This is a genomic window from Actinacidiphila paucisporea (assembly GCF_900142575.1).
Classification (GTDB): Bacteria; Actinomycetota; Actinomycetes; order Streptomycetales; family Streptomycetaceae; genus Actinacidiphila; species Actinacidiphila paucisporea.
This window is the reverse complement of the sequence record NZ_FRBI01000002.1, coordinates 1-57,671: the sequence shown is the minus strand read 5'-3', so window position 1 is coordinate 57,671 and position 57,671 is coordinate 1. Positions and strand designations below refer to the sequence as shown.

Annotated in this window: 38 protein-coding genes, 2 rRNA genes and 1 pseudogene (1 of these 41 running past the window's edge); 21 read left to right on the top strand and 20 right to left on the bottom strand. The window is 72.8% G+C overall.

Going from position 1 to position 57,671, the window contains the following annotated elements; translation table 11 throughout:
* The 3 genes from BUE44_RS03435 to ftsE form a co-directional block, all read right to left on the bottom strand.
* On the bottom strand, positions 1–122 hold the start of the coding sequence (locus BUE44_RS03435; RefSeq protein WP_073493562.1) for a S41 family peptidase. It extends 1,135 nt beyond the left edge of the window; 122 of the gene's 1,257 nt are visible here — the first part of the coding sequence; the start codon lies at positions 120–122; its stop codon lies beyond the left edge, outside the window.
* 88 nt (positions 123–210) lie between these two features.
* A complete protein-coding gene (gene ftsX / locus BUE44_RS03430; RefSeq protein WP_073493560.1) occupies positions 211–1,128 on the bottom strand; it encodes a permease-like cell division protein FtsX in 918 nt (305 codons plus the stop codon).
* 66 nt (positions 1,129–1,194) lie between these two features.
* Entirely contained in the window at positions 1,195–1,884 is a 690-nt protein-coding gene (gene ftsE / locus BUE44_RS03425; protein ID WP_073493558.1) for a cell division ATP-binding protein FtsE, read from the bottom strand.
* A gap of 283 nt (positions 1,885–2,167) precedes the next feature.
* Between ftsE and BUE44_RS03420 the strand changes: the two genes are divergently transcribed.
* A complete protein-coding gene (locus BUE44_RS03420) occupies positions 2,168–2,359 on the top strand; it encodes a hypothetical protein (protein ID WP_073493555.1) in 192 nt (63 codons plus the stop codon).
* 289 nt (positions 2,360–2,648) lie between these two features.
* Here the strand turns inward: BUE44_RS03420 and prfB are convergent, their stop codons facing one another.
* The 3 genes and pseudogenes from prfB to BUE44_RS03405 all read right to left on the bottom strand — a co-directional run bounded on the left by prfB (position 2,649) and on the right by BUE44_RS03405 (position 8,224).
* Positions 2,649–3,767, bottom strand: coding sequence for a peptide chain release factor 2 (gene prfB, locus BUE44_RS03415; protein ID WP_073493553.1), 1,119 nt, complete (start codon positions 3,765–3,767; stop codon positions 2,649–2,651).
* Between the two features lie 1,022 nt (positions 3,768–4,789).
* A pseudogene (locus tag BUE44_RS38290) lies at positions 4,790–6,064 on the bottom strand (serine/threonine-protein kinase); the annotation flags it as partial.
* Between the two features lie 291 nt (positions 6,065–6,355).
* Positions 6,356–8,224: a serine/threonine-protein kinase gene (locus tag BUE44_RS03405; protein ID WP_073493548.1), complete on the bottom strand. Its 1,869-nt coding sequence runs from the start codon at positions 8,222–8,224 to the stop codon at positions 6,356–6,358.
* A gap of 567 nt (positions 8,225–8,791) precedes the next feature.
* Here BUE44_RS03405 and BUE44_RS03400 point away from each other — a divergent pair.
* The 6 genes from BUE44_RS03400 to BUE44_RS03375 all read left to right on the top strand — a co-directional run bounded on the left by BUE44_RS03400 (position 8,792) and on the right by BUE44_RS03375 (position 19,511).
* On the top strand, positions 8,792–12,001 hold the full coding sequence (locus BUE44_RS03400; protein WP_073493546.1) for an FtsK/SpoIIIE domain-containing protein: 3,210 nt from the start codon (positions 8,792–8,794) through the stop codon (positions 11,999–12,001).
* A gap of 328 nt (positions 12,002–12,329) precedes the next feature.
* Positions 12,330–13,757 (top strand): ABC transporter substrate-binding protein, encoded by a 1,428-nt coding sequence (locus BUE44_RS03395; protein WP_073493543.1) that lies wholly within the window; start codon positions 12,330–12,332, stop codon positions 13,755–13,757.
* Between the two features lie 119 nt (positions 13,758–13,876).
* Positions 13,877–15,157 (top strand): carbohydrate ABC transporter permease, encoded by a 1,281-nt coding sequence (locus BUE44_RS03390; RefSeq protein WP_079189457.1) that lies wholly within the window; start codon positions 13,877–13,879, stop codon positions 15,155–15,157.
* Positions 15,154–16,077 carry a carbohydrate ABC transporter permease gene (locus tag BUE44_RS03385; protein ID WP_079189456.1) on the top strand — a complete coding sequence of 308 codons (924 nt, stop codon included), beginning with the start codon at positions 15,154–15,156 and terminating at the stop codon, positions 16,075–16,077. The genes BUE44_RS03390 and BUE44_RS03385 overlap by 4 nt, the downstream gene beginning before the upstream one ends.
* Positions 16,078–16,208: 131 nt before the next feature.
* Positions 16,209–17,159 carry a class I SAM-dependent methyltransferase gene (locus BUE44_RS03380; RefSeq protein WP_073493541.1) on the top strand — a complete coding sequence of 317 codons (951 nt, stop codon included), beginning with the start codon at positions 16,209–16,211 and terminating at the stop codon, positions 17,157–17,159.
* Positions 17,160–17,267: 108 nt separating this feature from the next.
* Positions 17,268–19,511 carry a bifunctional glycosyltransferase/CDP-glycerol:glycerophosphate glycerophosphotransferase gene (locus BUE44_RS03375; RefSeq protein ID WP_073493538.1) on the top strand — a complete coding sequence of 748 codons (2,244 nt, stop codon included), beginning with the start codon at positions 17,268–17,270 and terminating at the stop codon, positions 19,509–19,511.
* Between the two features lie 127 nt (positions 19,512–19,638).
* On the opposite strand, the gene BUE44_RS03370 is transcribed toward BUE44_RS03375, so the two are convergent.
* Complete coding sequence (locus tag BUE44_RS03370; protein ID WP_073493536.1) at positions 19,639–21,879, bottom strand: bifunctional glycosyltransferase/CDP-glycerol:glycerophosphate glycerophosphotransferase; 2,241 nt, start codon at positions 21,877–21,879, stop codon at positions 19,639–19,641.
* Between the two features lie 186 nt (positions 21,880–22,065).
* Between BUE44_RS03370 and BUE44_RS03365 the strand changes: the two genes are divergently transcribed.
* The 10 genes from BUE44_RS03365 to BUE44_RS03320 all read left to right on the top strand — a co-directional run bounded on the left by BUE44_RS03365 (position 22,066) and on the right by BUE44_RS03320 (position 35,040).
* Positions 22,066–25,608, top strand: a complete 3,543-nt coding sequence (locus tag BUE44_RS03365; RefSeq protein WP_073493534.1) for a bifunctional glycosyltransferase/CDP-glycerol:glycerophosphate glycerophosphotransferase — start codon at positions 22,066–22,068, stop codon at positions 25,606–25,608.
* A gap of 81 nt (positions 25,609–25,689) precedes the next feature.
* The gene (locus BUE44_RS03360) at positions 25,690–26,064 is read left to right on the top strand and encodes a DUF2304 domain-containing protein (RefSeq protein ID WP_073493531.1); all 375 of its coding nucleotides are present in this window, start codon (positions 25,690–25,692) and stop codon (positions 26,062–26,064) included.
* Entirely contained in the window at positions 26,061–26,840 is a 780-nt protein-coding gene (locus BUE44_RS03355; RefSeq protein ID WP_073493529.1) for a glycosyltransferase family 2 protein, read from the top strand. Before BUE44_RS03360 ends, BUE44_RS03355 begins: the two co-directional genes overlap by 4 nt.
* Positions 26,837–27,820 carry a glycosyltransferase family 2 protein gene (locus tag BUE44_RS03350; RefSeq protein ID WP_073493527.1) on the top strand — a complete coding sequence of 328 codons (984 nt, stop codon included), beginning with the start codon at positions 26,837–26,839 and terminating at the stop codon, positions 27,818–27,820. The genes BUE44_RS03355 and BUE44_RS03350 overlap by 4 nt, the downstream gene beginning before the upstream one ends.
* A gap of 157 nt (positions 27,821–27,977) precedes the next feature.
* Positions 27,978–28,571 carry a class I SAM-dependent methyltransferase gene (locus BUE44_RS03345; protein WP_073493525.1) on the top strand — a complete coding sequence of 198 codons (594 nt, stop codon included), beginning with the start codon at positions 27,978–27,980 and terminating at the stop codon, positions 28,569–28,571.
* Positions 28,568–28,816, top strand: a complete 249-nt coding sequence (locus tag BUE44_RS03340; protein ID WP_073493523.1) for a hypothetical protein — start codon at positions 28,568–28,570, stop codon at positions 28,814–28,816. Before BUE44_RS03345 ends, BUE44_RS03340 begins: the two co-directional genes overlap by 4 nt.
* Positions 28,813–29,673 (top strand): dTDP-4-dehydrorhamnose reductase, encoded by an 861-nt coding sequence (gene rfbD, locus BUE44_RS03335; protein ID WP_073493521.1) that lies wholly within the window; start codon positions 28,813–28,815, stop codon positions 29,671–29,673. The genes BUE44_RS03340 and rfbD overlap by 4 nt, the downstream gene beginning before the upstream one ends.
* A gap of 230 nt (positions 29,674–29,903) precedes the next feature.
* On the top strand, positions 29,904–31,430 hold the full coding sequence (locus tag BUE44_RS03330; protein ID WP_143172465.1) for a hypothetical protein: 1,527 nt from the start codon (positions 29,904–29,906) through the stop codon (positions 31,428–31,430).
* Positions 31,427–32,932 carry a hypothetical protein gene (locus BUE44_RS03325; protein WP_073493517.1) on the top strand — a complete coding sequence of 502 codons (1,506 nt, stop codon included), beginning with the start codon at positions 31,427–31,429 and terminating at the stop codon, positions 32,930–32,932. Before BUE44_RS03330 ends, BUE44_RS03325 begins: the two co-directional genes overlap by 4 nt.
* 233 nt (positions 32,933–33,165) lie before the next feature.
* A complete protein-coding gene (locus tag BUE44_RS03320) occupies positions 33,166–35,040 on the top strand; it encodes a serine/threonine-protein kinase (RefSeq protein WP_079189455.1) in 1,875 nt (624 codons plus the stop codon).
* 66 nt (positions 35,041–35,106) lie between these two features.
* Here the strand turns inward: BUE44_RS03320 and BUE44_RS03315 are convergent, their stop codons facing one another.
* From BUE44_RS03315 to BUE44_RS03305, 3 genes are all read right to left on the bottom strand, one after another.
* The gene (locus tag BUE44_RS03315; RefSeq protein WP_073493515.1) at positions 35,107–40,062 is read right to left on the bottom strand and encodes an NAD-glutamate dehydrogenase; all 4,956 of its coding nucleotides are present in this window, start codon (positions 40,060–40,062) and stop codon (positions 35,107–35,109) included.
* Between the two features lie 287 nt (positions 40,063–40,349).
* Positions 40,350–41,003, bottom strand: a complete 654-nt coding sequence (locus BUE44_RS03310; protein WP_073493512.1) for an HAD family hydrolase — start codon at positions 41,001–41,003, stop codon at positions 40,350–40,352.
* Positions 41,004–41,100: 97 nt separating this feature from the next.
* A complete protein-coding gene (locus BUE44_RS03305) occupies positions 41,101–41,607 on the bottom strand; it encodes a DUF6912 family protein (RefSeq protein WP_073493510.1) in 507 nt (168 codons plus the stop codon).
* A 349-nt stretch (positions 41,608–41,956) separates the two neighbouring features.
* Here BUE44_RS03305 and BUE44_RS03300 point away from each other — a divergent pair, with 349 nt between their 5' ends.
* Positions 41,957–42,304 (top strand): Rv3235 family protein, encoded by a 348-nt coding sequence (locus BUE44_RS03300; protein ID WP_079189454.1) that lies wholly within the window; start codon positions 41,957–41,959, stop codon positions 42,302–42,304.
* A 121-nt stretch (positions 42,305–42,425) separates the two neighbouring features.
* Here the strand turns inward: BUE44_RS03300 and secA are convergent, their stop codons facing one another.
* The gene (gene secA, locus BUE44_RS03295) at positions 42,426–45,227 is read right to left on the bottom strand and encodes a preprotein translocase subunit SecA (protein ID WP_073493505.1); all 2,802 of its coding nucleotides are present in this window, start codon (positions 45,225–45,227) and stop codon (positions 42,426–42,428) included.
* 227 nt (positions 45,228–45,454) lie between these two features.
* Between secA and BUE44_RS03290 the strand changes: the two genes are divergently transcribed.
* Together BUE44_RS03290 and BUE44_RS03285 are read left to right on the top strand one after the other, a co-directional pair.
* Positions 45,455–46,066, top strand: a complete 612-nt coding sequence (locus BUE44_RS03290; RefSeq protein ID WP_073493504.1) for a GNAT family N-acetyltransferase — start codon at positions 45,455–45,457, stop codon at positions 46,064–46,066.
* Between the two features lie 67 nt (positions 46,067–46,133).
* Positions 46,134–47,327 (top strand): winged helix-turn-helix domain-containing protein, encoded by a 1,194-nt coding sequence (locus tag BUE44_RS03285; protein ID WP_073493502.1) that lies wholly within the window; start codon positions 46,134–46,136, stop codon positions 47,325–47,327.
* Positions 47,328–47,355: 28 nt separating this feature from the next.
* Here the strand turns inward: BUE44_RS03285 and BUE44_RS03280 are convergent, their stop codons facing one another.
* The 7 genes from BUE44_RS03280 to mtnA all read right to left on the bottom strand — a co-directional run bounded on the left by BUE44_RS03280 (position 47,356) and on the right by mtnA (position 55,748).
* On the bottom strand, positions 47,356–48,102 hold the full coding sequence (locus BUE44_RS03280; RefSeq protein ID WP_073493499.1) for a response regulator: 747 nt from the start codon (positions 48,100–48,102) through the stop codon (positions 47,356–47,358).
* A gap of 144 nt (positions 48,103–48,246) precedes the next feature.
* Positions 48,247–48,930: a ribosome hibernation-promoting factor, HPF/YfiA family gene (gene hpf / locus BUE44_RS03275; RefSeq protein ID WP_073493497.1), complete on the bottom strand. Its 684-nt coding sequence runs from the start codon at positions 48,928–48,930 to the stop codon at positions 48,247–48,249.
* Positions 48,931–49,205: 275 nt separating this feature from the next.
* A complete protein-coding gene (locus BUE44_RS03270; RefSeq protein ID WP_073493495.1) occupies positions 49,206–49,913 on the bottom strand; it encodes a ComF family protein in 708 nt (235 codons plus the stop codon).
* A 147-nt stretch (positions 49,914–50,060) separates the two neighbouring features.
* Positions 50,061–51,893 (bottom strand): LpqB family beta-propeller domain-containing protein, encoded by a 1,833-nt coding sequence (locus BUE44_RS03265; protein WP_073493493.1) that lies wholly within the window; start codon positions 51,891–51,893, stop codon positions 50,061–50,063.
* Entirely contained in the window at positions 51,893–53,845 is a 1,953-nt protein-coding gene (mtrB, locus tag BUE44_RS03260) for an MtrAB system histidine kinase MtrB (protein WP_073493491.1), read from the bottom strand. The genes BUE44_RS03265 and mtrB overlap by 1 nt, the downstream gene beginning before the upstream one ends.
* Before the next feature lies 1 nt (position 53,846).
* Positions 53,847–54,536, bottom strand: coding sequence for an MtrAB system response regulator MtrA (gene mtrA, locus BUE44_RS03255; RefSeq protein WP_106966605.1), 690 nt, complete (start codon positions 54,534–54,536; stop codon positions 53,847–53,849).
* A 147-nt stretch (positions 54,537–54,683) separates the two neighbouring features.
* Complete coding sequence (gene mtnA / locus BUE44_RS03250; RefSeq protein WP_073493488.1) at positions 54,684–55,748, bottom strand: S-methyl-5-thioribose-1-phosphate isomerase; 1,065 nt, start codon at positions 55,746–55,748, stop codon at positions 54,684–54,686.
* Between the two features lie 91 nt (positions 55,749–55,839).
* On the opposite strand from mtnA, the gene BUE44_RS03245 reads away from it, so the two are divergent.
* Positions 55,840–57,285, top strand: coding sequence for a hypothetical protein (locus BUE44_RS03245; RefSeq protein WP_073493486.1), 1,446 nt, complete (start codon positions 55,840–55,842; stop codon positions 57,283–57,285).
* Between the two features lie 78 nt (positions 57,286–57,363).
* Here the strand turns inward: BUE44_RS03245 and rrf are convergent.
* Both rrf and BUE44_RS03235 read right to left on the bottom strand, forming a co-directional pair.
* Positions 57,364–57,480: ribosomal RNA gene (rrf, locus tag BUE44_RS03240) — 5S ribosomal RNA — on the bottom strand.
* A gap of 106 nt (positions 57,481–57,586) precedes the next feature.
* Positions 57,587–57,671, bottom strand: a 23S ribosomal RNA gene (locus tag BUE44_RS03235); the annotation flags it as partial.

The window sequence follows — 57,671 nt, the reverse complement described above, 5'->3', positions numbered from 1 at the left end:
TGCCGCGGCTCCGCCAGGCTGCCGGCCGCGGCGCCGGTGGCGAGGATCGTCCCGAAGACCAACGTCAGGGTCGCCCCGCGGCGGATACGGCGGGGCGTCCCGAACATCAACGGGCCGGACATGGCGGGAAGTCTAGGCCAGAATCGGGCGTCGTACGGGAAGATACGCCGACCGCCGGCGGGTCCGGTGGACGCCCCGGCGGGCTCCCGCTCAGACCCTCAAGTACCGCCGCAGCGCGATGAACGCGGCGAACGCCGGCATCAGGAAGCCGATCAGCAGCACCAGCGGCAGCACCTGGACGACGGAGTCCCAGCCGAGGAAGGACACCAGCGGGATCTTGTCCTGGAGCTTGAGCCCGGCGTCGATCATGAAGTACCGCCCGCCGAGCAGCATCACGCAGGCGGCCGCGGCGCCGACCAGGCCGGCGAAGGCCGCCTCCATGATGAACGGCATCTGGATGTAGAAGCTGGACGCGCCGACCAGCCGCATGATGCCGGTCTCCCGGCGGCGGCTGAAGGCCGACACCCGCACGGTGTTGACGATCAGCAGCATCGCGACGGTCAGCATGAAGGCCAGCACCACGTAGGCGGCCTTGGTCATGCCGCCGAGCAGCGAGAACAGGTTCTGCAGCAGCGCCCGCTGGTCCTCGACCGACTGAACGCCCGGGCGCCCCCGGAAGGCGCTGGCGATGACGGTGAACTTCGTCGGGTCCTTGAGCTTGACCCGGTAGTTCTCCGGCATCTGGTCCGGGGTGATGGAGGTGGCCATCGGGGAGTTCTTGAACTGCTGCTCGTAGTTCTTGTACGCGCCCTCGGCGCTCTCGTAGTAGACCTTCTCCACGATCGGGAGCTTCTTGAGGTCCGCGAGGATCTGCTTCTTCTGGTCGTCGGTCACCGCACCCTTGGCGCAGCTGGGCGTGGTGCCCGCGTCGCTCTTGTTGCACATGTAGACGGTGACCTGGACCTTGTCGTACCAGTAGCCCTTCATCGAGTCGACCTGTTTGTTGGCCAGCAGGGCGCCACCGGCGAGGGCGAGCGAGAGCGCCACGGAGATGATCACGGCGAAGGTCATCGTGAGGTTGCGGCGGAGGCCGACGCCGATCTCCGACAGGAAGAACTGGAGGCGCATGGGGGTCGAGGTTCCTTTCGGAAGGGGGACGGGTCTCGTTACGGCCGGCTGCCGGTGCTGGCAGCCCTAGTGCTGATAGCCGTAGACACCGCGCGACTGGTCGCGTACCAGCCGCCCCTTCTCCAGTTCGATGACGCGCTTGCGCATCTGGTCGACGATGTTCTGGTCGTGGGTGGCCATCACCACGGTGGTGCCGGTCCTGTTGATCCGGTCGAGGAGCCGCATGATGCCCACCGACGTCTGCGGGTCGAGGTTTCCGGTCGGCTCGTCAGCGATCAGCAGCATGGGGCGGTTCACGAACGCCCGGGCGATCGCCACGCGTTGCTGCTCGCCACCGGACAGCTCGCCCGGCATCCGGTCCTCCTTGCCGGCCAGGCCGACCAGGTCGAGCACCTCGGGCACGGTCTTGCGGATGGTGCCGCGGGCCTTGCCGATCACTTCGAGCGCGAAGGCGACGTTCTGGGCGACCGTCTTGTTCGGCAGCAGCCGGAAGTCCTGGAAGACCGTGCCGAGCTGGCGCCGCATGTGCGGGACCTTCCAGTTCGACAGCCGGTTCAGGTCCTTGCCGAGCACGTGCACCATGCCGGTGTCGGTCCGCTCCTCGCGCAGGATGAGCCGCAGGAAGGTCGACTTGCCCGAGCCCGAGGAGCCCACCAGGAAGACGAACTCACCCTTCTCGATCTCCAGCGACACGTCCCGCAGCGCGGGGCGGTTCTGCTTGGGGTAGGTCTTGGTGACGTTGTCGAATCGGATCACGTTCGCACCAGGGGTTTGCGGGGTGAGCGGACAGGGGATGAGGGCGACACTACGCGACGGGGCAAGCCGTGCGCAGTCGTCGTGGCGGGTTGGTGGGCCGTCCCACAGGGCATAATCGGGCAAGCCCGCGCATTCCCGCCCCGCCGCCCCCGGGCGCATCCCGCCCCGGAACCTGTCACAGTAGACAGTGCGTACGCAGTGCCGACCCCAGGACTGGCAAGCACCCCTCCCGGGAACGATTCACCCACCGGGAGCGTTCACCAGGCGGAGTGAGGAGACGACCATGACAGTCGACCGGCTGGTGTGCGCGAACTGTTCCGGCCCGGTGGCCGAAGGCCGCTGTCCCGTGTGCCGCGCCAACCGCGCGCGCATGCAGCAGGAGCCCGGCTGGTCCTCCATATCCCCCGCCACCCTGATCGCCCTCCTGGTGGCTCTCCTGGCCGTCGTCCTGGTCGTGGAGCACGCCACGGCGTGACCTTTTCGGTCACTGTCCGTGAGATCTCTGGGCAGAGCATGGTCGGAGCCAGCCTTCGAGCGTGCCCCGGGAGACGACGAGCAGAGCCTTAGCGGGCGCAAAACGAAGGTGGGGCCGGAACGCCTGTGCGTTCCGGCCCCACCCTTTTGCGTATGCGTGCGTCCGCGTGCGTCCGCGTGCTGCCGTCAGGCCGCGTCGCGACGGCCGGCCACCAGGCTCGGGGTCAGGCGGAAGCCGATGCCGCCCGCGATCAGGGTCGCTGCGCCGATCAGCAAGGAGGTCGGACGGCTCAAGCCGCGGTCTTCTCACGGGACTTGCGCCAGCGGATGCCCGCCTCGATGAAGCCGTCGATGTCGCCGTCGAGGACGCCCTGGGGGTTGCCGACCTCGTGGTCGGTGCGCAGGTCCTTGACCATCTGGTAAGGGTGCAGGACGTACGAACGCATCTGGTTGCCCCAGGAGTTGCCGCCGTCGCTCTTGCCGAGGGAGTCCATCAGGGCCTGCTCCTCCTGGCGGCGGCGTTCGAGCAGCTTGGCCTGGAGGACGTTCATGGCGCTGGCCTTGTTCTGGATCTGGGAGCGCTCGTTCTGGCAGGAGACGACGATGCCGGTGGGGAGGTGGGTGATCCGGACCGCGGAGTCGGTGGTGTTGACGCCCTGGCCGCCGGGGCCCGAGGCGCGGTAGACGTCGATGCGCAGCTCGGACTCGTCGATCTCGACGTGGTCGCTCTGCTCCACGACCGGGAGGACCTCGACGCCGGCGAAGGAGGTCTGGCGGCGGCCCTGGTTGTCGAAGGGGGAGATCCGCACCAGGCGGTGGGTGCCCTGCTCGACGGAGAGGGTGCCGTAGGCGTAGGGGGCCTTGACCACGAAGGTGGTCGACTTGATGCCGGCCTCTTCGGCGTACGAGGTCTCGTAGACCTCCGTGGAGTAGCCGTGGCGCTCGGCCCAGCGCAGGTACATCCGCTGGAGCTGCTCGGCGAAGTCGGCCGCGTCGACGCCGCCGGCCTCGGCGCGGATGTTGACCAGGGCCTCGCGGGCGTCGTACTCGCCCGACAGCAGGGTCCTGACCTCCATCTCGTCCAGCGACTTGCGGACCTCTTCGAGCTCGCTCTCGGCCTCGGTGCGGGTGTCGGCGTCGTCCTCGGCCTCGGCCAGCTCGAACAGGACGCCGAGGTCGTCGATGCGGCCGCGCAGCGTCTCGACCTTGCGCAGCTCGGCTTGGAGGTGGGAGAGCCGGCTGGTGATCTTCTGCGCACTCTCCGGGTCGTCCCACAGGGACGGTACGGCGGCCTGCTCCTCAAGTGCGGCGATGTCGGTCCGCATCCGGTCGAGGTCGAGGACGGCCTCGATCGACCCCATGGTCGAGGACAGGGATTTCAGTTCTTCGGATACATCGACGATTGCCACGGGTCCAGCCTACCGGCTGGCCGAAACCTACCGCCCCTGTCGTGCCGCGGAAGTGCCCGCATCCGCCTGCGGCGCCGTCACACCGACGCGGTGGCCCTGCTCAGGGTGCCGGCGGGGGTCCTGGTGAATATCTCCAGCGTGTGCGGCGACGCGGCCGCCGCGCCCAGGGCGGTGGGCGTGCCGGGCAGCGGGGCGGTCGACCAGTCGGCGTCGGGGGCGACCGCGGCCTGGCCGCCGGGCGCGAAGGCGTAGAGCCGGTCGCCGGCGGCGACGGCGTCGGGGCGGGCGGTGGCGTCGAGGCCCTGGACGACGGCGGAGGGGCGCCAGGCGCCGCCGGCGTACGGCAGCTGGAGGACGGCGCCGTCGGCCTTGCGGACGACGAAGGCGTCGAGAGTGCCGCGGGCCCGGGAGACCAGGGCGGGGGCGGCGGTGATGCGGCCGGCGGTGGGCACGACCGCCCAGGCGTTCCAGCGGTTGCCGACCAGGGAGGCGGTGACGAGGTCGCCGCCGACCCGGCCGACCAGGTCGATCCTGCCGGGTTCCGAGGAGGCGGCGGCGGGGGCGGCGTCGAAGTGGGTGCGCTCGTCGACCTGGGTCCAGGAATTCCAGCGGGCGCCGGTCATGGTCCTGCGGTAGAGCAGGCCGTCGGTGCCGAGTGCGAACACGTCGACGCGGCCGGCCCTGGCGGAGACCGCGGCCGGGTCGTCGGCGACGCTTATCCCGCTGAGCTTGTGCCAGGGGCCGTAACCGGTACCGCCGCGGACGACGTACCAGACGTTCTTGTCCTGGCCGCGGGCGAAGACGTACGTGGCGCCGTCCATGACGAGCGCGCGCGGGCCGCCGACCAGCGGCACACCGGCGGCGGGCACGCCCTGGAAGGCGGACCAGCGCGGCAGCGAGACGGGCTGCCCGGTCCGGCCCTGCGGGGCGTCGGCGCCCGCGGTCGGGGCGGCGGGGGTGATGGCCCTGGCCTTGGTGGCCGCCGAATCGGTCACGTGGTCGGGCGCGGGGTCCGTCGTCGGCGGGGTGTCATCGCGGGAGTTCCCGGGGCCCGGGGAGCCCGAGGAGCCGGCCGAGGCGATGCCCCAGCCGCCGATACCGGCGACGGCGAGCGCCGCCGCGGCCGCCGCGGCGAAGCGGATACGCCGCTGCCGCATCGCGTCGGAGACCGCCCGGTGCCGGGGGCTCGCGGGGCGGCCGGGCGCGGAGGCGCGGCCCTTGCCCGCGGCCCGGGAGGTGCCGCCGAAGCCGGCCAGCTCCTCGGCGGTGGGCAGCTTGATGCTGGTGTGGGTGTCCCGGGAGGAGTCGGGGGCGGCGCCCCTGACCAGCGGTACGGCCCCGCGCCTGCGGTCGCCGGGCTGCGCGGCGGGGGCGGGCGGTACGGCGGCGGGCGCGGGCGGCTCGGGCACGGCGTCGCCGTAGCCGCCCTGCTCGCCGGTGTCGCCGGGCGCGGCCACGTCCAGCGGGGGCAGGCCGGCGAGCCGCGGCAGCAGGTCGCGCAGCCGGGCGGCCAGCTCGCCGGCGGTGAGCCGGGAGGCGGGGGCCTTGGCGAGGCAGGCGGTGAGGACGCGTTCGAGATCGGCGGGCAGCCCGGGCAGCGGCTGTACGGCCTCGGTCACGTGCCGGCGCAGGACGGCGCCGGGGTGGCCGCCGCCGAAGGGGGTGAAGCCGCCGAGCAGCTCGTAGAGAACGGTGGCCAGTGCGTAGATGTCGACCGAGGCGCGCGGCGGCAGGCCCTCGATGATCTCCGGGGCCAGGTAGTCGGGGGTGCCGATGATGCGGGTGGCGCGGGTGCGGCGCGGGGAGTCGACCAGCCGGGCGATGCCGAAGTCGGTGAGCAGCGCGGGCGGTGCGCCGCCGGGGCCGGCGGGCGCGGCGGAGTCGAGCAGGACGTTCTCCGGCTTGACGTCGCGGTGGACGACGCCCGCGGCATGGGCCGCGGCGAGGCCGTCGGCGACGTCGGCGGCGATGGCGACGGCGGCCTCGGGGGCGAGCCGCCGCTCGCGCTCCAGCCGGGAGCGCAGGTCGGTGCCGCGGACCAGGTCCATCACCAGGGCGAGGTCGCTGCCGTCGACCACCAGGTCGCGGATACCGACGATGTGCGGGTCGTCGAGCGAGAGCAGCGCGGTGCGCTCCTGCACGAACCGGCCGACCAGGTCCTGGTCGGAGGCCAGGTCCTCGCGCAGCAGCTTGATGGCGACCGGTCCTTCGGGGCCGTCACCGAGCCACACCGTCCCCGCGGATCCCCGCCCGAGCACCTGGTGGGCGGTGTAGCGGCTGCCGATCTTCCTGGCCAAGACTTGCTCCGACTCCTCCGGCGGTCCGTCGCGTGGGCGACCAAGCGTTGCCGACAAAGCTACGCGGAACAGCGGCCGTTCGGGGTGTGCGAGGGCGGTGAGTGGGCGTTCCGCACGAGAAATCACCCTTCGGAAGTCGACAAATCCCCAAGGTGGGTGTCGGAACACGCATCTGAAAGCGCGGGGGAACGCCGTCCGAGCGGGCGCACGACGACACCGCGCCCGTACGCGGACCGGCTGCGTACGGGCGGGGGGACGGGGGGCGGGGCGCCGGGCGGCGTACGCGCGGGCTCAGTTGCCGTTCTGCCCGGTCAGACCCTTGAGGTCGGGGAGGTTGTTCAGGTCCGGCGTGCTGTTCAGACCGGAGGTGCCGTTGCCCTGGCCGCCGCCGGAGTCGCCGGTGATCGAGGAGATCTTGTCCCACGCCGACTGGGCCCAACTCGACGCCGCGTCCCACAGGTTCCGGGTGCTGTCGACCCAGTGCGGCAGCGGCGTGGTGTACCAGATGACGACGAAGAGCACGACGATCACCAGGATCACCGTCAGGCAGCCCTTGAGGCAGCCGAGGCCGGGGATCTTGACCGGGTTGGCGCTGCGCCGCCGCGGCTCGTGCTGCCGGGGCGGCTCGGGGGCCCGGGCCGGCGGACGCTGCGGCGGCTCGTGACGCCGCGGTTGCGGCTGCGACTGCTGCCTGCGCGGGTCGTACGCCTGCGGGGGCGGCCCCGACTGCTGCTGCGGCTGCTGGTGGCGGGGCTGCTGCGGGGGGCCGGACTGCTGCTGCGGATAGCCGTAGCCCTGGCCGCCGCCCTGCTGCTGTTGCTGCTGCTGGTTCGACTGCTGCGGGTATCCGTAGCCCTGCCGGCCCTGGCCGCCCTGACCCTGCCCTTGGCCCTGCCCCTGCTCGGGCTGGCCCGGCTGGCGGCGCGGGCGGCGGAAGAGCGGGTCCATCTCCGGCGGCAGATAGCGCGGCTCGGTCTGGTCGTTGCGCTGCCGGGCCGCGCTGAGCTGCGACTCCCACGGATGCGGGCCGCCCTGCGCCTGCGCGGCCTGCGGCGCGCCGCCGGGCACCGGCGGCAGGACCCGGGTGCTGTCGGCCGCCGGCTGCTCGGAACGGCTCGACGCGTCCGAGGGCAGCACGCTGGTCGCGGCGTTCGAGTCGTAGCCGCCCTGCCCGTGCGGCAGCACCTGCGTGGGATCGGCGTCGGAATCGCCGCCTCCCGCGCCCTGCGCGCCGCCCAGCCCGGTGCCGGGGACCAGGGTCGGGGTCTCGTCGGGGGCGAGCAGCGCGGCCACGCCGAGCGCGGCCTCGGCCGCCGCGGGCGAGGCGTGCACGCCGACGCCCGCCGCGACCACCCGCAGCGCGCGGGCCAGGCTGTCGGCGCTCGGGCGCTGCGTGGGCTCCTTGCGCAGGCAGCGCTCGATGACCGTCCACAGCGGTTCGGGAACGGTGCTGGGGCGGCGCGGCTGCTGGTTGAGGTGGGCCTGGAGCACCTCGATGGCGTTGTCGCCGCGGAAGGGCGTACGCCCGGTGACCAGCTCGTACAGCAGGATTCCGGCACCGTAGACGTCGACGGCCGAGGTCTGCGGGCGGCCCTGGGCGGATTCCGGCGCCACGTAGGCGGGTGTGCCGACGAATTCGTGGGTCCGGGTGAGGCCCGGCGAGTCCGCGAGCCGCGCGATGCCGAAGTCGGTGAGCATCGGGTGCATCCGCTCGTCGCCGTCCTCACCCGTGAGGGTGGCGAGCAGCACGTTGGCGGGCTTGAGGTCGCGGTGCACGACGCCGTCGGCATGGCTGGCGGCGAGCGCGTCGGCGACCGCGGCGGTCAGCAGCGAGGCGGCGACCGGGGTGAAGGGGCCGTTCTCCCGCAGGTAGCGGTGCAGGTCGGGGCCGTCGATCAGGTCCATGACCAGGGCGAGCAGGTCGCCCTCGACGACCAGGTCGCGGACCCGCACGATGTGCGGGTGGCGCAGCCGGAGCAGGACGGAGCGCTCGCGCAGGAAGCGCATCACCACGTCGGGGTCGCCGGCCAGCTCTTCCTTGAGCACCTTGACGGCGACCGTGGTGCCCGCCTCGTCCCGCACCCGGGCACGCCAGACGGTGCCTGTGGCGCCGCGTCCGAGCGGCTCCTCCAGGAGGTACTTGCTGCCTACCGGCCGCACGTCACGCTCTCCCTGCTCCGTAGTGACCGGGTCCTTCCGGTGCCCGATTCCGGCCAAGCGTAGTGCCGCGCGGCGGACCGTGGCCGGGTGGCGCCGCCTGGATTCCCGGGTAGGACGCCGTGCGGCGGCCTGTGGTTGCGCGGTCACCAGCCGATCGCCTTGCGCCGATTTGCGGCACACAGGGGGCGGAAAGCGGTCGCGACACGGCTGCGACAAGGCTCCGATACGGGTCGGGTCCGGCCGGTAACCGGCCGGATCAGGTCACTTCCCACCGCGCCGCCGGCAGTGGGCCGCCCCGTCCCCGACAGGACAAGATCAGCGGAGGCGGTACCGGCGTCGGGATGTCGGTGGCGGGTGGGAGGATGCACCCGTACGGTCCAGTGGGGGCAGCGGGGGCGGCCCTGCCGGTCGCGGCCGCGCGCCGCCGGACACCGTCCGGCGGCGCGCGGCCGGTGGGTGTCCCGGCGGTGTGTCGCCGGCCGCCGTAGGTGTCAGTGTCAACGCGCCCGTGCGCGGTCCGGGAGGGGTCTTCCGCGGCGTGCCCGGGCAGAAGGGACCGCGGACGAGATGCAGATCCGGCTGACCGTCCTCGGGCCGCGCAGCGGCCGGGCCGCACGCGGCAGCGACGTGCTCGTCACGGCGCCCGCGGGCACCGTGCTCGGCTCGGTGGCCGGCGCCCTCGCCTCGGCCGCGGGGTCCGGGCAGCCGGGCCGCTCCGCCGGGTCCTCGGTGGCGCTCTACGTCGGCCAGGACCGCGTGCCGCCCACCGCCGTCCTCGGGGTGCCGCCGCTCGTCGACGGCGCCGTCCTGTCGCTGCACGCGTCCGCGGGCCGGCCAGGCGAGCCGCACGACCACGGGCAGTACGGCAGCTTCGGGGAGTACGGCCGCCCGTCCGCCGAGGTCGCCCGGCTGCTGGTGGTCGGCGGGCCCGACGCGGGCGGCGTCCACCTGCTGCCCGGCGGCCGGGCCACGATCGGCCGGTCAGCCGACGCGGACGTGCCGCTGGACGACCCGGACGTCTCGCGCCTGCACTGCGAGGTGGCCTTCGGCCCGGACGGCGGCCTCACCGTCGCCGACCTGGGCTCCACGAACGGTACGACGCTGAGCGGGCGCGCGGTCGGCCCGCAGCCGGTGCCGCTGCCCCCGGGCGCGCTGCTCCACCTGGGCGAGTCCACCCTCCGCCTCGACCCGGCCGGCTCCCCCGCCCCGCCCCCGCTCCCGGCCGCCCCCGACACCGACGGCCACCTCCGCGTCTCCCTCCGCGACGCCCCCTGGCCGCCGCCCGCCTCACCGTCGGTCCCGGCACCCCGGGACGGCACGGCGGACGCCTCGCCGGCGGGGCACCCGCAGGACGGCCGGCGCGCGAACCCGCCCCGCGAGGGCCACGCGGCGCCGGGCCACGGCGGCGGCCCGGCGGATTCGCGGGACGGCTCCGGCGCGGCCGGCCACCCTGAGGCCGGGACGTCCGCGCCCGGCACGGCGGGCGGCCGCCAGGGCGCAGGCGACGGCCCCGGGGCGCACGGCAGGACGGCAGGCCAGGACGGCAGCGGAGACCCGGCACCGCGGGACGACGCGGGCGCCGCGGGGCACCCGGGAGAGGGCGGCGGGCCGGGACTCGCCGACGCCTCCGGTGCCGCGGGGCACCCGGCGGACGGTTCCCGGGGGCGCGGGAGCACGGCCCCTGACAGCCCCGGCACGGGTGGGCGGCGGGACACCGGGCAGGCGCGGCGGCCGGGGACGGGACCGGGGGGCCGCAGCGGGGTCGTCGGGTCGATAGGGGCCTGGGCCAGGCGGCGGCTCGGCGGGACGGGACGGGGCGAGGAGGAGGCGTACGCCGGGGGTGAGGCGGAGGCGCTGCGCGAGCGGTGGCCCGACCCGGCGTCCGTGCTGCTCACGGCGCTGGGCCCCGGAAGGCGGCTGTGGGAGCGCGCCCCCGGGCACCCGGACGCGCTGACCGTACGGCTCGGCACCGCCGACCTGCCGTCGGAGTACGGGAACCGGCGGCTGGCCGCGGTCCCCTTCACCGTGGACCTGCGCGACCCGCGCACGTCCGCGCTGACGCTGGCCGGGCCGCGGCCGCGGCTGGCCGGCCTCGCCCGCGCGGTGCTCGCCCAGCTGTGCGCGCTGCACTCCCCCACCGCCCTGGAGGTCGTGCTGGTCAGCGCGGACCGGGCCAGGCCCACCGACCAGCGGGCCGAGGAGTGGTCCTGGCTCAACTGGCTGCCGCATCTGCGCCCCTCCCGCGGCCAGGACTGCCGGCTGCTGCTGGCCTTCGACCGCGACCAGGCGCAGGCGCGCACCGCGGAGCTGCTGCGCAGGATCGAGGAGGGCCCGGCGGGCGCCGGGCACCCGGGGCCGTATTCGCTGCTGGTGGTCGACGGCGACCCCGGGTCCGCCGCGCTGCGCGAGACCGTCGCGCGGATCGCGGCGGCGGGTCCCGCCGTCGGCATCCACGTGCTGTGCCTGACCGAGCCCGGCGAGCGGCCCGCCGTGGACGGCGGGGTCGTCGCCCGGCTGTCGGGTGACGTCGCGACGACCCTGCGGGTCGAGCCCGCAGGGGAGCCCGCCGGCTCCGGCGGCGCCGACGAGATCGTGCTCGACGCGGTGTCCGGCGCCTGGGCCGAGCATTTCGCGCGGGCGCTGGCGCCGTTGCGCGAAGCCGACGCGGACGCGCCGGGTGCGCTGTCACGGCATGCGCTGCCCGCCTCCGTACGGCTGCTGGACGAGTTGGACCTCGCGCTGGCCACCCCCGCGAAGATCGCCGCCCGATGGGGCGCCGTGCCCGCCGCGGTGCCGTCCGCGGTCGCCGTGCTCGGGGCCGGGGCGGGCGCCGGTCCCGGCGGCCGGGTCACCGTGGACCTCGTGGCCGAGGGGCCGCACCTGATCGTCGGCGGCGCCCCGGGCGCGGGCAAGACCGAGCTGCTGCGGTCCTTCGCCGCGGCGCTGGCCGCCGCCGAGCGGCCCGACCGGCTCGCGCTGATCCTGGTCGACGGCGCCGGGCAGGACCGCGGCGAAGGGCTCGCCGGCTGCGCCGACCTGCCCCACGTCAGCGCGCACCTGGTTGCCTCCGACCCGGTGCGGATGCGGGAGTTCGCGCAGGCGCTCAGCGCGGAGCTGAAGCGGCGCGAGGCGGTGCTCGACGGGCAGGCCTTCGCCGCGTGGCACGCCGAGCGGCTCGTCGCCGCGACCGTGCCGCACCAGGGCGGGCGCCCGCCGGCGGCCCCGCCCGAGGAAGTGCCCGCGCTGCCGCGGCTGGTCGTGCTCGTGGACGACTTCGACGCGCTCGTGGCCCCCGCGCTCGGCGCCCCCGGGCGGCCCGCGGCCGGCAGCGTCGTCCGGGCGATCGAATCGGTCGCCCGGGACGGCGAACGCCTCGGCGTCCACCTCGTGGCCGCCACCGGCCGCCCCGAGCGCACGGCGGGCACCGACGCGGACGAGCGGGCGCCGCTGCGGGTCGCCCTGCGGATGCCCGACACGGAGTCCGCGGCGCTGCTCGTGCACGTCGAGGACCCGGCCGTGCTCGACGAGAGCGTGCCGGGACGCGGGTATCTGCGCCGGCCCGGCGGGGCGGTGACGGCCTTCCAGGCCGGGCGGGTCAGCGGGCGCATCCCCCGCACGGCGACCTTGCGGCCGACGGTTGTGGGGCTCGAGTGGGAGCGGATGGGGGATCCGCCGGCCCGGCGCCAGGTCCGTGAGCTGGGGAACGGTCCGACCGATCTCGCGCTTCTCGCCAGCGCGTTGCAGCGTGCCGCTGAGGCCGAGGCCGCTTCCGGCTGAGGTCTGCCGCTGCCCCTTGCGGTGCGTTGCATGCCCGCGGGCGCGTCGTGGTTGCCCGCGCCGTTCCCGCGCCCCCGGGTTGCCCGGCAGGGGCGCGGGGCACTGGGTGACGAGCCGTCGTGGGCTGCAACTGTCGGTGCGACAGGCCCCGCGGGGAGTGGTGGGAAGATCCAAACGCCCCGGGGTAGGGGCAAGCCGGGTGGTGACCCCTAAGGTTTGAGCCAAGATCACGGCGTGGTCACATTGCGGGCAGCGGGTGGTACCGGCCCTTGCCGGGGGCAGTTCACCGGGCGTAGGACAGGACGCCACGGGACTGAGGGGATGCCAGATGCACAGGTTAAAGGGTAAGACGCACATCGCCCCGAGCGGCAGCGCGTCACGCCGGACTACGCGCATAGCGCTCGCCGTCGTATCGGCGTCGGCCCTGGCGCTGGGCGCCGCGGCCTGCGGCGGCGGTGGCAGCGACAACGGGGGCAAGAAGACCGACACGCCGACGACGTCGGCAGCCGCGCCCAGCGGCAACGGCGGCGCCCTGCAACTGCCCGACCTGCACGGCCAGAAGCTGGAAGTGGCCGCGGTGTGGACGGGACCCGAGCAGAAGAACTTCCAGAAGGTGCTCGACGAGTTCGACAAGCGCACCGGTGCGAAGACCACGTTCGTGCCGACGGGTGACAGCCAGTCGACCTTCCTGGGGACGAAGATCCAGGGCGGCGCACCGCCGGACGTGGCCTTCCTCGCGCAGAACGGCGTACTGCACCAGTTCGCCGACAAGGGCTGGCTCAAGCCGCTCGGCCCTGAGGCGCAGGCCCAGTTGGGCAAGAACTTCTCCCCGGGCTGGCAGAAGCTCGGCGCGTGGAAGGGCAAGCAGTACGGCGTCTACGCCAAGGTCTCGAACAAGTCGCTGATCTGGTACAACGCGGCGGCCTTCAGCAACGCGGGCGCGACGGAGCCGAAGACCTGGGCCGACTTCCTGAAGACGGCCGAGACGGTCTTCGAGTCGGGCACCACCCCCGTGTCGATCGGCGGCGCGGACGGCTGGACGCTGACCGACTGGTTCGAGAACATCTACCTCTCGCAGGCGGGTCCGGAGAAGTACGACCAGTTGGCCGCCCACACCATCAAGTGGACCGACCCGTCGGTGAAGGCGGCGCTGACCACACTGGGCCAGCTGTTCGGCAACAAGGACCTGATCGCGGGCGGCGCCAAGGGCGCGCTGGGCACCGACTTCCCGAAGTCGGTGACGCAGACCTTCAGCGCCAACCCGCCGGCCGCCGCGATGGTCTACGAGGGCGACTTCGTCTCGGCGTTCATCTCGGCCAACACCAAGGCGAAGGTCGGCACGGACGCCAAGGAGTTCCCCTTCCCGGCCGTGGGTACGGGCAAGGCGCCGGTGGTCAGCGGCGGTGACGTGGGCGTGGCGCTGAAGGACGGCAAGGGCGCGCAGGCGCTGCTGACCTTCATCGCGTCGACGGACGCGGCCAAGGTCTGGGCGCAGGGCGGCGGTTACCTGTCGCCGAACAAGTCGCTCGACCTGTCGGCGTATCCGGACGACGTGCAGCGCAACATCGCCCAGTCGCTGATCGCCGCGGGTGACGACTTCCGGTTCGACATGTCGGACCAGGCGCCGGCGGCCTTCGGTGGCACGAAGGGCGAGGGCGAGTGGAAGGACCTCCAGGACTTCCTCGCCAAGCCGTCCGACGTGGCGGGTGCGCAGGCCAAGCTGGAGGCGGACGCCACCAAGGCGTACGGGAGCTGAGGCAGGTGGCCCCGGCACAGGTGGCTGGTGCCACCGCGGGGGCGGGGGGCGGCGGTTCAGCCGCCGCCGTTCCGCCCCCGCCGGGTCCCGGAAAGGGATCCGGTCCCCGTCGCAGTGTGATGGGCACCCGGCCGTGGGTGGCCGCGGTGTTCCTGCTGCCCGCGCTGGTGCTGCTGGGCGCGCTGGTGGCGTATCCGATCGTCTACACCGTCAAGCGGAGCTTCTACGACGCGGACGGCAGCGCCTTCATCGGGCTGAAGAACTTCGGGACGGTCTTCAGCGACCACGGCATCCTCACCGCCGTGCGCAACAACGTGGTCTGGGTGGTGGTCGCGCCCGCCGTGGCGACCGCGCTGGGCCTGGTGTTCGCGGTGCTCACCGAGAGGGTGCGCTGGGGCACGGCGTTCAAGCTGATCGTCTTCATGCCGATGGCGATCTCGATGCTGGCCGCCGGGATCATCTTCCGGCTGGTCTACGAGCAGGACCCGTCGCAGGGTGTGGCGAACGCGGTGGTGGTGGCGGTGCACGACACCTTCACCGACAACGCCGCCTACCCGGGGGCCAGACCGCGGCCGAACAGCGATCTGAGGCCGACCGCGGGCGGTTCCTTCACGTCGAAGTCGACGGCGGCCACCGGGGCTCCCGCCGACCTGCCGCTGATCGGCATCCCGCAGAACAAGGTGCCCTCGGGCGCGCGGGACGCGAAGCCCGCACCGGCGCAGCCGGGTTCGGTGACCGGCACGGTGTGGCTGGACTTCCGGCCGGGCGGCACCGGGAAGCCGGGCGTGATCGACCCCGGCGAGAAGGCGCTGTCCGGGGTGAAGGTCCAGGCGGTCAAGGACGGCAAGGTCGTCGCGTCGGCGAAGTCCGGCAAGGACGGCACGTACAAGCTGCCCGCCGCGGCGGTCGGCGCGCAGTTGCGGCTGCCCGGGTCGAACTTCGCCGGGAAGTACGAGGGCATCAACTGGCTCGGCCCGAGCCTGGTCACGCCCTCGATCATCGCGTCCTACATCTGGATGTGGGCGGGTTTCGCGATGGTGCTGATCGCGGCGGGCCTGGCCGGGGTGCCGCGGGAGCTGATGGAGCAGGCGCGGGTGGACGGGGCCAACGAGTGGCAGGTCTTCCGCCGGATCACCGTGCCGCTGCTGGCACCGGTCCTGGTGGTGGTCACGGTCACCCTGATGATCAACGTGCTGAAGATCTTCGACCTCGTCTACATCATCGCGCCCGGCAACACGCAGCAGAATGCCAACGTGCTGGCGCTGCAGCTGTATCTGTCGTCGTTCGGCGGCGGTGACGACCAGGGCGTCGGCAGTGCGATCGGTGTGATCCTGCTGCTGCTGGTGCTGCCGGTCATGATCTTCAACATCCGGCGGCTGCGCAAGGAGGGACGCCGATGAGCGCCGACGCGACCGCGGGGCCGGTGATGCCCCTCGACACAGCGGAGCGGCCGGTGGCCGTACGGCCCAAGGACAGCCTCGGCACCCGGCTGGCGGCGCTGGCCGGCGGCGGGGTGGTGCGGGTCGTGCTGCTGGTGGTGGGCCTGTTCTGGCTGCTGCCGACGGTGGGCCTGCTGCTGTCCAGCCTGCGGACCCCGGGGGACATATCCACCAGCGGCTGGTGGAAGGTCTTCACCTCGCCGTCGCAGCTGACGGTGACCAACTACCGCACCCTGCTGGACAACCACGCCATCACCGACTCGCTGGTGAACACGGCGCTGATCACCGTTCCCACGACGCTGCTCGTGGTGGTGATCGGGTCGCTGGCCGGCTACGCCTTCGCCTGGATGGACTTCCCCGGCCGCGACTGGTGGTTCATCGCCGTGGTGGCGATGCTGGTGGTGCCGGTGCAGGTGGCGCTGATCCCGGTGGCGAAGCTCTTCGGCGACATCGGGATCTTCGGCGACATCTCCGGGGTGGTGCTCTTCCACACCGCCTTCGGGCTGCCGTTCGCGATCTTCCTGCTGCGGAACTTCTTCGCGGAGATCCCCAGGGAGCTGCTGGAGGCCGCGCGGCTGGACGGCGCGGGCGAACTGCGGCTCTTCCTCCGGGTGGTGATGCCGCTGGGCGGCCCGGCCATCGCGTCGCTGGGCATCTTCCAGTTCCTGTGGGTGTGGAACGACATGCTGGTCGCGCTGATCTTCGCGAACAGCGGCTCGCAGCCCATCACGGTGGCGCTGCAGCAGCAGGTGCGGCAGTTCGGCAACAACATCGACATCCTGGCGCCCGGCGCGTTCGTGTCGATGGTGATCCCGCTGGCGGTCTTCTTCGCCTTCCAGCGGCAGTTCGTGTCCGGGGTGATGGCGGGCGCGGTGAAGTGACCGCGCGCCGGCCGACGCCGACGGCAGGGTGACACGGCGGGCAATTCCGGCAGCGGGGGACGTTTACACTGACGCCCCCCGCCGCCGGGGGCCGCCCGCACCGGGGGCTCCCACCGTTCGAACGGATCCCCATGACGCTCACCCCCACCGCCTCGGAGCCGGCCGGCGACGAGCTTCCCGCGCCCGCCTCCCTCGCCGAGGTCAAAGGCTGGTTCTTCCCCGTCGACCAGGTGCTCTTCGACTGGTTCCTGACCCGGCAGAGCGAGTTGACCGAGCCGGGCGACCTGCTGGAGATCGGCGCCTACATGGGCAAGAGCGCGATCTTCATGGGCAGCTATCTGCGGTCCGGCGAGACCTTCACGGTCTGCGACCTGTTCGACTCCCCGGCGCGGGACGACGCGAACTCCGCGGAGATGCGGTACTCCTACTCGACGCTCACCCGTCGCTCGTTCGAGTCCAATTACCTGTCCTTCCATGACGAGTTGCCGACGGTCATCCAGGGCCTGTCGTCGCTCGTCCGGGACCGGGTGCAGGCCGCCAGTTGCCGCTTCGCGCACATCGACGGCTCGCACCTCTACGAGCACGTACGCGGCGACATCGAGGACACCAGGACGCTGCTGCACCCGCACGGCATCGTGGCGCTGGACGACTACCGCTCCGAGCACTGCCCCGGGGTGGCCGCCGCGGTCTGGGAGGCGGTCGCCACCGGCGGGCTCAACCCGGTGTGCGTGACCGGCACCAAGCTCTACGGCACGTGGGGCGACCCGGGGCCGGTGCGCGAGCAGCTGCTGGAGTTCCTGGCCGGGCGCGACGACCTGTGGCACGCCGTCGAGGCGGTGGCCGGCGGCAAGCTGGTGCGGGTCAAGGGCGCCGGGGCGGTGCTGCCCGCCCAGCCGCCGTCCCGGCACCACCGCGAGGAGCCGCCGGTCGAGGAGGCCCCGCCGGTCAAAGCGCCTGCGACACCGGAAGCCCCCGCGGTCCGGCGGCGCTCACCGCTGCGCCGGCTGGTGCTCAACGTGCTGCCGCCGTTCGTGTCCAAAGGCTTCGTAAGGCTTCGCGCCGCACTACGCCACCAGGCGTAACCAGCGGGGCAACCGCGCGTTCGCAGGATATACAGCGTCACACGCCGCATTTCCCGCGGATGTGGTCGTAGTGTCCCGAGTCCCCGCGTCGAACCTGGATGTGCTGCTGTGCCCCGCTTCAGCGTCATCGTGCCCGTCTATCATGTGCAGGCCTATCTGCACGCCTGCCTGGACTCCGTACTGGGCCAGTCCTTCGGCGACTTCGAGCTGATCGTGGTGGACGACTGCTCACCGGACGGCAGCGGCGAGATCGCCGACGCCTACGCGGCCCGCGACCGCCGGGTCAGCGTCCTGCACCTGGCCGAGAACGTCGGCCTGGGCCGGGCCCGCAACGCCGGACTCGCCCGGGCCACCGGCGACTACGTGCTCTTCCTGGACAGCGACGACACCTACGCCCCCGGCGCGCTGCACTCCATCGCCGCCAGGATCGACGCCACCGGCCGCCCCGACCTGCTGATCTTCGACTACGACCGCACGTACTGGAACGGCGAGGCGGAACGCAACAAGTTCAGCGCGCTGCTCGACCAGCGCGACCCGCAGGTCTTCTCCCTCGACGAACACCCGGGCCTGCTGAGGCTGATCATGGTCGCCTGGAACAAGGCCTACCGGCGCGACTTCCTCGCCAAGGTCGGGGTGACCTTCCCGGCCGGCTACTACGAGGACACCCCGTGGACGTACCCGCTGCTGATGGCCGCGGACACCATCGCGCTGCTCGACCAGGTGTGCGTGCACTACCGGCAGCGCCGCAAGCGCGGCATCCTGCACACCACCAGCCGGCGGCACTTCGAGATCTTCAAGCAGTACGACCTGCTCTTCGCCTTCCTCGACAGCCGGCCCGACCTGGAGCGCTGGCGCACGGTGCTCTTCCGCCGGATGCTCGACCACCTCACGACCGTCTTCACCCTGCCCGACCGGCTGCCCAGGTCCTCACGCCCCGAATACTTCCGGCGCTGCCGCGCGCAATACCGCAGGCTGCGGCCCGAGGGCTTCGGCCTGGCGCTGAACCGGCGCAGCGGGGTGCGCTACCTGCTGGTCGCGCTCGGCGCCCGGCGCACCTTCCAGGCACTCGGCGGCCTCCACCGGCTGCGGCTGCGAGCGGCGCGGCGGGTCAAGGCGACCGGCGGGCGGCTGCGCGAGGCGGCGCTGTACGCGTACTACCTGGTGCAGCGGCGCCGGCCGCTCGACCCCGACCTCGCGGTCTTCTCCGCCTTCTGGGACCGCGGTTACGTCTGCAACCCGGCCGCCGTCGAGGGCGCGCTGCGCGAACTCGCCCCGCACATGCGGACCGCCTGGGTCACCACCGAGCGGTACGCGCACACCCTGCCGCCCGGGGTGGCCCGGCTCCAACCCGGCTCCGCCGCCTACTGGAAGGCCATGGCCCGCGCCTCGTACCTGGTCAGCAACGTCAACCTCCACCACCGCTACGCCAAGCGGCCCGGCCAGATCAACGTCCAGACCCACCACGGCACCCCGCTCAAGCACATGGGCGTGGACCTGATCCAGCACCCAGCCGCCGCGCACGGCATGGACTTCGAACGCCTGCTGCGGCACGTCGACCGCTGGGACTACAGCGTGTCGGCCAGCCGCCACTCCAGCCTGGTCTGGGAGCGCGCCTACCCCGCCGCCTTCACCTGCCTCGAATACGGCCAGCCCCGCACCGACGTCTTCCACCGCGCCACCCCTGAGGAGGTCCTCGCGCTGCGCGACAGCCTGGGCATCCCGCGCACCGCGACGGCCCTGCTGTACGCCCCCACCCACCGCGACTACCAGTCCGGCTACCTGCCGGCCCTCGACCTGCCCCGCCTCGCGGACGAGCTGGGCCCCGGAACGGTCCTGCTGCTGCGGACGCACTACTTCTACCCGCCGGGCACCCCGGGCGGCGCCGGCCACCCGCGCGTCATCGACGTCTCCGCGCACCCTTCCGCGGAGGAGCTGTGCCTGGCCTCCGACGGCCTGATCACCGACTACTCGTCACTGATGTTCGACTACGCCGGCCTGGACCGGCCGATCGTGCTCCACGTCTCCGACTGGGACACCTACCGCGCCACCCGCGGCGCGTACTTCGACGTCACCGCGCACCCTCCCGGGCTCGTCGCCCGGACCCAGTCCGAACTCACCGACATCCTGGCCACCGGGTCGTGGGCCGGCCCCCGCTCCGACCAGCTCCGCGCCGCTTTCCGCGCGCGCTTCTGCCCCTACGACGACGGTCACGCGGCGGAGCGGGTGGTCCGCCGCGTGTTCCTCCGCGAGGAGGGCGGCCTGCCGGCCGTCACCCCCCTCCCCGACCGCCACCCAGCGGCTGCGCCGCAGGCCACCCCTGCCGATCGGCCGGCCGCGCGTCCCCTGCCGTGACCATCTGCCCCTGGGGTGCGTCCCTTGCCGGCGGTTGCGCCGTGGCTTGGCTCGCAGTTCCCCGTGCCCCTGAAAACGCTCACCCTCCGCGCAGAGGGCCACCCGCCCAGCGGAGCTGTGGGCGGGGTCAGAGCGTGGGGACCGCGGGGGCCGGGGTGGTCAGGGAGGCGGGGGACGGGGCCGGGCGGCGGTCCGGGAGGGGGCGGTAGGGGACCAGCGGCTCCTCGTGGAGGAAGACGCGGCGGACGACCCGCTCAGCGGCAAGCCCGTCGTCGTAGCCGCAGAAGCGTTCCCGAAAAGCCGCCCGCAGGGCATTGGCCGGGCCGTCGTCCCACGCGCCGCCGCGGAAGAGCTCGGCCAGGGACACCTCGTCGGCGGCGACAGCCCCCGGCGTCTCGCCGGGCCGCCCCGACAGCAGGTCGAAGTAGACGCCCCGGGCGGCCCGGTAGGCCGCCCAGTCGGCCGCGTGGATCACGATCGGCCGGTCGAGGTTGGCGTAGTCGAACATGAGCGACGAGAAGTCGGTGACCAGCGCGTCGGACGCGAGGCACAGCTCCTCCACGCAAGGGTGCCCGGAGACGTCCACGACGGCGCCGGCCGCGTGCAGCGCTTCGAGCTGCGGGCTCTGCCCATAGAAGTAGTGGGCCCGCACGAGCAGCGTGTAGCCGGGGCCGAGTTCGCGGGCCAGGCGTTCCAGGTCCAGCGGGAGGACGAACTCCCGCTGGTAGTCCCGGTGGGTGGGGGCGTAGAGGATCGCCGTCGTGCCGGGGGCGATGCCGAGGGCCTGGCGGGCGCGGCGGACGTCGTCGGGTCCTGAGGTGTAGAAGACGTCGTTGCGGGGGTAGCCGGTGGGCAGGGTGCGGTAGCCGCTGGGGTAGACCCGGTCGAAGACCTCCGCCGAGTGCTGGTTGGAGACCAGGGAGTAGTCCCACTGGTCGGCGTGGTCGAGGAGCCGGCCGAAGCTCATGCCCTTGCCGACGGCGGGCCGCGCCCGCAGGTCCATGCCCATGTGCTTGAGCGGTGTGCCGTGGTGCGTCTGGACGTACGTCTGCTCGGGCCGCTTGACCACGTTGCCGGTGAAGTTCGCGTTGTTGACGAGGTAGCCGGCCCTGGCCAGGACGTCCCAGTAGCGGCGGGAGTTGACGATGACGTGGTCGACGCCGGGCGGCAGCGCGTCCCGGTCGCGTTTGTTGACGACCCAGACGCCGCGCAGGTGGGGGGCGATCTCCGCGGCCTTGCGGTAGATCGCGGCGGGGTTGCAGGACACCCCGCGGTTCCAGTAGGCCGCGTAGAGGACCAGGTCCGGGTCGACGGGGCGGCGCAGCCGCATCCGGTAGTAGCGCTGGAAGAGGGCGCGGGCCAGGCCGTTCCTGCGGGCCCTGGCCTTCTTGGCGAGGTGCATGGCGGCGGCCCGCGCGCCCAGGGCGGCGCGGTAGCGGCCGTAGGAGCCGGTGCCCGCGGCCCTGACCCAGCGGGCCTCGTTCGGCTCGGGGGCGGCCCAGCCGGCCGGGCGGTGCTCGGTGAGCAGCCGGCCCGCCCGGCGGACGAAGTCGGGGGTGGCCTCGGGGGTGAGCCGGTCCTCGCCGACGGCCATCAGCATCGCGGCCATCTGGCCGTAGAGCGCGGCCCGCCCGGCGTCCCCGGGCAGGTCGGGGTCGGCGAACAGCTCGGCGTAGCGGTCGATGACGGCCAGGTGGTGGGCGCCGCGGGTGGTGGTGAGGCTGCCGGAGCGGCGCCTGCGCCAGCGGACGCACACCCGGTCGAGGCAGGCGATGCGCGGCGCGGCGGTGAGCACCCGGGTGGCGACGGTGATGTCGGCGTAGGGGGCGTCGCCGAAGGTGAAGGCGTGTGAGGTCCAGAGGTCCCTGCGCACCGCGCGGTTCCAGGCGGCGGGGTAGCAGGCCAGGCAGTCGGGGAGGTCGGCGGCGGTGAAGACGCGGGTGCCCGCGGCGGCCAGGAAGTCGCCGTCGCCGCTTTCCTGGACGTTCTCCCACACGGTGAAGCGCTCGTGGTCGTACAGCAGCACGTCGGGGTCGCCGGTGCGGGTGAGCCGGGCGGCGAGGGCGGCGAGGGTGCCGGGTGCCATGAGGTCGTCGGCGTCGAGGAAGAGCAGGTAGTCGCCGGTGGCGCGGGCGGCGCCGGCGTCCCTGGCCTTCCCGGTGCCGCCGGTGCGGTCCAGGCGCACCGGTACGACGCGCTGGTCGGCGGCGGCGAGGTCGGCGATGATCGCGCCGCACGCGTCGGGGGAGGCGTCGTCCACCGCGATCACCTCGACGTCGCCGCCGGACTGGTCGAGGACGGACTCCAGGCAGGGGCGCAGGAAGCCCTGCGCGCGGTGGGCGGGAACGACGACGCTGAAACGGGGCATGACCATCCTGGACACATCGGTGGTTACCGGCACGGGATAACGTCCGAGGGTAATTGGCCGCGCACGCTCTGTCGATCCGGGGGTCGTGTCGCTCGTTCGGCCTACCTTCGGTGACCGCTGGGGGCGGGGCGAGTTGAGCACACGGCATGGTCTGCCACCGCCGCCCAGAAAGGAGCGTTGTCCCCCATGACGCCCCGCCTGACCGTCGTCGTCCCCGTCTACAACATCGAGCAGTACCTGGAGGAGTGCCTGCGGTCGATCGCCGCGCAGACGCTGGCAGAGCTTGACGTGGTGATGGTGGACGACGGTTCGACGGACGCCAGTGCGGACATCGCGCGGGCGTTCGCCGCCCGCGACCCGCGCTTCCGGCTGGTCTCCCAGGACAACGGCGGCCTCGGCCACGCCCGCAACACCGGTGCACGCAACGCCGACCCGGCGACGGCGTACCTGACCTTCATCGACAGCGACGACGTGCTGCCGCCGCGGGCGTACGAGCAGCTGACCGGCCTGCTCGACCGGTCCGGCTCGGACTTCGCCACCGGCAACGTCTACCGGCTGACGACGGCGGGCCGCAGCCAGGCCTGGCAGCACCGCGGCATGACCAGGACGGTCAGCCGCACCCACATCACCCGCGACCTGGGCCTGCTGTCGGACCGGGTGGCCTGGAACAAGGTCTTCCGCCGCACCTTCTGGGACAAGCACGAACTCGCCTTCCCCGAGGGCGTGCTCTACGAGGACACGCCGCTGACGATCCCCGCGCACTTCCTCGCCGACGCCGTCGACGTGCTGCACGAGCACGTGTACTACTGGCGCATCCGCGAGGGCTCGATCACCCGGCGGCGTACCGACGTCAGGGGCGTACGCGACCGGATCGCGGCCGTCGACGGGGTCTCGCGCTTCCTCGCCGACCCGGCCAACACCCGCTGGAGCAGGCACAAGCGGGACTACGACCGGTCGGTGCTCACCGACGACCTGCTGTACTTCATCGAGGCCCTGCCGATGGCGGGACCCGAATACCACCGGGTCTTCATGGACCGCGCGGGCGACTACCTCAGCCGCGTCGACCCCGCTCTTTACCCCGGGCTGCCAGTGGAGCTGCGGCTGCGCTGGGAGCTGATCAGGGAGGGCCGGCTCGACGACCTGCTGACGGTGCTGGGCCACGAACAGCACGGCGGGCGCACCGTCTTCGACCTCGCCGGGCTGCCGCTGCGCAAGCGGGCCGTCGTCGTACGCCCCGACGGCTCACCGGTGCGGCTGTCCCGGGCGGCGACCGCGACCGGCACCACCGACCTGCCGGTCGTCGCCCGGCTGCGGGACCTGGAGTGGCGCGACGGCAAGCTGGTGCTCAAGGGATACGCGTACATCCGCAACGTCGACGCCCGCACCAAGCGCTCCTCGCTCAAGACCGCCGTCGCCACCTGCGGGCGGCGCAGGCTGCTGCTGCCGGTGCGCACGGTGCGGGTCCCCGACGTCACCGACGAGCAGACGCAGGAACGCCACTGTTACGACTGGTCCGGTTTCGAGATCACCGTCGACCCGGCCCGGCTGCGCACCGACGGCGGCTGGAAGCGGGCGCAGTGGCGGCTGGGCATCGTGGTCGCCGGTGCCGCCGGCGTGCGCCCGGCCGCGCTGCGCCCCGACGAGGCCGGCGCGGGCTCGTCGCCCGTCCCCTTCCGGCTGGACGACGACACCCGGCTGGTGCCCTGGTACAACGACGGCCGGCTCCACCTGTCGGTCGAGCCCGTCACCCGCCGGCTGACCGCCCACCGCCCTTCCGGCGACGGCGTGATCCACCTGGACCTGGCGGTCCGCGACCGCACGCGGCCGGTCGCGCTGCGGCTGACCCAGCAGACCACGGGCGCCACCTTCGACCACCCGCTGACCCCCTCGGGCGAGCCGGCCGCCGGCGGCTGGACCACGCTCGCCGCCGACGTCCCGCTCGCCGCGCTGGGCGGTGCCCGGCCCCCGATGGCGGGGCTGCCGAAGGAGGTCGCCCCCGAGACGACGGCGACCTGGACGGCCGAGGCCCTCTTCCCCGACGGCGGCCACGCCCGCGTCAGCCTCGACCGCGACCTCCCCGCCGGCCGATACCCCCTCCCCCCTGACGACCGCCTCGGCGACCGCCGGCCCCGCGAACTCTCCGTCGAGGGCACGGCGGCCGGCAACCTCGTGCTGCGCGACCGCACCCCCCAGGCCGTCGCCGACAACCTGTCCTTCACCCCGGACGGCCACCTCCTGGTCTCCGGCGAACTGCCCCCGGGCGCGGCCGCCGAGGGCGTCCGGCTGATGCTGCGGCACGGCACGTACGGCGCCGAGACCGGGTCGGAGGTCGTGGCCGACGCGGAGGGCTGCCGGTTCTCGGCCGCCGTGGACGTCGGGGCGCTGCCGCACGCCGGGCGCTGGTATCTGCACCTGCGGGCCGGCGGCACGGACACGCCCGTGCGGGTCGCACCCGCCGCGATGGCCCAACTGCCGCTGGAGCCCGCGCCGGTGGACGGGACACGGCCGCTACGACTGGACCGCCGCTTCCACGACCACCTGTTCGTGGCCGCGGGCTCCGCCGTCCCCGCCGCGGACCGCGGACCGTACCGGCAGCGGATGCTGCGCGAGCGCCGCTACCCGGTGCTGGCCCGCCGCCAGCTCACCGACAGCGTCCTCTACAGCAGCTTCGACGGCCGCCGCTGCGACGACTCGCCGCGCGCCGTCCACGACGAACTGGTGCGGCGCGGCGCCGCCCTGGACCACGTGTGGGTCGTCGCGGACCGTACGACGGCGGTGCCGGCCGCCGCGCGGTCCGTGGTGCTCGGCAGCCACGCCTGGTACGAGGCGCTGGCCCGCAGCCGGCACATCGTCACCAACAGCCACCTGCCCGGCTTCTTCCACCGCAGGGACGGCCAGCACGTCGTGCAGACCTGGCGCGGCACCCCCGTCAAGCGCTTCGGCCAGGACCTGGCGGGCACCCTGTGCGCCGACCTCACCCACATGTGGCCGCAGCCGCTGCGCGGCGGCCAGTGGACCGTCCTGCTGTCGCCCAACGCGCAGTCCACCCCGGCGCTGCGCCGCGCCCTGGCCTTCGCCGGCGAGGTCGCCGAGACCGGGCTGCCGCGCAACGACCTGCTCAGCGGCGAGGACCGCGACAAGATCGCCGAGGACGTACGCGCCAGGCTCGGCCTGCCGCCGGGGCGCACGGTGGTGCTCTACGCGCCGACCGTACGCGACGACGAGGCCTACGACGCCGCCCACCAGCGGCTGCACCTGACCGCCGACCTCGCGGCGCTGGAGGCGGAACTGGGCGGCACCCATGTGCTGCTGGTCCGCGCGCACCCGCTGGTCGCCGACACCGTGCCGGGCGCCGGCGGCTTCGTCCGCGACGTGTCGGGCCACCCGGACCTGGCGGAACTGCTGCTCGCCGCCGACGTGCTGGTCACCGACTACTCCTCGGTGCTCGCGGACTTCGCCGTCACCGGCCGCCCGATCCTGCTGCACACCCCCGACCTCGCCCATATGCGCGACACCCTGCGCGGCTTCACCTTCGACTTCGAGGCCCAGGCGCCGGGACCGCTGCTGTCGACCACGCCCGAGCTGATCGCGGCGCTGCGCGACCCGGCCGCCGCGGTGCGGCCGCACGGCGCGGCCTACGACGCCTTCCGGGCCGCCTTCTGCCATCTGGACGACGGCCGCGCCGCCTCCCGCGTGGCGGACCTGATTCTGCGCGGGCCGCGCATCTGATGAAGCGGGGCGGCCCGGCCGGCCGCATTCGGCCCGCGACGACGACCCGCAATCCCCGCAGGACCCCAGGAGGCCCCCACCGTGCACCTGTCCGTGATCACCTCGCTCACCGGACTGGCCCTGCTGGCCTGCATTCTGGAGCTGCTGCGCCGGCACCAGCTGCGGGAGAAGTACGCGGCGCTGTGGCTGGCGGTGGGCTCCGCGGTGGTGCCGCTCGGGCTGTTCCCGCAGATGCTGGACTCGCTGGCGCGCGGCCTCGGCATCGTGTCGGGCGCCAGCCTGGTGCTCTTCGCCGGGATCGTGCTGCTTCTCCTGGTGTGCCTGCACCTGAGCTGGGAGTCCAGCCGCCTGGAGGAGGAGACCAGGACGCTCGCCGAGGAGATCGCCCTGATCAGGACGGCTCTGGAGGAGCAGGACCGGCCGTCGGGCTGCCGTATGCGGGGCGGCTCCGTATGACGCCGGACGCGGGTGCGGCGGCGCGGCGGATCCTGGTCATCGTGCCCGCCTGGAACGAGGCCGAGGGCCTGTCGGCGGTGCTGGCCGAGCTGCGGGCCGCGGTCCCGGCCGCCGACGTCCTGGTGGTGGACGACGGCTCCACCGACCGCACCGCGCAGACCGCCCGCGCGGCCGGCGCCCGGGTGGCCCGGCTGCCGTACAACCTCGGGGTGGGCGGCGCCATGCGCACCGGCTACCGCTACGCCCTGGACCAGGGCTACGACACCGCCGTGCAGGTCGACGCCGACGGCCAGCACGACCCCGGGTACGTGCCCGCGCTGCTGGCCGCACTGGAGACCGCCGACCTGGTCGTCGGCGCCCGGTTCGCGGGCGTGGGCGACTACCGGGTGCGCGGCCCGCGCCGCTGGTCGATGCGGCTGCTGTCGCTGGTGCTGTCCGGGATGGCCGGCACCCGGCTGACCGACGCGACCTCCGGCTTGCGGGCCTGCAACCGCGACATGATCGCCTTCTTCGCCCGCTGGTATCCGGCCGAGTACCTGGGCGACACCGTCGAGAGCATGGTCGGCGCCCTGCGCTGCGGCTACCGGGTGCGGCAGGTGCCGGTGGCCATGCGGCCGCGCACCACCGGGGTGCCCAGCCAGTCGCCCGCCCGGGCGCTGGTCTACCTGGCCAGGACCGCGCTGGTGCTGCTGCTCGCCCTGACCCGCCGGGTCCCCGCGCCGCAGCGCGCCGAGCCCGCCGCCCGGGTGCCCGAGCCCGCGGGGGCCGCCAGGTGAGCGCGCGTGCCGTCGACGTGATGATCCCGTACTACGGCGACGTGCCGCTGCTGCGGGCCGCGGTACGCAGCGTGCAGGCGCAGGACGGCGAGGACTGGCACCTGACGGTGGTCGACGACGGGTGCGAGCCGGGGGTGCCCGAGTGGTTCGCCGGGCTCGGCGACCCCCGGGTGAGCTACCTGCGCAACGCGCGCAGTCTCGGTGTGACCGGCAATTTCAACCGCTGCGTGCAGCTGGCACGGGCACCGCACGTCGTCCTCATGGGTTGCGACGACCTGATGCTGCCCGGCTATCTGCGGACCGTGCGCCGGGCGCTGCGGCGGGCACCGCAGGCGGCGATGGTGCAGCCCGGGGTGCAGGTCGTGGACGCGGCGGGGCGGCCGCGCCGAAGTCTGGTCGACACCGCGAAGCGGCACCTCTACGCCCCGGCCGGCATCCGCACGGCGCCCGCCCTGCTCGGCGGCGAGGACCTGGCGGTCAGCCTGCTGCGCGGCAACTGGCTCTACTTCCCCTCCCTGTGCTGGCGCACCGACGCGCTGCGCCGCCACCCCTTCCGGGCCGACCTCGGCGTCATCCAGGACCTCGCGGTCGTCGTCGACCTGCTCCTGGACGGCGCCGTGCTCGCCACCGACCCGGAGGTCTGCTTCCGCTACCGCCGCCACCGGGTCAGCGCCTCCGCCACCGAGGCGGTGAGCGGCGCCCGCTTCACCGAGGCCCGCGACTTCTTCCTCACCACCGCCACCCGCCTCACCCGCCACGGCTGGCCCCGCGCCGCCCGCGCCGCCCACCGCCACTGGTCCTCCCGCCTCCACGCCCTGACCCTCCTCCCCTCGGCCCCCCGGGCCGCGGCGCCGCTCCTCTGCCACGCCTTCTCCCCGGGCCGGATGCCGCCGCCCGCACCGCCGACGGAGTCGGCCGCGGGCGCCGGGCCGGCCGCGGGGCGGCGCGGCGGTGCACGGGCCGCGGAGGGCGGCGGGTGACGGGGGGACGGGGGGACGGGGCTGCTCTGGCCCCGTATCACCTTCGACGGCCGGGCCGCCCTGTGAGCGCTCGGCTCCCGGACCGCAGCCGCCACTGAACTCCCCCGCAGGTCTCATCCACACGCTCGGACACCACCCATCCGCGAAAGGCGACCCGATGGCCGACACCGCCACCCCCGACTACACCGCCCGGCTGCTGGCCCGGCGGCTGCTGCCCACCCAGGCGCCCTACCGCTGGAATCTGCGCCGGCTGCGGCTGGGCAGGGTGCTGGACGTCGGCTGCGGGGTGGGCCGGAATCTGCGGCACTGCGCCCCGGGCAGCGTCGGCGTGGACCACAACGAGCACTCGGTCGCGGCGGCCCGCGCGCGCGGCCTGACCGCGTACACCCCGGAGGAGTTCGTCGCGACCGGCTGCGTACCGGGCTCGTTCGACAGCCTGCTGTGCGCGCACGTCCTGGAGCACCTGGACGCGGCGAGGGCGTCGTCGCTGCTGGCGACGTACCTGCCGTACGTGCGGCCCGGCGGCCGGGCGGTGCTGATCACCCCGCAGGAGGCGGGCTTCGCCAGCGACGCCACGCACGTGCGCTTCGTCGGCTTCGCCGAGCTGACCGAGGAGGCGCGGGCCGCCGGGCTCGACGTGCGCCGGGCCTACTCCTTCCCGCTGCCGCGGGTCGCGGGACGGCTCTTCCGGCACAACGAGTTCGTCCTGGTCTCGACCGCGCCGGAGACCACCCCCGGAAAGCAGTCGTGACGGCCCTCGCCCTGGCCCGCGCCCTCGGCACCCGCCGGCGCCCGGCCATCCGCGGCGCCGGCCGGGCCCTGGTCCGGCAGGGGCCCGACCGCAGGGACCACGACCTGCGGTGTCCGATGGACCGGCGCGAGCGGTCGGACCGTGCCCCGCAAGTGCACTTCGCGGTGCGCCCGGCCGCGACCGAGGACCGGTACCGGTGGAAGCCGCTGCGGTCCGCGGCGGCCGCGGTGGTGGGTCCGCGATGACCTGGCTGGTGACCGGGGCCGGCGGGATGCTGGCCCGCGATCTGCTGCTGCGGCTCGCCGAGGGCGGCGAGGCGGCCGTCGGGGTGGACCGGCGGGCGCTGGACATCACCGACGAGGACGCGGTCCGCGAGGTCTTCGACGACCACCGGCCGACCGTCGTCGTCAACTGCGCGGCCTGGACGGACGTGGACGCCGCCGAGACGGCGGAGCCGGCCGCCCTGCGGGTCAACGGCGAGGGCCCGCGCCATCTCGCGGTGCTGTCCGCGAAGCACGGCGCCCGGCTGCTGCACGTGTCCACCGACCACGTCTTCGCCGGCGACGCGGCGGCCCCGTACCGCGAGAGCGACCGCCCGCTGCCGCGTACCGCCTACGGACGGACCAAGCTCGCCGGGGAGCACGCGGTGCTCGACCTGCTGCCGGGCGACGGGTACGTGGTGCGCACCGGATGGCTGTACGGGGCGGGCGGGCCGAATTTCGTCCGTACGATGATCCGCCTGGAGCGGGAGCGCGACACGGTCGACGTGGTCGGCGACCGGTGCGGCCAGCCGACCTGGACGGCGGACCTCGCGGAGCGGCTGGTCGCGCTCGGCGCGGGCGACGCCCCCGCCGGGATCTACCACGGCACCAGTGCGGGCGCGGCCAGCCGGTACGAGCTGGCCCGCGAGGTCTTCCGACTGATCGGCGCCGACCCCGGCCGGGTGCGCCGGGTCCCGACCGCTGGGGTGCCGCACGCCGCGCCCCGGCCCGCCGGGAGCGTGCTGGGCCATGACGGCTGGGCCGCGGCGGGCATCGAGCCGATCCGCGACTGGCGCCAGGCGTTGGCCGCGGCCTTCCCGGCGCTGCGCGACTGCTCATAAGAACGGGATATGGGGCGCGGGCCGGCGGCGCCCCGGCCCGCTCCTGGGAGCGCCCGCGCTCGTCGGACGCGGTTCTCGGGCACACGTCCGCCTTTCCCGTGCCCGCCACCGGTCGGGTCCGCTCGTGTGCCCGCTGCGCGCGCCGGGCCTGCCGTCCGCCGAACGGGTGGCCGCGGGGGCCGTCCGCGAGGCGGGGCGAAACCTTCGCGGGCGGGTCGCGTTGGAATGTGGTGACGACCATCGGCCGCTTCAGCGGTGCCCGTTCCCTCCCCCCGTTCGCCGCGCTGCGCCGCGCCGCGGACCGGGTGCCCGAGCCGGCCAGGCTGCCGCTCATGGTGGGCCTGCTCTGCGAAGCCGTACTGCTGGCGTGGTGGCTGGCCTTCTACCCCGGGCTGATGAGCTTCGACTCGATCACCTACGTCTGGCAGGTCACCACCGGCCACTGGCGCAGCGACCACGCGGTCGTCTACGACGTCCTGGTGTGGCTGTCGCTGCAGATCACCGGCGGACTCGCGGCCCTCACCTTCCTGCAGACCGTCGCCCTCGCCGCGTCACTCGGCTACGTGTGCCACGGGCTGCGCACGCTCGGGGTGCGCGGCCGGTGGGCGGCGGCCGCGCCGCTGGCCGTCGTGCTCGTCCCTTCGACCGGCACCTTCGGCGTCTTCGTGTGGAAGGACAGCGCCTACGCCATCGCCGCCGTCCTGGCCTTCGGCGCCTGCGCCCACCTGGCCGCCCGGCAGCGCCCGGTCCTGCACTGGTGGCTGCTGGCCGCCGGGATGCTCGGCCTGTCGGTCTTCCGCAACAACTCCTACCCGGCCCTGGTGACCGCGGGCGTGGTGCTGCTGGTCGCGATGCCGCGCCAATGGCGCAGGATCGCCGCCGCCACCCTCACCCCGGCCGTCCTGGCCCTCGCGCTGAACTTCGGCGCCTACCCGGCGATCGGCATCCAGCAGCCGGGCACCAGCTCCTACTACGCCTTCAACTACGCCGACATCGCCGTCGCCTACCACCGCGCCCCGCACTCCTTCCGCGGCTCCGACCTCGCGGTGATGCGGCAGGTCGCGCCGCTCACGCACTGGTCCTCCGGCGGCTCGAACTGCGCCTGGGTCGACCCGCTGATGGCCGCGCCCTTCAACCGCCCGGCCGCGGAGAGACTCAACGGCAAGCTGCTCGGCGTCTGGGGGCACGTCCTGTCCAGCCGGCCCGACCTGATGCTGTCGGCCCACCTGTGCCGGGGCAGGATCGCCTGGGCGCTGCCCCACACCACCACCGACATCTTCGTGCAGCCGCCGGTCATCCCCGCCGACCGCTTCGGCTACTCCCGGCCCGGCGGGCCGATGGAGCACAGCCGCTTCCTGCCCGCGCTGCGCGCCGACCCGCCGTCCGCCTCGCTGCACCACGCGGGCGTGTGGGCGTACACCGTGGCCCGCGCGCCCGAGCTGACCTGGTTGCTGTGGACCGGCTCGCTGTGGTGCTGGGCCACGTACCTGATCGTGGTGCGGCTGGTGCGGCGCCGCCCGCTGCGGGCCGCGCTCGCCCTGGCGGCGACCACCGCGGGGCTCCAGGTCGCGGTGCTGATCGCCACCCCGGCCGGCCTGTTCCGCTACATCGCCGCGCCGGTCCTGCTGGGCTTCCTCGCGGTGCCGCTGCTGACCGCGGCCCACCCGGCCGACCGCCCGCCGGGCTCCGAGCCGTCCCGCCGGCCCGCCCGCCGCACCGCCCGCTCGGCGCCGCCCCGCTCCGGCGCCGCCGCGTGACCGGGGAGGCGCGGGTCGCGCCGGGCAGCCTCAGCCGCGCCCTGGCCTGGCGGCCCACGCCGTACGCGGTCGTCGGCACCGGCTTCTGGCTGCTGCTCGCGATCGTCGCCTGGCACACCCCCATCGCCTCCGACTTCGGCCAGCACGCCTCCGCGGTGCAGCGGGTGAAGGAGAACCCCTGGCACCCGGACAACCCGCTGCTCAAGGAGCCCGGCACCGACAGCCCGTACTACTCCCCCTACATCGTCACGCTCGGCCTCGCCGCCCGGCTGACCGGCGCCGCCGGATGGCAGGTGGTGCGCTGGTGCGGCCCGCTGAACCTGGCGGTGCTGGTCGCCGGCGTCGGCGCCTACGCCAGGACGCTCAGCACCCGGCGGGCCGCACCGGTCTACGCGCTGCTGGCCTTCACCCTGCTGTGGGGCGTGCGGGGCAAGGAGTGGAGCGGCTTTTGCGGGGTGTGGTCGCTGACCCGGGGGGCGTCCTATCCGAGCGCCTTCGCGGTGGGCCTCGCCTTCCTGCTGTGGGCCTGGACCGACCGGCTGGCCCGGCGCGGCGGCACCGCCTGGTCGTACGCCGGGCTCGGCGCCTCGGCCGGCGTGCTGCTGCTCATCCACCCGATCACCGCGCTGGCGGCCACCGTCGGCATCGCCGCGACCGTCGCCGGGCGGCAGCGCGGCTGGTCCCGGCAGGTGGCCGGGCTGTGGGCGGTGGCCGGCGTCGCGGCCGTCGCGGTGGCCCTGACCTGGCCGTACTTCGACGTCTTCGCGCTGGCCGGCGACACCACGGTCGACCAGGTCCACCGCCGCCTCTACATCCACCCCTGGCAGTGGTACGGCCTCGCCCTGGCCGGCCTGCCCGCACTGGCGTGGCGGGCCCGGCGCCGGCTGCGCGACCCGCTGGTCATGATGTTCGCCGCCGACAGCGCCGTCGCCGCGTACGGCTGGCTCAGCGGCCACTACACCTACGGGCGGGTCTTCGCCCTCCTGCTGGTGCCGCTGCAGTTCGCCCTGGCCGTCGAGCTGGCCGCGGCGCCGCCGTGGACCCGGCTGCGCGCCTTCCTGGCACCGGTCGCCGCGGTGGCGCTGTGCCTGGCGCTGGCCGCGCAGATCGGCTCGGTGATCCCGCAGCGCTGGCTCCCCGTCGCGACCCCGCACCCGGCCCGCTGGCCCGACTACCGCTGGGTCGCCGACCGCGTCCCGGCCGGGGCGGTCGTCCTGACGGACGCGTCCGTCCCGATACACGTCCTCCCCGCCTACGGCCTCTACCTGGTGGCCCCCACCTGGCCCGACCCCTCCACCCCCGCCACCGACCGCGCCCGCCGCTGGTCCGACACCACCGCGTACTTCTCGCCCTCCACCCCTGTCCCCCGCCGCACCGCCATCGCCCACCGCTACGACGCCGTCTGGCTCCTCCTCCCCCCGTCGGGCCTCCCCCCTTCCCCGGCCACCCTGGCCGCCACTTCCCCCCGCACGGGCGAGCGCCTCTTCCACCTGACCTCCTGACGCCCTACCGGCTTCAGGGCGCGGGGAATCAGGGGCGTGGCGGTACCCCCAGGCGAAGCCGCGCGACCAGCCCGCCAATGCCCCGCCACCAGCGACCGTCACCGCACGTGGCACCGTCCCGCGCCGCCAGGCACCCGTGGCCGCGGAAGGCCGATTCCCAACTCCCCTTGCCGGTAGCATCAATCAGCTTTTCGACTACCCGGGGGGTGCCCGAAATCGCCGGCCAAGAACACATGTCCCGCCCGCTGACCCCGCTCCAGCCGCAGGATCCTCGCGAGGTCGCCGGCTACCGGCTCCGCGCCAGGATCGGCGAGGGCGGCATGGGCAGCGTGTACCTCAGCCACACCCGTGGCGGCCAGCCGCTCGCCCTGAAGGTGATCCGGCGCGAGTACGCCCAGGACGAGGAATTCCGCCGCCGCTTCCAGCAGGAGGTGCAGGCCGCCCGCCGCGTGCAGGGCTACTACGTGGTGTCGGTCCTGGACCACGACACGACCGGCAACCAGCCCTGGCTGGCCACCGCCTACGTCCCCGGGCTCCCGCTCGACGAGGCTCTGGCCCGCTACGGAGCGCTGCCGCTGCCGAGCGTGTTCCAGCTGACGGGCTGTGCGGCGGAGGCGCTGCGGGCGGTGCACGCGGCGGGCGTGATCCACCGCGACCTCAAGCCGAGCAACATCCTGCTCGGCGCCGGCGGCCCCTCGGTCATCGACTTCGGCATCGCCCGGGCCGCCGACTCCACCGCGCTGACCCGCAGCGGCGGGCTGATCGGCACCCCCCAGTTCATGTCGCCCGAGCACGCCAACGGGCTCACCCTCACCCCGGCCACCGACATCTTCTCGCTCGGCCTGATCGCGGCGGTCGCCGCCACCGGGCGGCACCCGTACGGTGAGGCGGGCGCGATCACGCTGGCCGCGCAGATCGCCAACACCGCGATACGTCCGCCGGACCTCAGCCCGTATCCCGAGCCGCTGCGCGAACTGCTGGAACGCTGCCTCACCGCCGACCCCGACGCCCGCCCCTCGCCGGAGGAACTGGCCGAGTCCTGCGCCCGCGCGGCCGGCCGCCCGCTGCGGGACGTCGCGGGCTGGCTGCCGGAACCGCTGGCCGCCGAGATCGTACGGCGCGAGGCGGCGGCCACGCTGCCCCCGGAGCCCGAGTCCGCGCCGAACGCCGGCCGGGCCGCCGCCCCCGTCCCGCCGAAGCCGCCGGTCCCGCCGGCCTCCGGCACCCCCGGCCTGCCGGTGACCGTGCCCGAGGTCCCGCCGGCCGCACCGGCCGGGGTCTTCGGGGCGGCCCCGCCGCACCCGGGCCAGGGTCACGGGGCCGCGCCGCTGACGTCCGCCTATCCGGCCGGACCCACGTCGTGGCAGCCGCCGCCCGGCACCTCGCCGCACCCCGCGCCCGCCGCGACTCCCCCGCCTGCCCCGGGCGGTGGCCGGCCGGGCGGCCGGGCGCGGAAGGCGCTGTTCGCAGGCGGCGGCCTCCTCGCCCTGGTGCTGGCGGTGGCGCTGACCTACGCCGTCACCCAGCACAGCAACGACGACGCCTCCGCGAAGGGCGCCTCCTCGGGCGGCCCCTCAAGCTCCGTCTCGCAGGCACCGGTCCAGCAGCACACCGCCTCGAATCCGCCGACCGGCACCACCACGGCCTCCGGCACATCCGGCGCCGACCCGGGCGACTACACGGTGCTCTTCCAGGACCACCCGCTCACCGTCCGGCCGCCCAACAGCCTGGACCCCGGCCCCGACGTGGACCTGGACCAGCCGAAGGTCGACCCGCAGCACTCGCTCGAAGGCAGCCAGGTCGAATTCAGCTACGGCGACGACTTCCTGACCTTCGACACCCCCGCGGGCAAGTCCCCCAGCGACGAGCCTGCGGACTGCAAAGCCGCCGCCGAGTCCGCCCCGCTGCCGACCCAGGTCGGCGCCAAGGACCTGGTCGGCTCCGACGCCCTGCTCCGAGTCGGCGACCGGCTCTGCACGGTGACCTCGGAAGGCCACCTCGCGATGTGGACGATCACCACGACCCAGCCGACCGAGAACTTCTACAAGACCCCCGTCTACACCGGCTCCCTCACCCTCTGGACGATCCCGGGCGGCGGCACGTCCTGACCTCCCCGGGCGCCGGGCGGGCGGCACCTCGCGTGCCACCCGCCCGGCTGCCGGTGCGGACCGCGCTCAGCGGTGGGTGCGCAGCAGCGTCCTGAACGTCCGCATCGCCACCGACAGGCTCGCCAGGTCGAACTCCTCGGCCCCCTGGATCTCCTCCAGCGTCGTCCGCGCCCGCCCGATCAGGCCGGCATTCTGCTCCTCCCAGGCGTGGTAGCGCTGCTCCGGTGTGGCGAGGTCGTCGCCGGCCGCCAGCACGTCGGCGGTCAGCGCCGCGTGCGCCGCGAAGAGGTCCTCGCGGATCGCGGCCCTGGCCATCGACTGCCAGCGGTCGGCGCGCGGCAGCAGGATGATCCGGTCGAGCAGCTGGGTGATCTGCAGCCGGTCGGCGAGGTCGAAGTAGATCTCGGCCACGTCCAGCGGCTCCTTGCCGCTGCGGTGGGCGACCTCCACGATGTCCAACGCCGGGAAGGCGGAGGAGAATCCGGCGACCCGGACGGCCAGGTCCTCGGGCACCCCGCCGGTGATCAGCTCGTCGTGCAGCGACTCGTACCACTCCAGGTCCGCGCCCCGCAGCAGCTTCGGCAGCTGCGCCCACACCACGGCCACACCGTCGGCGAAGTCGTCGATGGTCTCGGCGATCTGCAGCGGCTGCAGCCGGTTGTTGAGCAGCCAGCGGGTGGCGCGCTCGACCAGCCGCCGCGAGTGCAGCCGGACCCGGGTCTGCACGGCCGCGTCGACCGTGTTGTCCAGCGACTCGACCTCGTCCCAGATCGCGCCGAGCCCGAAGATCGCGCGGGCCGCGGTGTGCGCCCTGACGATCTCCTCGGTGGTCGCGCCGATCTCCTCCCTGAAGCGGTGCAGGAAGGTCGTGCCGCCGGTGTTGATCGTGTCGTTGACCAGCACGGTGGTGACGATCTCGCGGTGCAGCGCGTGGGCGTTGATCTGCGGCGCGAACCGCTCCCGCAGGGGCCGGGGGAAGTACGCGTGCAGCAGCCGGCGCAGATACGGGTCGTCGGGCAGCCCGGTGTGGATGAGCTCCTCGGCCGTGGTGATCTTGGCGTAGGCGAGGATCACCGCCATCTCCGGCTGGCTGAGGCCCTGCCCCGCGCTGAGCCGCTCGCGGATCTGCCGGTCGGTGGGCAGGAACTCCAGCGCCCGGTCCAGGTGCCCGTCGCGCACCAGCCGGCGGATGAAGCGCTGGTGGGCGTGCAGCAGGCTGTTGGACTGCGCCATGCTGTTGCCGAGCGCGACATTCTGCGCGTAGTTGTTGCGCAGCACGAGATCGCCGACCTCGTGGGTCATCTCGGCCAGTAGGCTGTTGCGCTGCTTGACCGTCAGATCGCCTTCGGCCACCACGCTGTTGAGCAGGATCTTGATGTTGACCTCGTGGTCGGAGGCGTCCACCCCGGCGCTGTTGTCGATCGCGTCGGTGTTGATGTGGCCGCCCTCGCCCTCCGGGCCGCCGGAGCGGGCGAACTCGATCCGGCCCAGCTGGGTGAAGCCCAGGTTGCCGCCCTCACCGACCACCTTGGCCCGCAGCTGCGAGCCGTCGATGCGGATCGCGTCGTTGGCCTTGTCGCCGACGTCCAGGTTGGTCTCGGTGGACGCCTTGACGTAGGTGCCGATGCCGCCGTTCCACAGCAGGTCGACCGGGGCCTGCAGGATGGCCTTCATCAGCTCGGCCGGGGTGATCTTGACCGCTCCCGGCGCGATGCCCAGCGCCGCGCGCACCTGCGCGTTGACCGGGATCGACTTCGCCGTCCTGGGGTAGACGCCGCCGCCCTGCGAGATCACCGAGGTGTCGTAGTCGGCCCAGCTGCTGCGCGCCATCTCGAACAGCCGCCGCCGCTCGGCGTAGGAGGCCGCCGGGTCCGGCTTGGGGTCGAGGAAGATGTGCCGGTGGTCGAAGGCGGCCACCAGCTTGATGTGCTCGGACAGCAGCATCCCGTTGCCGAAGACGTCACCGGACATGTCGCCGATGCCGACGACGGTGAAGTCCTCCTCCTGGGTGTTGTGGCCCATCTCGCGGAAGTGCCGCTTCACCGACTCCCAGGCGCCGGAGGAGGTGATGGCCATCTTCTTGTGGTCGTAGCCGACCGAGCCGCCGGAGGCGAAGGCGTCACCGAGCCAGAAGCCGTACGAGACGGCGACCTCGTTGGCGATGTCGGAGAACGACGCGGTGCCCTTGTCGGCGGCGACCACCAGGTACGTGTCGTCCCCGTCGTGCCTGACCACGTCACGTGGCGGGACGACCTCGCCGGCCACCAGGTTGTCGGTGATGTCGAGCAGCCCGGAGATGAAGGTCTTGTAGCAGTCGATGCCCTCGGCGAGCCAGGCGTCGCGGTCGGCGGCCGGGTCGGGCAGCCGCTTGCCGACGAAGCCGCCCTTGGCGCCGACCGGCACGATCACGGTGTTCTTCACCATCTGCGCCTTGACCAGGCCGAGCACTTCGGTGCGGAAGTCCTCCCGCCGGTCCGACCAGCGCAGGCCGCCGCGGGCGACCTTGCCGAACCGCAGGTGCACGCCCTCGACCCGCGGCGAATACACCCAGATCTCGTACGCCGGCCGGGGCGCGGGCAGCTCGGGGATGGCCTGCGGGTCGAACTTCATCGACAGGTAGCGGTGCGGCTGCCCGTCCTGGGCGCGCTGGAAGTAGTTGGTGCGCAGGGTGGCCTTGATCAGGCTGAGGAAGGACCGCAGGATGCGGTCCTCGTCCAGGCTGGCGACCTGGTCCAGGGCGCCGTCCAGCTCCTCCAGGATGCCGTCGGTCAGCTCGCTGCCGGCCCGCTGGTGGTCGGGCGAGAGCCGGGCCTGGAAGAGGTTGACCAGCAGCCGGGTGGTGTGGACGTTCGTCCTGAGGGTGTCCTCCATGTAGTCCTGGCTGAAGGTGGACCCCGCCTGCCGCAGGTACTTGGCGTACGCGCGCAGCACCATCGCCTGCCGCCAGTCGAGGCCCGCCCGCAGCACCAGGGAGTTGAAGCCGTCGTTCTCCGCCCGGTCGGTCCAGGTGGCGGCGAAGGCCTCCTGGAACCGCTCCCGGGCGTCGTCGCCGAGGTCGCCGAGTGCCGGGTCGAGCCGCAGGCCGAAGTCGTAGACCCAGACCCTTGAGCGGTCGGAGCGGTGCAGCTCGTAGGGCCGTTCGTCCACCACCTCGACGCCGAGCCGCTGCAGCACCGGCAGCACCGCGGACAGCGACACCGGCGCCCCGGTGCGGTAGATCTTGAACCGCCGCTCCTCGGGTGCGGCGCCGACCGGCTCGTACAGGCTGAGGGTGAAGTCGTCCGCGCCCAGCTCCTCGAAGTGCTGGAGGTCGGCGACCGCCACCCGTGGCGGGAAGTCGGCGCGGTAGCCGTCGGGGAAGGCCTGCCCGTAGCGGCGCACCAGCTCGGCGGAGCGCTCCTCGCCGCATTCCGCGGTCAGCGCCTCGGCGAAGCCGTCGGCCCACGAGCGGGTGGCGTCCGACAGCCGGCTCTCGATGCGCTCGACGTCGGCGTCGTCCAGCTCCCGCAGCGAGCCGCCGGGGTCGATGCGGATCACGAAGTGCAGTCTGGACAGCACCGATTCGGTGTTCCACGCGGTGAAGTCGACGCTGTGGCCGCCCAGTTCCTCCTGGAGGATGCTGGTCAGCCGCAGCCGCACGGCGGTCGTGTAGCGGTCCCGCGGCAGATACACCAGCGCGGAGAAGTAGCGGCCGTATTCGTCCTGCCGCAGGAACAGCCGCAGTTTGCGCCGCTCCTGGAGGTACAGCACGCTGGTGGCGATGGACCGCAGCTCGTCGACCGGGGTCTGGAACAGCTCGTCGCGGGGGTAGGTCTCCAGGATCTGCAGCAGGTCCCGGCCGTCATGGCTGTCGGCGGAGAAGCCGGCGCCCTCGAGCACCTCCTCGACCTTGCGGCGGACCACCGGCACCCGGCGCACCGACTCGGTGTAGGCGGCCGACGAGAACAGGCCCAGGAAGCGCCGCTCCCCGACGACGTTGCCATCGGCGTCGAACTTCTTCACCCCGACGTAGTCCAGATAGGACGGCCGGTGGACGGTGGAGCGGCTGTTGGCCTTGGTCAGGATGAGCAGCTTGTGCTCCCTGGCCTTGGCCCGCGCGTCGCTGGGCAGCCGGCTGAACGACGGGGAGTTGGGGTGCCCCGGGTGGGTGGAGTCGCTGTGCGGGTGCTGGGGGTCGGAGCGCAGGATGCCCAGCCCGGTGCCGGGCACGGCGACCAGTACGTCCTCCGGGCTGCCGTCCTCGGCGGTCTCGGTGGTCAGCTCGTACTCGCGGTAGCCGAGATAGGTGAAGTGGTCGCCGTCGAGCCAGCGCAGCAGTTCGAGCGCCTCGCCGGTCTCCTGCTCGGGCAGCGGCGGCGGGGCGGCTGCCAGCTCGTCGGCGATGGACTGCGCGGCCTGCCGCATCTTCGCCCAGTCCTCGACGGACTCCCGCACGTCGGACAGCACCCGGCGCAGGTCGGCGGTGATCTCCTTGATGTCGGCCCGGTCGGTCTCCCGGTCGATCTCGACATGGATCCAGGACTCGACCAGCACGTCGTGCGGCAGCATGCCGTCCGCGCCCTCGGGGACGGTGGCCATGACCTCCTGCAGCTTGCCCGTGACGTCCCGGCGCACGGTGAACTGCGGGTGGACCACCACATGGATCGCCCGGTTGGCCTGCGTCAGCGCGTTGGTCACCGAGTCCACCAGGAAGGGCATGTCGTCGGTGACCACCTCGACGACGGTGTGGCTGCACTGCCAGCCGTTCTCCTCGACGCTCGGGGTGAACACCCGTACGTTCGCGGTGCCCTGCGGGCGTACCTCGGCGAGCCGGTAGTGGGACAGCGCGGCACCGAAGATGTCGTCCGGATCACGGTCGACCAGGTCTTCCGGCGCGCTGTGCAGGTAGTACCGCTGGAGGAACGCGGTCATCGCCTCTTTGTCGAGGCCCTGCCCCGGCAGTTTCCCCTTCTGGCTGTTCTCACCGACCCGCGCTGCCTGTTCCAGCCGCTCGGCCTTGGTTTCGTCCAGCTTGGTCTGCATGTCCTCTGACTCCTGTCGCGCGCCATTGCGTGACGTCGGTGGGTGGCACGACGTACCGCGACGCGGGGTTTCCGCTGCGGGACGACGCTATGCCGAAAAAGGGGTTCGCCGTGCCCGTCGGCACGAACCTGCCCCGGGAGAACGGATCAACGTTGATCACGGCATCCAGGCTATCGCCCCGTCCGGGGTGGCTGTCAGGAGACGTCTTCGTACAAATGCACCAGACGTCTTTGGCCCGAATGGACAGGAACCGGCCGGGAACGCACGCGGAACGCGGCGGTGATCCGTCAGGAGACTATTCGCTCGGCCTGCTCGACGGCCTCGGCCAGGCTGTCCACCACCGGCACCCCGGCGGACTCCAGGGCCGCCCTGCTGTGCGACCCGCCGGTGTAGAGCACCGCGTGTGCCCCGACGTGCGCGGCGGCGGCCGCGTCGTCCAGCGCGTCGCCGATCACCACGACCTGGCGGGGGTCGAGCGGGCCGAGCGACTCCAGGTGGCGGACCATCTGCGCGGCCTTGCCCGCGGTCGAGGCGCCCGTGCGGCCGTCGACCCGCAGGAAGTGCTCGGTGATGCCGTGCGCGGCCACGATCGGCACCAGCTGCTCGTGCGGGGCGAGCGAGCACAGCGACTGGGTCAGCCCTGCGGCCCGCCGGGCGGCCAGCAGCTCCGCGGCACCGTCGGCGAGCCGGCAGGCGTCGGCCAGCACCCAGTAGTGGCGGTGGAAGGTCGCGTCCATGACCTCCCATTCGGCGTCCGACGGCAGCCGGCCGATCAGCCGCTCGTAGAACCGGGGCACGGGCACGCAGTACAGCTCGCGGTAGCGGTCGAGGGTGATCGGCGGCAGGCCGAGTTCGGCGAAGGAGGCGTTCGTCGCCTCGATCACCGCGTCGATGTCGTGGAAAAGGGTGCCGTTCCAGTCCCACACGAGATGCGTGCTCATGGAAAGAACCGTACTCGCGCGGGCGGTCAAGACGGTCTGCGGCCTGTGGATAACTCGGGTCGCGGTGTGACCGTACGACCATCGGCCTGTCGGTCGGTCAGCCGATCAGATTGGGGATCTCCTGGGTGGCGTACCAGAGCAGCTCGTGGTCCTCGGCGCCGTCGACCGTGAACTGCGCGTCATCGTCGCCGGCGTCCGCCGCGCCCAGCGCCGCGGCAGCGGCGGCCACGTCGGGCTCGGCGTCGTCGGCGTCCAGGTGGACCGCTGCGGCCTCGGCCAGCGGCACCGGTCGGGAGAGCCGGACCTCGCCGAGCGCGGCCGGATCGAGCGCGCGGTCGGGGTCGAAGCGGACCGCGGCGTCGGGGACGTCCACGGCGACGACCGTGCGGCGGCGTGCCACATCCGGGTGAACCGCGAGCAGCCGGAGCGACGCCTGGGCGGCCCGGTTGAGCGCCGCGTACTCGAGTTCCTCTATGTCGTCGGAGACATACCACTCGCGCAGGCTCGGCGTGACCGCGAAGGCGTCGAGCGGTACGGGGCCCACCTCGCCCGCCTTGTACGCCTCGGCCAGCCCCGCCAGGGTCGTCGGAATATAGACGCGCATAGCGTGAAGCATACGTGCGCAACCATCCTGATAGGTGAATTCCACGGCGCCTTCGAACAGCGCCCGGCAGGTTTGCCTGCCTGCGGCGGCCGCCCCTAGAACCTGACTACCAGCCAGTAGCGATCTTGGGGAGCCACTCGTGCAGCCACCGCAGCCACCCGCCGCACCCTCTTCCGGAGCCGCCCCCGACCCGCGGCGGGGGCGCGTACCCGGCCGCGTACCGCCGTCCGCGCCCGTGCCGCCGCGCAGGGCGGGAGGCGCGGGGGCCGCGCCGCCCGGCCGCCGGGACAGCCGCCGTCCCGCGGGACGGCCGCAGCCGGCAAGGACGCCGGCCGGGGCGCTCGGACCGATGTCCGCGCACGACTGGTTCGCCGGCCGGCTGCTCGACGTGCTGACCGGGCGGCAGCCGCTGACGATGCTGGCCGGCAAGGTCAGGGACGAGGCCTACCAGCAGCTGTGGGAGCTGCACGCCCAGCGGGCCGACTGGCGCCCCCGCGGCAACCGCGGGCGTACCCCTTTCGTGTACCGCTGCCACTCCTACCGGACCTACCGCGGGGCGCTCGAAGTGTGCGCCGTGGTGTGCCTGGACCGGGACGTCTTCCGCGCGCTGGCCTTCCGCCTGGAGTCCGGCGGCGCCAGGGCGACCTCCGGCTACGGCCCCGAGCGCTGGCACTGCACCGCGGTGGCCGCCGAGTGACCGGGGCCGGGACCGCCCCCTCTCACGCGCCAATATGCGGCGACATGACGCGGCCGGGGGCCGGACCGCTTCGGGTCCGGCCCCCGGCCGGTCTGCACACGCCCCGCTGGGGGCGGCGGCGCTACTTCTTGCGGCGGCGGCCGCCCTTGGCGGCCTTGCGGCGCTCGGCGCGCGTCTGACCGACCTCTCCGTCCTCGACGGCGTCCGCGGGCGCACCCTCGAAGTCGCCCTCGACGACGCCGCCCTCACCGTCAACCGACGGCGCGGAGAAGTGCAGCCGGTCGGCCCGCTTGGGCGCGTCCAGGCCCTTGGCGCGGATCTCCGGGCGGTCCTTGGCCAGCGACGGCGGCGCGTCCTGGACGTCGGCGTCGGCCATCACCGGCACCTCCTCGACCTGCTGCTCGACCTGGACCTCCAGGTTGAACAGGTAGCCGACGGACTCCTCCTTGATCCCGTCCATCATGGCCGTGAACATGTCGAAGCCCTCGCGCTGGTACTCCACCAGCGGGTCGCGCTGCGCCATCGCCCGCAGCCCGATGCCCTCCTGGAGGTAGTCCATCTCGTAGAGGTGCTCACGCCACTTGCGGTCGAGCACCGACAGCACCACGCGCCGCTCCAGCTCACGCATGACGTCCTCGGTGAGCTGCTTCTCGCGCTCGGCATACTGCTCGTGGATGTCGTCCTTGACGGTCTCCGCGATGAATTCGGCGGTGATGCCGGCGCGGTCGCCCGCCTCGTCCTCCAGCTCCTCGATCGTCGCCTTGGCCGGGTAGAGCTGCTTGAACGCGCCCCACAGCCGATCCAGGTCCCAGTCCTCGGCGAAGCCCTCGCGGGTCTCCGCGTCGATGTACGCGTCGATGGTGTCGTCCATGAAGTGCTGCACCTGCTCGTGCAGGTCCTCGCCCTCCAGGACGCGGCGGCGCTCGCCGTAGATGACCTCGCGCTGCCGGTTGAGCACCTCGTCGTACTTCAGGACGTTCTTGCGGATCTCGAAGTTCTGCTGCTCGACCTGCGACTGGGCCGAGGCGATGGCGCGGGTGACCATCTTGTTCTCGATCGGCACGTCGTCGGGCACGTTGGCCATCGACATCACGCGCTCGACCATCTGCGCCTTGAACAGCCGCATCAGGTCGTCGCCCAGGGACAGGTAGAAGCGGGACTCGCCCGGGTCGCCCTGCCGGCCGGAGCGGCCGCGCAGCTGGTTGTCGATGCGGCGCGACTCGTGCCGCTCGGTGCCCAGCACGTACAGCCCGCCGAGGTCGACGACCTCCTCGTGCTCGGCCTTGACCGCCTCCTCGGCGCGCTCCAGAGCCGCCGGAAGGGCCGCGGCCCACTCCTCGACGTGCTCCAGCGGGTCCAGCCCGCGCTGCCGCAGCTCCGCCTCGGCGAGGTCGTCGGGATTGCCGCCGAGCTTGATGTCCGTACCGCGGCCCGCCATGTTCGTCGCCACGGTGACCGCGCCCTTGCGGCCGGCCTGGGCGACGATCGACGCCTCACGGTCGTGCTGCTTGGCGTTCAGCACCTCGTGCGGCACACCCCGCTTGGCCAGCTGCGCCGACAGGTACTCGGACTTCTCCACCGACACGGTGCCGACCAGCACCGGCTGGCCCTTCTCGTGCTTCTCGACGATGTCCTCGACCACGGCGGCGAACTTCGCCTCTTCCGTGCGGAAGATCAGGTCCGGCTTGTCCATCCGGGCCAGCGGCCGGTTGGTCGGGATCGGGACCACGCCGAGCTTGTAGATCTGGTGGAATTCGGCGGCCTCGGTCATGGCCGTACCGGTCATTCCGGACAGCTTGTCGTACAGGCGGAAGAAATTCTGCAGGGTGATCGTGGCGAGCGTCTGGTTCTCGTCCTTGATGTCCACCCCTTCCTTCGCCTCGATCGCCTGGTGCATGCCCTCGTTGTAGCGGCGACCGGCGAGGATACGGCCGGTGTGCTCATCGACGATCATGACTTCGCCGTCCATGACGACATAGTCCTTGTCGTTCTTGTAGAGCTCCTTGGCCTTGATGGCGTTGTTCAGATAACCGACGAGCGGGGTGTTGACCGACTCGTACAGGTTGTCGATGCCCAGCCAGTCCTCGACCTTGGCGACGCCGGACTCGTGGATCGCGACGGTGCGCTTCTTCTCGTCCACGTCGTAGTCGCCGGTCTCCTCCTTGCCGAGGCTGCCCGCCTCGCCGCGGTTGAGACGGCGCACCAGCCGCGCGAAGTCGCTGTACCACTTGGTCGCCTGGTCGGCGGGCCCGGAGATGATCAGCGGCGTACGCGCCTCGTCCACCAGGATCGAGTCGACCTCGTCGACGATCGCGAAGTTGTGGCCGCGCTGTACGAGCTCGTCCTTGGACCACGCCATGTTGTCGCGCAGGTAGTCGAAGCCGAACTCGTTGTTGGTGCCGTACGTGATGTCGCATGCGTACTGCGCCCGGCGCTCGGCCGGCGACATGTTGGCCAGGATGCATCCGACCTCGAGGCCGAGGAATTTGTGCACCCGGCCCATCCACTCCGAGTCGCGCTCGGCGAGGTAGTCGTTGACGGTGATCAGGTGCACGCCCTTGCCGGACAGCGCGTTCAGATACGCGGGCAGCGTGCCGACCAGCGTCTTGCCCTCACCGGTGCGCATCTCCGCGACATAACCCAGGTGCAGGGCCGCGCCGCCCATCAACTGCACGTCGTAGTGCCGCTGCCCCAGAACACGCCTGGCCGCCTCGCGGACCGTCGCGAACGCCTCGGGCAGCAGGTCGTCGAGGGTCTCGCCGTTCTCGTAGCGCTCTTTGTACTCGTCGGTGAGTGCCCGCAGTTCGGCATCGGAAAGGCTCTCGAAGTCCTCTTCGATGGAATTGACCTGGTCCGCGATGCGGTGCAGCTTGCGCAGGATCTTGCCTTCGCCTGCACGCATGAGCTTGTTGATGACGGACACGTAGGCTGGCTCCTTGCCGGTCGGGCCTGGCGCGGTTGCCGCGCGGGGCACAGCGGGGTTTTCTGTCTGCCTCGGCCCTGCTGCAACGGCCATCGTAAGCGAGGAGACCAGCGAGCCGGGAGGCCCGGCGTCGGCAAAACGGTTTTCCAGGGCCAGTCAGGCTCCGCAATACTCGGCCGCACGTCCTTTGTCCCCCGCTGCGTCCCCCTGCGGAAGGTCGCCGAGCCATGGATCCCGTCACTCTGACCACCGCGCGCCTGCTGCTGCGCCCTCTGGAGCCCCGCGACGTCGAGGCGGTGCGGGCCGCCTGCCAGGACCCGGAGATCGCGCGCTGGACGTCCGTCCCCTCGCCGTACACCCGCGAGAACGCGGTGGATTTCGTCGAACGGATCGCCCCGCAGGGCTGGCGGGACGACACCCTGTACAACTTCGGCGTCTTCACCCGCGAAAGCGGCGACCTGGTCAGCTCGATGGGCCTGGTCAGGTTGGGGCAGCTGCCCGCGCCCGGCCGGCAGGCGGAGCTGGGCTACTGGACGGTGAAGGAGCAGCGCGGCAAGGGCTACACCGCAGAAGCGGGCCGGGCGGTGTGCGACTGGGCGTTCGGTGCGCTGGGCGTGGAGCGCGTCGAATGGTTCGCGGAGGCCGGGAACGTGGGCTCCCGGGCGGTGGCGCTCCGCATCGGCTTCGTCATGGAGGGCACCCTGCGGGCGAAGCTGGTGCACAGCGGCACCCGGCGCGACGCCTGGAGCGCGGCCCTGCTGCCCTCGGACTGGGGCCGGGAGTCGGCGACCGCGTATCTGCCGTATCCGCCGCCCGCCTCCGGGCAGCACGCTCCGTGACCCCGCCGGAACGGCCGTTCTCGCAGGCCGGCGGCCATTGTCAGTGCGCCGTCCTACGCTTGCGGCCATGACAGCGCTGCCGCCGCCCCAGCTCACCCTGTCCGCCGACGAGGCCCGCAGGATCGCCCTGCGCGCCCAGGGCCTCCTCGGCGTCCCCGACCGACGGGCCGGCACGCGCGGGGTGCTGCGCTCGCTCGGCGCCGTGCAGCTCGACACCATCTCGGTGCTCGCCCGCTCGCACGAGCTGATCCCCTACGCACGGCTGGGCGCGGTCGGCAGGGAAGCGGTGGAGCACGCGTACTGGTCGGACGACCACGCCTTCGAATACTGGTCGCACGCCGCCTGCATCCTGCCCATCGAGGAGTGGCCGCACTTCGCCTTCCGGCGGCGGGCCCGGCGGGCGCGCGGCCACCGCTGGCATGTGCTGGCCGACGCCGAGCGGTCCTGCGCCACCGTATTGGACCGGCTACGGGCCGACGGCCCGTTGACGTCCACCGAGTTGGGCGGCGCGAAGAACGGCGGACCGTGGTGGGACTGGTCCGAGACGAAGATCGCCGTCGAGTGGCTGCTGGACACCGGCGAGGTGGTCTGCACCCGGCGGCGCAGCTGGAAGCGGGTCTACGACCTGGCCGAGCGCGCGGTCCCCGACGCGCTGCTGCACGACGACATCGACGACGCCGAGTGCATGCGCCGGCTGGTCACCCAGGCCGGCGCCGCTATGGGGGTCGCCACCCGCGCCGACCTGGCGGACTACCACCGGCTCAAAGGTGAGCAGGTCGCCGCGGTGATCGCCGACACCGGCCTGGTCCCGGTCGAGGTCGAGGGCTGGGGGAGGCCGGCCTGGGCCGACCCGGCGGCGCTGGCGACCGAGCCGCGCGGCCGGCACCGTACGACGCTGCTGTCACCCTTCGACTCGCTGATCTGGGACCGGCCGCGCACCGAGCGGATCTTCGGCTTCACCCACCGGCTGGAGGCCTACACGCCCAAGCCCAAGCGGATCCACGGCTATTTCGCCATGCCGCTGCTGGCCGGCGGCCGGCTGGTGGGCCGGGTCGACCCGGCCAGGGAGGGCAGAACCCTGGTCGCCCGGCAGGTGACGCTGGACAACCACAAGGCGGTGCAGGCCGCCGCCGACGCCATCGCGGAGGCGGCCGGCTGGGTCGGCTGCGAGGATGCCCGGGTGGAGCGGGTGCTTCCGGAGACGCTGCGCGAACCGCTGGTCAGCGCGGTCAAGCGCTCCCACGATCGCCGCTGGAGCTAGCGGCGGACTCGGCCGCCGGGGGCCGGCGTCAGCGGATCTCCAGGATCTTCTCGCGCATCGCGTAGACCACCGCCTCCATCCTGGAGTGCAGCTGCAGCTTCTCCAGGATGTTGCGCACATGGTTCTTCACGGTGTTCTCGCTGATGAAGAGCTGCTTGGCTATGTCCCTGTTGTTCAGACCGGTGGCCACCAGCTTGAGCACCTCCAGCTCCCGGTCGGTGAGCTTGGGCGCGGGCACCAGCCGCCGCTCGTCGGTGCGCTGGATCATCGACTTGAACTCGGTCAGCAGCTTGGACGCCATCGACGGGCTGATCTGCGACTGCCCGTCCGCGACCGCGCGGATCGCGGTCGCGACCTCGTCGGTGGAGATCTCCTTGAGCAGGTAGCCGGTCGCCCCGGCCTTGATTGCCTCGTAGAGGTCGGCTTCCTCGTCGCTTATCGTCAACATGATGATCTTGGCGCTGGGAGCCACCTCCTTGATGGAGGTGCAGGCCTCGATACCGCCGCGGCGCGGCATCCGCACGTCCATCAGCACGATGTCGGGCAGCAGGTCCGCCGCCTTGTCCACCGCTTCGGCCCCGTCCCCCGCCTCGCCGACGACCTGAATGTCCTCCTCCTGCGCGAGCACGATCTCCAGGCCGCGGCGGAAAAGCGCGTGGTCGTCGACCACCAGCACCCGGATCGGCTCGGCCGGCGCCCGACCGGCCGCATGGTCAGGTCCTTCGTAGGAGTCCGGCCCGCTCCCGCCGGCAGCCCGGTGCGCGAAGTCCGGCATCAGATCCTCCCCCTCAGACCAGAGTTGACCGCATCCGGTCCAGCATTTCACGTCCCGGCGCCGTGGTGCCCCAAGGCGAACCCGGGGCACCACGGGCACCCGCCCTACCGTCCGGCGGCTCCGGTCAACGGGCCGGGGCCTCGTTCAGCGGGCCAGCGCCCCACCGGCGCCGGCCGGAGCCTCCGCTCCCGCCTCGTCCGCGTTGAGATGGATCACGCCGTAGTCGTAGCCGTGCCGCCGGTAGACCACGCTCGGCTGCTTGGTGTCGACGTCGACGAACAGGTAGAAGTCGTGTCCGACCAGCTCCATCTCGTACAGCGCCTGGTCGAGCGCCATCGGCGCGGCCGCGTGCGTCTTCTCCCTCACCACCAGCGGGCCTTCGCCGCGCACTTCCAGCGGGCCGATCCGCTTGGTCGGCACACCGTCGGCCGACGGGTCGCCGACCGGCTCACCCTCCGCGTTCATGTACGCCGCGTCCGGTACCGCGGAGGCCACGTCCGCGGCCGGAATCCGGCCGTTCCCCCTGCGGGTGTGGCGCTTGCTCGCGGCCTTGCGGAGCCGCGCCTCCAGCTTGGTGACCGCGACGTCCAGCGCGGCGTACGGGTCGGCGGCTGCCGCTTCTGCCCGGACCACCGGGCCCCGGGTGTTGAGCGTGATCTCCACCCGGTCGGAACGGTCCGCCTGCCGCGGGTTGAGCTCCTTGGACACCTCGACGTCGAGGCTGATCACCTTGCCGTCGAGCTTCTGGATCTTGTCCAGCTTCTCGGCCACGTGCTTCCGGAACCGCTCAGGCACCTCGGTCTTGCGGCCCTTGACGACGATGTCCACGCAGAACTCCGTTCCCGGATCGCCCCGGCTGACCGGCGGCGATCCCTTTCGCTGAGGCCGACCCGGGTGCCACCCGTCCGGCGCTGCGTTGGCTGCCGCTCCGCCTCCCGGTCTCACCGGGAACCGCGAAGCCGCGGCTTTCACCTCCTCCTGCCCCACTGGGAAGATCAACACCCCACGGTGTCCCTTCCCTATCCCCCGAACATAGTCCCGGAGTGCGGAAGTCGGCATCCCCAGCGCCGCGCTCCCCCCATTCGAGTGAAGGCCGACCCCCTTCACCTGCGGCGATGCCCGACCGGGTGAATTTCCGGGCCATCCGGCCCCGCCACAACCGCCGCTCCCGCCACTCTCCCTCCCGCCACGGCGACCGCTCGCGCGGCCACGCTCAGTGATGTCCCCGTCGTCATCAGGTCATCCACCAGCACGACCTGGGCGGCCGCCAGCAGCGCCGCGCAGCCGCCGACCGCCTCGACCGCGCCGGACAGGTTCGCCAGCCGTCCGGTCGCGTCCAAGCCGGACTGGTCGGCGACCGCCCGCCGCTGCCGCAGCAAGGGCACCGCCCTCGCCGGTGTCCCCGAACGGCGCAGTGCCACTGCCGCCGCGCGGGTCATCCGTGCGGTGGCGTCATGGCCCCGCCGTGCCACTGCCCGCCGCGCGGAGGGCACTGGTACCAGCAGCACCGTCCCGGCGACGCCCAGCGGCCGTACAGCCGCGGCAAGGGCCGTTCCCAGCGGCCGGGCCAGGCCCAGCGCGCCCCTTTCCTTGTGCGCGAGGAGCACGGCCCGCACCTCGTCGCTGTACCGCCCCGTCGCATAGACCGGTGGCAAGCCGGCCGGCTCCGGTGTCGGACGCACCCGCCGCACCGAGGACGCCCCGCCCAGCAGTCCCCGGCACCGCTCGCACAATTCCGTACGCGGACGCCCGCAGCCCGCGCAGTCCACCGGCAGCACCAGCCCGGCGATCTCCCGCCACCAGCCCCGCATGCCTCCACTGTGGCCGCTGCGACCCGGCGGCTGCCAGTCACTCGTTCGGGGGCTGTGGACAACTCAGGTCGGGCACCTGACAAGCCGACGGCGCACGCGGAAGCGCCCCGGCGGTCGCGGCTCCCTGCCAGCGGGGCGGCCCGGCGGTCAGCCCGGGTAGACCGGACTGCCGCCCTTCGGGGTGACCCTCTTCCAGTTCGAGTCGTCGGGCAGCCAGTAGATGTAGCCGTTGGACGAGGCGACCTGCAGCGGCCTGGTGGGGTCCTCGGAGGCCGCCACCGACACGGCCTCGCCGATGCTCTCCAGCGCGGCCGCCACGGAGCCGTCGGTGCTCACGTAGTGGATCTGCTGCCCGCCCCCGCCGATGTCGCTGCCCTGCATCACCAGCTGGCTGGGCCCGGCCCACGACACCGAGCTCACGCTCTCCCCGGCAGGCGTGAGGTCACGCAGATTCTTCACGCTGAACTGCGGCTGGTCCAAAGTGCCGCCCCGCTGGATCAGACCGAGCTGCAGGGTCTTGTTCCCGCCCTCGTCCACGACCAGGACGATCCGCACCCCGTCGGAGGCGACCCGCAGCGACTCGACCCGCCCTTCCAGCCCTGGCACGTCCACCAGGGCAGGCGCGCCCGTACCGCCCGGCAGCACGTACAACCGGGAGATCGCCGGGCTCCGATCGGCGACCCACAGGTCGTCGAACCCGTCCCAGCTCGGCGCGCTCAGCCCGTTCTTCGGATTCTGCGCGGAACTGGTCAGCTGCGATGCCCGGAACGAGTCGCCGTCCGTGAACGAGCCGACCACCAGGTGGCCGTCGCTCCTGACGCCCGCGGCCATCTCCCCGTCGCGGCGCACCGCGACCGACACCAGATCCGCCTTGGCCGAGCCGAAGGGTCCCTGGACCGGACTCGCTGCCGTGTCCTGCCCCGCCAGTTCGTACAGCTGGTGCTGCTCGGACCCGATGAAATACCGCTTGGATGTGGATCCGACCATGTCCGTCGGGGTGAGCGCCTGGCTGCTGGGCAGCGAGCAGATCGTTGCGCCGTCGGCACGCTGCACCTCGGCGGACGCCAGTTTCGCCGACGCCTGCCCCTGCACGGTGGCGAAAAGCTGCGCGGCCAGCCGCATGCACTGGTCGTGCCCCAGCCGGTCCGCCTTCTTGTCCAGCCGCACCTTCAGGCGCTGCGAGTCGTCCACCAAGACGCCCTGGCCGGTTCCCTTGCTGTACAGCCGGACACCGCTGGGCGCCGCGGAGGCGACCGCGGGAGCAAGCCAGGTCGTGGGACCGCCGAGCAACGCGGACACGGTGTCGGCCAGCGAGTCGGTCTGCTGCTTGCGCAGATAGACCGGGTCGGCGACGAGTGTCTGCTGCCGGCTGCCGGAGCGCTGCCCGTCGGGGCCCAACTGGGCGAAGTAGTACATGTTCACGGAGTGGTATATCCGCTGGAAGTCCGACGCGGACAGGATCAGGCCGTCGTCCAACCTGTCGATCCGCCACTCGTTGCCCTGCTTGACCAGATGGACGGAGGTGTGGAAGGCGCCCCCGTTGGGACTGTAGGCGTGCTTGGCGTCCACCTGCGCGGTCTTGGACCCCGACACCCCGATGACGACGCCCGTCGCCTTGGGGGCGAAGTCCGTGCCGCCGTCGCTCTGCGGGCTGCTGGACAGCACGGTGATCCGGGCCTTCGGATCCCAGCGTTGCTCGAGAGCCCTGGTCAGATATTTCTTGGCCGTGGCGAAGTCGGGCTCGCCACTGGTGGTGGCCTCCAGGAAGCCGCTGACGATCTCGGCGGCGCTCTCCCCGGGATGCGGCGGAATACCGTAGACCAGCACCCGCGGGTTGTCGTCCGCCTGCTGGCCGTTGTCGACCTTGCGCACCTCGCCGCCGCTCGGCATCGACGCGCATCCGGCCAGCAGCAGCGCGGCGCCCAGCGGCAGCGCACCGCCCCTGAGGACCCGCAGGGCCCCGCGCCCCATCGCACGCATCAGACGTCGTCCTCCCGAGCCGCTTCCCTGCGCTCCACCACCCGTGCCCCGCTGCCCGGCAACGCGGCCGGATCGGCCTTCGCCGGACGCATCGGTGCGACGCTGGGCATCGGCGGTATGAGCGGCGGCCGCGGCCGATGCTTACCATGCCCGCCGACCGCCGCGGCGCCGCTCGCACTCCCGGCCCGCGGTGCGGGCACGCCGGGAGTCGCCGCCGAGGCCGGACGTCCCGAACTGATCAGAGCGCGGTGGCGGCGCGAGTCCTCGGGCTCCAGCGCGATCGGCGAACCGCGCAGGCTGTCGCCGGCCGTGCGCGGCAGCGTCATACGGAACTGCGACCCGCCGCCCGGCTCGCCCCACGCCTGGAGCCAGCCGCCGTGCAGCCGCGCGTCCTCCACCGCGATCGACAGGCCGAGGCCCGTGCCGCCCGTGGTGCGCGCCCGGGCAGGATCGGCCCGCCAGAACCTGTTGAACACCCGGGTCGCCTCGCCCGGCTTGAGCCCGACGCCGTAGTCCCGGACCGCGACCGCGACCGCACCGTCGGCCGTCGCCAGCCGGACGACCACATCCCGGCCGTCGCCGTGCTCGATCGCGTTGACCAGTAGATTGCGCAGCACCCGCTCGACCCTGCGGGGGTCGGCCTCGGCGATGACCGGCTGGGCGTCGCCGCGTATCACCACCCGGCTGCCCTTGCGCTCGGCCAGCGGCTCCGCCGCGTCGACCACGTGCCGGACGACGTCGCGAAGGTCTATCGGCTCCGCCGACAATTCTGCCGCGCCCGCGTCGAACCTGCTGATCTCCAGCAGGTCGGACAGCAGCGACTCGAAGCGGTCCAACTGGTTCTGCAGCAGTTCGGCGGAACGGGACGTCACCGGATCGAAGTCGGTACGCGCGTCATGGATGACGTCCGCGGCCATCCGTACCGTCGTCAGCGGTGTCCGCAGCTCGTGGGACACGTCGGAGACGAAGCGGCGCTGCATCCTCGACAGGTCCTCCAACTGCTGGATCTTGACCTGCAGATTCTGCGCCATCTTGTTGAACGACTCACCGAGTCGCGCGATGTCGTCCTCACCGGTCACCTGCATGCGTTCCTGCAGCCGCCCCGCCGCGAGCCGCTCGGCGATCCCGGCGGCCATCCTCACGGGCGTGACCACCTGCCGGGTCACCAGCCAGGCGATCGCCCCCAGCAGCACCACCACGAAGATGCCGGCCGTCGCCAAAGTGCCCTTGACCAGGCCGAGCGTCTTCTCCTCCTGGTCGAAGGGAAAGACGTAGTACAGCTGATACGAATTGCCGTTGGGGTCCGTGAGGCGTTTGCCGACCGCGAGCGCGGGCCGCGGTCGCGCATTGTCGGTCTGCATCATCGTGTACTGCTTGAGGGCACCGGAGTGCGTCTCGACGGCGTCGCTGAGCGACTTGGGGATACTGGCGGGCTTCACGTGGTTCGAGCCGCGCGATCCGCGGGCCTCGGCACTGGCCCCGCCGGGGCCGCCACCGGCATCGGCGCCGGGGCTGAGCGTGACGATGCCGTAGACACCGATGCCACCGCTCGCGAGCTGGTCGGCCAGGCCGTTGAGCCAGCTGCCGGAGTCGACGGGCGCGGGCGGTGTCCCCGATCCCGAACCGTCCTGCGCCCGGCTGCCCTGGGTCGCCAGATTCTGCGCGATGGAGAACCCGCCGGTGGCCTGGTTCTCCGCGGCCTTCTCCTTGGCGTCGAGCAGGCCGTTCTTCACCTGGCCGATGACGACGAAGCCGAGCAGCAGCACCACGCCGACCGACATCAGCAGGGTGAAGGCCACCACGCGCAGCTGGAGATTGCGCCGCCACAGCCGGGCTGCCGGCTGCAGCGGACGCCGTGCCCAGCGCACGCACGAGCGGATCACCGGCAGCAGACCGCGCATCGGGTCCGCAAGCCGGCTCTCCAGCCGCTCACGCTCGTACGACGCGCACATCTCAGCCCGGTCCCGCCTTGTAACCGACCCCGCGGACGGTCACGACGATCTCGGGGCGCTCAGGGTCCTGCTCGACCTTGGAGCGCAGCCGCTGCACATGCACATTGACCAGCCGGGTGTCGGCCGCGTGCCGGTAACCCCACACCTGCTCGAGCAGCACCTCACGGGTGAAGACCTGCCACGGCTTGCGGGCGAGCGCGACCAGCAGGTCGAACTCGAGCGGTGTCAGCGCGATCGGCTGGCCGTCGCGCTTCACCGAGTGGCCGGCCACGTCGATCACCAGGTCGCCTATGGTCAGCTGCTCCGGCGTGGGCTCCTCGGCCCGCCGCAGCCGCGCCCGCACCCGCGCCACCAGCTCCTTGGGCTTGAACGGCTTGATGACATAGTCGTCCGCGCCCGATTCCAGGCCGACGACCACGTCCACGGTGTCGCTCTTCGCCGTGAGCATCACGATCGGCACACCTGACTCCGCCCTGATCTGCCGGCAGACGTCGATACCGTCACGCCCGGGCAGCATCAGGTCGAGCAGCACCAGATCCGGCTTGGCCTCCCGAAAAGCGGCAAGCGCCTTGTCACCGTCAGCACAGAACGACGGCTCAAAACCTTCTCCGCGCAGCACGATGCCAAGCATCTCTGACAGCGCAGTGTCGTCGTCGACGACCAGGACACGTCCCTTCATACCGACCATCATCCCATTTGCATATCGATACTGGTGACCTTTCGTGATCAAGGTCACGCTATGCGACTATTGTCCATGGTTGTACGCGGATGCGCTGCCCCCCAGATGCAGCCTGTGGATAACTTGTGGACCAGCACGCTACCGACGCTCCACGGAGCGTCACCGAGCGTCCTTCCGTACACAGACCGCCGCAAGGCTCTCGGCAGTCACCGGCGACGCCACACCGTTCTCCGTGACGATCGCGGTGATCAGTTCCGGCGGTGTGACATCGAATGCCGGATTATAGGCCTGCGTACCGAGTGGTGACGGCGCCAGATCCGTCACCTCGCTCCCCGGCCGCTGCTCCACCTCGATCGCGGCACCGTCGGGAGTGGCCGGATCGACCGTCGTCGTCGGCGCGACCACGACAAAAGGCACATGGTGATAGCGGGCGAGCACCGCGAGCGGATAGCTCCCCACCTTGTTCGCCGTCGAACCGTCGGCCGCTATCCGGTCCGCCCCGATCAGCACCGCGTCCACCTCGCCCGCGGTGAAAAGCGACCCGGCGGCACTGTCGGCCAGCAGCGTGTACGGCATTCCCGCCCGCGCCGCCTCCCACGCCGTCAGCCGAGCGCCCTGCAGCAGCGGGCGGGTCTCGTCCACCCACAACCGCCGCAGCTCACCGGCCCGGTGCGCGGCCAGGACGACGCCCAGCGCCGTTCCCTCACCGCCCGACACCAGAGCGCCGGTATTGCAGTGCGTCAGGATGCGGTAGCCACCGCCTAGCGCCAGCTCCGCGAGCAGCCGCACACCGTGGGCCGCCATCGCGGCGCTCGCCGCCGCGTCCTCGGCGTGCAACCGCCGTGCCTCGGCGAGCGCCGCCGCGGCTCCCTGGCCGGGCCCGGCCGAACGGAAGGCGGCGAGCGCCCGCCGTACGCCGTACCCAAGATTCACCGCGGTCGGCCGCGCGTGCGCGAGCACCCCGGCCGCGTCGTCCACGTCGTAACCGCGAGCCGCCGCCAGCGCGATCCCGTACGCCCCCGCCAGCCCGAGCACCGGCGCGCCCCGGACCGCGAGGGTCCGTATCGCCAGGACGAGCGCCGGCACATCCGTGCAGGCCAGCTCCACCTCCTCATGCGGCAGCCGCGTCTGGTCGAGCAGCACCAGGACAGGACCGTCCGGCGGCTCCTCCCAGCGCAGCGCAGGGACCGTTCCATGACCGGACTTCGTGAGGTGATCACCCATCTGCCCAGTCTGCCCTGCCAAACCCGACCTGCGGCAGCCCGTGACACGATGGCGACGAGTACTGACAGGACATACGAAAGGGCAGCCTCCGATGACCAACACTCCGGGCTGGGCCTCGCCCGGATCCTCCGACTCCCCAGAGCCGGACGGCGGCGACAGCCCCCAGGACACGTCCCCCGAAGCGGCGGACGGCCACAGCGACAGCGCGCAGGGCACGCCCGACACGCAGGAGACACCGCCGGCGCCGCCGGCGAGCGGCGTCTGGTCGCAGCAGCAGCCCCCGGCGGCCCCGTGGCACACGCCGTCAGGAGCCGTCCCGCACACCGCCGCAGAGGCCTCCGAGGCCGCCGCGGCGCCCACAACCGCGCGCCCGGACGCCCCCACCCCGCCCGAGACACCGGCACCACCGCCCGCCGGCACGGCGCGCCCGGGCTGGGACCGGCAGTGGGCTCCGCCGCCGCCTCCCCCACCGCAGGACGGCGGCCCGCGCTGGGGCCCGACGGTGCCGCAATACGGGGCCGCACAAGCGCCCTACGCCTCCAAGCCGCCCGCACCTCAGCCGGGCGTCATCCCGCTGCGTCCGCTGGACGCCGGGGAGATCCTGCAGGGCGCCGCCTCCACCCTGCAGCAGCACTGGCGGACCGCGATGCTCCTGGCCTTCGTCGTGGCCCTGCTGACCGAGAGCGTGAACGCGGTCATCAGCGGATTCCTTATCGACGACACTCGAATCAATGACCTCAACCGCAATTCCGATCCGAGCGTGCACGAGATCCTGCACGCGCTCAGCGGCAGCGCGGCGGCGTCCTCGCTGCTCATCCTGACGAGCATGATCGGGGTGATCCTCACCGCGGGCCTGCTCACCGTCGTCATCAGCCGCGCGGTCCTCGGCCGGCCGACCACGCTGCCCTCGGTGTGGCGGGACGTCCGGCCCCGGCTGGCGCAGCTCGTCGGCCTCGCCCTGCTGCTCCCCCTCGTGCTCTGCGCGATCGTGGCGGTGCCCGCAGTGCCCGGCCTGCTGATCGCGCTGGCAGGCGGAGAAACCGGCGGCGCCTCGCTGGCCTCGCTCGGATTGCTCTGCGGCGTTGTTCTCGCGATCTGGCAGTGGAATCTCTGGAGCCTCACCGCTCCGGTGCTCATGCTGGAAAAGCAGGGCCTCAAGACCGCCCTCAAGCGGTCGGTGAAACTCGTCAGCGGCTCGTGGTGGCGCGTTCTCGGTGTGCAGCTCCTCATGCTCCTCATCGCGGCCATCGCGTCCCTGGTGATTCAATTCCCCTTCGGCCTGGTCGCCGAGGCGGTCGACGGTGGCAGCATGGGCAGTGTCTTCTCCGCCAGCGCCGACAGCAGTTGGACCACAATCATCATCGTCGCCGTCGGCGGCGTGATCAGCTCCACCCTGACCCTCCCGATCAGCGCGGGCGCCGTCTCACTGCTGTACATCGACCAGCGCATCCGCCGCGAGGCCCTCGACGTCGACCTGGGCCGTGCCGCAAAGGTCCCCGGATACGAGGCTCCCACCACCGCCGGCGCCGGACGCTGACGGGCGGCAAACAACCGGAAACGCAAAGAAGCCCCGCTTCCCAGATTGACCTGGGAAGCGGGGCTTCTTCTAAAGATTGTTCGGCGGTGTCCTACTCTCCCACAGGGTCCCCCCTGCAGTACCATCGGCGCTGAAAGGCTTAGCTTCCGGGTTCGGAATGTAACCGGGCGTTTCCCTAACGCTATGACCACCGAAACACCATGAAACACACACCACACCCCACACACACCACCACTGATCGTGGTGGTACGGGAGTGTGGTAGCTGGTTGTTTCAGAACCACACAGTGGACGCGAGCAACTGAGGACAAGCCCTCGGCCTATTAGTACCGGTCAGCTCCACCCCTTACAGGGCTTCCACATCCGGCCTATCAACCCAGTCGTCTAC

Coding starts and splice junctions, on each gene's coding strand:
- BUE44_RS03420 (WP_073493555.1), top strand. CDS start 2,168: ATGACAGTCGACCGGCTGGTGTGCGCGAACTGTTCCGGCCCGGTGGCC.
- BUE44_RS03385 (WP_079189456.1), top strand. CDS start 15,154: ATGAGCGCCGACGCGACCGCGGGGCCGGTGATGCCCCTCGACACAGCG.
- ftsX (WP_073493560.1), bottom strand. CDS start 1,128: ATGCGCCTCCAGTTCTTCCTGTCGGAGATCGGCGTCGGCCTCCGCCGC.
- BUE44_RS03300 (WP_079189454.1), top strand. CDS start 41,957: ATGTCCGCGCACGACTGGTTCGCCGGCCGGCTGCTCGACGTGCTGACC.
- mtrA (WP_106966605.1), bottom strand. CDS start 54,536: ATGATGGTCGGTATGAAGGGACGTGTCCTGGTCGTCGACGACGACACT.
- BUE44_RS03265 (WP_073493493.1), bottom strand. CDS start 51,893: ATGCGTGCGATGGGGCGCGGGGCCCTGCGGGTCCTCAGGGGCGGTGCG.
- BUE44_RS03290 (WP_073493504.1), top strand. CDS start 45,455: ATGGATCCCGTCACTCTGACCACCGCGCGCCTGCTGCTGCGCCCTCTG.
- rfbD (WP_073493521.1), top strand. CDS start 28,813: ATGACCTGGCTGGTGACCGGGGCCGGCGGGATGCTGGCCCGCGATCTG.
- BUE44_RS03400 (WP_073493546.1), top strand. CDS start 8,792: ATGCAGATCCGGCTGACCGTCCTCGGGCCGCGCAGCGGCCGGGCCGCA.
- BUE44_RS03280 (WP_073493499.1), bottom strand. CDS start 48,102: ATGCCGGACTTCGCGCACCGGGCTGCCGGCGGGAGCGGGCCGGACTCC.
- BUE44_RS03390 (WP_079189457.1), top strand. CDS start 13,877: ATGGGCACCCGGCCGTGGGTGGCCGCGGTGTTCCTGCTGCCCGCGCTG.
- BUE44_RS03305 (WP_073493510.1), bottom strand. CDS start 41,607: ATGCGCGTCTATATTCCGACGACCCTGGCGGGGCTGGCCGAGGCGTAC.
- BUE44_RS03310 (WP_073493512.1), bottom strand. CDS start 41,003: ATGAGCACGCATCTCGTGTGGGACTGGAACGGCACCCTTTTCCACGAC.
- BUE44_RS03380 (WP_073493541.1), top strand. CDS start 16,209: ATGACGCTCACCCCCACCGCCTCGGAGCCGGCCGGCGACGAGCTTCCC.
- BUE44_RS03245 (WP_073493486.1), top strand. CDS start 55,840: ATGACCAACACTCCGGGCTGGGCCTCGCCCGGATCCTCCGACTCCCCA.
- mtrB (WP_073493491.1), bottom strand. CDS start 53,845: ATGTGCGCGTCGTACGAGCGTGAGCGGCTGGAGAGCCGGCTTGCGGAC.
- BUE44_RS03370 (WP_073493536.1), bottom strand. CDS start 21,879: ATGCCCCGTTTCAGCGTCGTCGTTCCCGCCCACCGCGCGCAGGGCTTC.
- BUE44_RS03270 (WP_073493495.1), bottom strand. CDS start 49,913: ATGCGGGGCTGGTGGCGGGAGATCGCCGGGCTGGTGCTGCCGGTGGAC.
- BUE44_RS03365 (WP_073493534.1), top strand. CDS start 22,066: ATGACGCCCCGCCTGACCGTCGTCGTCCCCGTCTACAACATCGAGCAG.
- BUE44_RS03345 (WP_073493525.1), top strand. CDS start 27,978: ATGGCCGACACCGCCACCCCCGACTACACCGCCCGGCTGCTGGCCCGG.
- BUE44_RS03320 (WP_079189455.1), top strand. CDS start 33,166: ATGTCCCGCCCGCTGACCCCGCTCCAGCCGCAGGATCCTCGCGAGGTC.
- BUE44_RS03395 (WP_073493543.1), top strand. CDS start 12,330: ATGCACAGGTTAAAGGGTAAGACGCACATCGCCCCGAGCGGCAGCGCG.
- BUE44_RS03285 (WP_073493502.1), top strand. CDS start 46,134: ATGACAGCGCTGCCGCCGCCCCAGCTCACCCTGTCCGCCGACGAGGCC.
- mtnA (WP_073493488.1), bottom strand. CDS start 55,748: ATGGGTGATCACCTCACGAAGTCCGGTCATGGAACGGTCCCTGCGCTG.
- BUE44_RS03355 (WP_073493529.1), top strand. CDS start 26,061: ATGACGCCGGACGCGGGTGCGGCGGCGCGGCGGATCCTGGTCATCGTG.
- BUE44_RS03315 (WP_073493515.1), bottom strand. CDS start 40,062: ATGCAGACCAAGCTGGACGAAACCAAGGCCGAGCGGCTGGAACAGGCA.